This is a genomic window from Alkalimonas sp. NCh-2 (assembly GCF_039631345.1).
Taxonomy (GTDB): domain Bacteria; phylum Pseudomonadota; class Gammaproteobacteria; order Enterobacterales; family Alteromonadaceae; genus Alkalimonas; species Alkalimonas mucilaginosa.
This window is the reverse complement of the sequence record NZ_JBDIUV010000001.1, coordinates 687,643-744,625: the sequence shown is the minus strand read 5'-3', so window position 1 is coordinate 744,625 and position 56,983 is coordinate 687,643. Positions and strand designations below refer to the sequence as shown.

Sequence of the window (56,983 nt, the reverse complement as noted above, 5' to 3'; positions counted from 1 at the left end):
TATCTCCAAGGCGCAATTGCTGGTAGCGGTGTTGCAGCTGCCCTAAGGTGCTGAGTGTCTGTTGCAGGCCAGCTTCGCAGCGATAAATACCACAGCCTTGCTCCATGCTTTCAGCCAGTTGCTGGCGCAGTTCGTGCCAGCGTTCGGTGCCGTTGCCGCTGTGTAGTCTTTTCAAGGGGCTAACAGCCTGTTCAGTCAGTTTGCTGATTAAGGCGTCTGTAGCTTCCGGATGTGGCTCACTGGCAACCCGGGCGGCTTCACGCCCTGCTACCTTGCCAAACACCAGCAGTTCGGTCAAAGAGTTGGAGCCCAGCCGGTTGGCACCATGCAGCCCGATTGAGGCGCATTCGCCAACCGCATAAAGACCTGCAATGCTGGTGGCGCAGTTCGCATCGGTTAAAATACCGCCCATGGTGTAATGCACCGCCGGGCGGATCGGAATAGGGCTTTTAACCGGATCGACATTGACATAGGCTTTGGCCAGCTCGCAGATAAAAGGCAGTCGCTCCAGCAGGTAGCGCTGACCCAAGTGGCGTAGATCCAAATGCACTACTTCGCCTTGCGGGTGTGAAATGGTGCGGCCTTGTTGCTGCTCGTGCCAGAAAGCCTGAGATAACTTGTCGCGAGGCCCCAGCTCCATGGTTTTATTCTGCGGCTTGCCCAGCGGTGTTTCCGGCCCCAGGCCATAATCCTGCAAGTAGCGGTAGCCCTCTTTATTTAGCAGGATGCCACCTTCGCCCCGGCAGGCCTCGGTGATCAGGATGCCGGAGCCCGGTAAGCCGGTTGGGTGGTACTGCACAAACTCCATATCGCGCAGTGCCACGCCATGACGGTAGGCCAGCGCCATGCCATCGCCGGTAACAATGCCGCCATTGGTATTAAACTGATAGACCCGGCCAGCGCCGCCGGTGGCCAGAATCACGCTGGCAGCTTTAATTTGCACCAGTTCGCCGCTGGCAATCTCAATCGCCAGCACGCCATAGCAGCGCTGTTCATGCACCAACAAATCCAGCAGAAAGTACTCATCCAGCCGGTTAATTTGTGGGTACTTCAGCGAGGTTTGAAACAGGGTGTGCAGGATATGAAAGCCGGTTTTATCGGCGGCAAACCAGGTGCGCTCGGTTTTCATGCCGCCAAAGCGCCGCACCTGCACCTCACCGCTTTGTTGCCGGCTCCAGGGGCAGCCCCAGTGCTCCAGCTGCACCAGCTCTTCAAAGGCGTGTTTGACAAAATAATCCACCACCCCTTGCTCGGCCAGCCAGTCGCTGCCAGCCACGGTATCGTCAAAGTGGGCTTGCAGGCTGTCGTGGCCCAGTGTTACCGCTGCAGCACCGCCTTCGGCGGCTACGGTATGCGAGCGCATCGGGTATACCTTGGACAGCAGGGTCACCGACAGCTTAGGGTTGGCTTCGCTGGCAGCTATAGCACTGCGCAGGCCAGCACCACCACCGCCGACAACCAGCACATCGGTGCTGAGTGTTTTGACAATTTCAGGCATCAGGCTACCCCTTGCAGTTTCGCCAGCACCAGTCCCAATAACACCAGAGCGGGCAGGGCATGGGTTAACAGCACATTGTGTCCGAGCACGGCTGCCAGTTGATCCTGGCCTTTGCCCTGACTGTGGTGGCTTGTATTGATCGCATGATGCAGCGATCGGATCACACGTACTGCCAATGGGAGTGATAGCAGGCCCAGTAAAGCGGCAGCAGGCAGCCAGCCTTGCCAGGCGGCAATGCCGAGCAGCAGATAACACGCCAGCAGCAAAGCACTGAACACCCGGGCGGCTTTGGCCTGGCCCAACACAATGGGTAGATGACGGCGGCCAACCTGGCGATCGGCTTCGATATCCGGAAATTGATTCAGCAACAACAAGTTGCTAATCAGCAGTGCCAGCAAGGCTGATAAACTTAAGGCCAGCGCATCAGGCTGGCCGGTCAGCACCCAGTAAGCGCCGAGTGTCATCAAAGCACCAAAGCCAATACCAGGTGCCAGCAGGCAAAGCAGTGGTGATTTGTTGATGTAATCGGTGTAGCTGTAGATAAGCAAAACCCCGGGCAGACCCAGCAGCAACAGACGCCAATCGATCAGTGCACTGAGCGTAAGGCCAATGGTACTGACCAGTAGCAAACTGCCAATCGCCAGCCAGAGCGCGAGCTGAGCTTGCTCTGGCGCTGCGACCAGAGTGCCGCTGCCGCCACTAAAAGGCGTGCGTCGGGTCAGAAAATCCAGCCCGGAGCGAAAATCAAAGTATTCGTTAAAGGCATTCACGCTGATATGTGCTGCCAGTGCCATCAACAGCACCAACAGCAGCAAGCCAATGGACAGGCTACCCTGCTGATACCAGCTGCCAGCCGCAGCCAGTGCAATGCAAAGGACGGTCAGAGTTAAAAACGGTAACCGGGCAACACCAAAGAAAATTTTAAACACAGATCCCTCCTGATACGATTCTGCTAGAGTATAGCAATGAATCGTGACAGCTCTTGATCCAGCCCAAGCTTAACACATAAACCCTGGAGAAATTGCTATTGCCAAGTAGTGGATTGATTTAACCGGCTATTTTGAGCTGGTATTCTCAAGTACAGGAGGCATTGATGGCGCAGTGGGTAGAGGCTGAAGTCACAGAGAATTACGCCTGGCACTCAGATTTATGCAGCTTGCGGGTGAATGTACCCGGCTTTGATTTTATCGCCGGCCAGTTTGTCCGGCTGGCGGTGGAAACGCCAGAAGGGCGCCTGCAACGTGCTTATTCACTGGTCAATGCCCCTGGCGATTCTCAGTTGGACTTTCTACTGACACCGGTAGCCGATGGCAAGGTGTCGCCAAGGTTGCATGCACTGCAAGCCGGTGACCGGCTTTGGGTCAGTCAGCCTGCAACCGGCTTCTTTACCCTGGATGAGGTGCCCGCAGGCGATACGCTCTGGCTGATTGCTACCGGTACCGGCATCGGGCCTTATTTGTCCATGCTGGCCACCAACGAGCCCTGGCAGCGCTTTGGACGCATCGTGTTGGTGCATGGCGTACGGCAGGTGCAGGATCTGGTCTATCGTGAGCGGATCGCCAGTTGGCAGCAGCACTACTCCGACCAATTTCATTATCAGCCGGTGGTCACCCGGGAATCACACCCCGATGCGCTACAAGCGCGCTTACCGCAGCTGATTCAAAACCGGCAGTTGCAACAGGCTGCTGCGGCGCAATTTGATTTAACCAGCCAGGTGATGCTGTGCGGTAATCCGGAGATGATTAAAGCAGTACGGGCCGAGCTGGAAATCTTGGGCCTGCGCAAAAATCTGCGCCGTACGCCAGGTCATATTACGGTTGAACAATACTGGAACTGACCCCATGCTTTCCTACTGCAGTGAGAATTCTGTATGCAGCGGAGCCAAGGTGGCTGCCTGGCCGTCTGTCCGCTAAGCTGATGACAACAACGATGCAGGAGCACCATGATGACTTCAAAAAAAATCCAATGCGATGCCCGTCTTACCGTAGCGGGCAAAGAGTACCGTTACTGCTCGCTGGCCAAAGCCGCTGAAAGCCTGGGGGATATCAGCCGGTTGCCTTTGTCGTTGAAAGTTCTGCTGGAAAACCTGCTGCGCCATCAGGATGGTGTGACGGTGCAGTACGATGATCTGACGGCAATGCCGGCCTGGCTACAGGATAAAAGTTCCAGTCGGGAAATTCAGTACCGGCCAGCCCGGGTATTGATGCAGGATTTTACCGGGGTGCCTGCTGTGGTGGATTTGGCTTCAATGCGCGATGCGGTGGCCAAAGCTGGTGGCGATCCGGAACTGATCAACCCATTATCGGCGGTGGACCTGGTGATCGATCACTCGGTGATGGTGGACACCTTCGCCAATGCAAACGCCTTTGCCGATAATGTGGCACTGGAGGTCGAGCGCAACCGCGAGCGCTATGCCTTTTTACGCTGGGGCCAGAAAGCCTTTCGCAATTTCCGGGTGGTGCCGCCTGGCACCGGCATTTGCCACCAGGTTAATCTGGAATACCTGGCCAAAGTGGCCTGGACCGAAGACAAAGACGGCGATACCTGGGTCTACCCGGATACGCTGGTGGGCACCGACTCCCACACCACCATGATCAATGGCCTGGGCGTGCTGGGTTGGGGCGTGGGCGGCATTGAAGCCGAAGCCGCCATGCTGGGCCAGCCGGTGTCGATGCTGCTGCCGGAAGTGGTTGGTTTTAAACTCACCGGCAAGATGCCAGAAGGCACGACTGCTACTGATCTGGTGCTCACCGTTACTCAGATGCTGCGGGCCAAGGGGGTGGTGGGGAAATTTGTCGAGTTTTTTGGCGAGGGCTTGGCGCACCTGCCGCTGGCTGATCGCGCCACCATCGCCAATATGTCTCCGGAGTTTGGTGCCACCTGCGGTTTCTTCCCGGTGGATGAAGAAACGTTGAAGTATCTGGAGCTGTCCGGCCGCTCCGAGCAGCAGATAGCTCTGGTGAAAGCCTACTGCCAGGCGCAGGGCTTGTGGCACGATGTCAGCAAGGAGCCGGTCTTCAGTGCTGTGCTGGAGCTGGATCTTGCCACGGTAAAACCAGCGCTGGCCGGGCCAAAGCGGCCGCAAGATAAAGTTGCCCTGCCTGCTATCAAAGGGGTGATGCAACTGGAAATCGAGCAACTGAAGAACAAACAGGCTGCGGTTGCCATAGACGGCATGGAGCATGCTCTGAAGCACGGTGATCTGGTGATTGCCGCCATTACCTCCTGCACCAATACCTCCAACCCCAGTGTGATGATGGCTGCTGGTTTGGTTGCCAAAAAAGCCATTGAGCATGGCTTAGAGGTAAAACCCTGGGTGAAAACATCCTTAGCGCCGGGCTCCAAGGTGGTGACCGATTACCTGGATAAAGCCGGCTTAACCAAATCGCTGGAGCAGTTGGGCTTTCACCTGGTCGGCTATGGCTGCACCACCTGCATCGGCAACTCCGGCCCTTTGCCGGATGCCATCAGCGATGCGGTCGAGCAGGGCAATCTGACCGTGGCTTCGGTGCTGTCCGGCAACCGCAACTTTGAAGGCCGTATTCACCCGCAGGTCAAAGCCAACTGGCTGGGATCGCCGCCTTTGGTAGTGGCCTATGCCCTGGCTGGCACCATGCTGATCGATTTGGCGGAGGATCCGATTGGGCAGGGTAAAAATGGCCCGGTTTATTTAAAAGACATCTGGCCGAGCCAAAAAGAAATCGCCGAGGCGGTGGCTCTGGTGGATGGCGCTATGTTCCGCAAACAATACGCCGATGTGTTTAGCGGCGATACTCATTGGAAAGAATTGCCGGTGACCGAGGATCGCACCTATCACTGGGATAACCGTTCAACTTACATCCAGCAGCCGCCTTTTTTTGCTGATTTTGGTCAAAAGGTGCGAATAGAGCCGATCACGGATGCCTATGTGCTGGCGCTCTTTGGCGACTCCATCACCACCGATCATATTTCACCGGCCGGGGCCATTAAGGCCAGTTCACCGGCCGGCCGTTATCTGAGCGAGCAGGGGGTGGCTGAGGCGGACTTTAACTCCTACGGCTCGCGCCGCGGCAACCACGAGGTAATGATGCGCGGCACCTTTGCCAATATCCGCATCCGCAATCAGTTGCTGCCGGGGGTGGAAGGTGGCGAAACCAAACACTTTCCATCTGGCGAGCAACTGGCGATTTACGATGCCGCCATGCGCTACCAGCAGGACAAACAACCGTTGATTGTTCTTGCCGGCAAGGAATACGGCACCGGCTCCAGCCGCGACTGGGCGGCCAAAGGTACCCGTTTGCTCGGGGTAAAAGCTGTCATCGCTGAGAGCTTTGAGCGCATTCACCGCTCCAATCTGGTGGGCATGGGCGTGCTGCCGCTGCAGTTTAGCGACGGCGAAAACGTCGAGGTGCTGCAACTGACTGGCGAAGAGCGTTTCAGCCTGCCAGAGCTGGGCGCCGATCTGGCGGTTGGCCAGTTGCTCACCGTCGAAGCCAAACGGGCCGATGGCAAAGTAAAACGCTTTCAGGTCAAATGCCGCATCGACACCGACAACGAGCTGCAGTACTTCCGCAGCGGCGGCATCCTGCAGCATGTGCTGGAGCAACTATTGCAAAGATAGCGGGTGATTGCCACTCTTGTGGCCGTTTTTGTTGACCCTAAAAAGCAACTCATTCGTTGCTTTTTTTGTTTTTGGCAACTAATATGTTTCTTATAGTGTAAAAGCAACTTATATGACTACTTAGATGGCATCTTTACTTCAGCAGATAAAGCAGCGCCGGGTAACGCTTGGTCTTAAGCAGAACGATATGCTGCTGCGTGTTGGTATATCACGCCAGCAATACCAACGACTCGAATCCAAGGGAAACCCCAGGTTGGATACGTTGGAGCTAATCGCGAAGGGCTTGAACAGTGAGCTTCTGCTGATCCCAAAAGATAAGCTAAGTGCCGTACTGGCGGTGTTGGAGCAAGAGCCTTCAGCATTTGGTCTAAGCACTTCAACACCAGAGCACGAGCAGATCAAGAAAAGTCTCGCTGATGACCCATGGCAGGATATATTGAGGGATGGCCAGTGAACGCCAGTCAGGCAGAGGAGGTCAAGGTACTCAGGCTGAGCTTGCATAACCGCTTGGTAGGCTACTTGGTTGGTTATCAGGGCGGCAGAAATAGTTTAAGTTTTGCTGAGTCGTTTAAGCACGATATTCATCGACCAACATTTAGCTTGATTACCCACCCCGTTTTTCCTAAAGCTGAAAAGTTGATGTCAGAACCCTGGTTGAGAAACCAAAGGTTGCATCCTACCCTGTCTAATTTGCTACCAGAAGGAGCTCTGCGGGAGTTGATTGCGCAAGGATTGAAGGTTCATACCGATCAGGAGTTCCAGCTCCTTACCTATTTGGGAGCCGATTTGCCTGGTGCTTTAGTTGCTGAGCCTATGGAGCCAGAAGAGGTGCCAGCGACGGTGCTTAATGCGCATGGTAAGGTAAGAGCGGTAAAATTTGACCTCAGCGCAAAGGAAAACAAGTTTTCGCTGGCCGGGGTTCAGATGAAGTTTTCCATGAAGGAAAGGGACGGGCGATACACGCTTGCCAATGGAGATATTCTGGGGGATTGGATTGTAAAGACTCCATCGACCCGACACAAAGATGTCCCCTTGAACGAGTATACCGCGATGCAATTAGCAGCATTGGTTGGTATTCATATCCCTGAAACCAAACTGGTTGAACTGAATAAACTGGATAATCTGCCGCAAATAAACCTGCCGGGGGAAAAGCTGGCTTTTGCGATCAAGCGTTTTGACCGCGAGCAGGATCGGCGTATTCACATGGAAGATTTCGCCCAGGTATTGGTGAAGTATCCTCACGAAAAATACAACTCGGCAAGTTATGAGCAAATCGGCAAGATTCTTTATGACTTTTCCGGCGACGGACTGGCTGATACACAACAGTTTGCCAGACGATTGTTGGTGAATATTCTGCTTGCTAATGGTGATGCGCATCTGAAAAACTGGAGCTTGCTCTATAGCGATCAAGTCACGCCAAGGCTTTCCCCGGCCTACGATATCCTAACCACCAGTGTTTATATGGATGGTGAAAAGCAGTTTGCGCTTAATTTAGGCAAAACCAAAGCCTGGTACGACGTTTCTCTGGCGAATTTTCAATGGTGGGCAGACCGAGCAGGGATCCCATGGCGGGCTATCAAACCACACCTGGATGATGTGATAACAAAGGCTAGAGCCTTGTGGCCAGAAGCCATCAAGGATCTGCCAATGAATGGCGAGCACCAGCGTCAGCTAAAAGAGCACTGGCGAAATTTACCCAAAGACTTTCAGATAAAAGCTGATTAGGTTGAGTGCAACCTATCCCAGTCGCAAAGCCACGAAGCAGTAGCTAAGGAGGGCCAAATGAGCCACCTAAAACTGGATCAAGACGACGCCGAGCTGTTGCACGACCTTGAAAGTGACGACTTCAAGTCGGTTTTGACGCCCGAACGGTGAGCGGAATTGTCTGCTGTGGCAGAGCGTACGGTTCGAAAAGATAAGCGTATCAATATCCGTATTTCTCCCCGGGATTTAGAAGCGATTCAACGCAGGGCGTTGCAAGAAGGCATGCCTTATCAGACCCTGGTCGCCAGCGTACTTCATAAGTATGTCTCCGGTGGTTTAATCGATGTGGTTGCCAGCAAAGTGCGTGAATCGGCAGGCAAATACAGCAAAGATTAAATCCATCCCATTCCCGTTAGGGTTTAGCCTCGCTTTCGCTAAGCGCGGCGCTGCTGCGCTGAAACCACCAGCTAAGCAGCACCAGACTAAAGCCAAGACCAATAAAGGACAGTGCACGTAGCACACCGGACAAACCCGCCAGATCGAACAGGAACACCTTCAGCGTCACCAGACTGAGCAACACAAAGCCTGCTTTGCGGATCTGATGCCAGCGCATTCTTTGGGCGCTGAGCACTGTGGCAATAGCCAGCAGCAAATACACCAGGGAATAGCTGAAATGCTCGGCCATTGAGGTCGAGAGCTCGATGCCAATGCTGCCGTCTTGCCAGAAATGACGGATGCTGGCGCTGATAAACAGCAGTGCACAGCCGGTGGCCACCACCAGCATCAGCTTTCGCAGCTCGGCTGGAACCAGGTGGGCGGCCTGGAAGCATAGCAGGGCAGGTATGCCCCACAGCGGCAACAACTGATTCCACAACGGCCAGTCACCTAAGGCAGCATTGGTAATCAGGGGGTTGGCATCCAGGCTCAGATAGCCATGTGTTAAGGCAGCAAAACCCAGCAACACCATAGCTGCAATTTGATACAGTTGTTGCAAAGAGCCGGCCACACTACTACGCCACAAATAAAGGTTGGCCAGTAGCAACCAGTTGCAGGCATGTACAGCCAGTGTCAGGGGGGATAAGCTGGCAGGCTCAAACAACACAGAAAGCGGCGAGCCTGCAGCCAGCCAGTACTGGGTTTGCACCGTCACAAAGAGCACCAGTACATGCAGGCATGCCCCTTCCAGCCAGGGTGCCAATTCGTTGTTAAGCCAGAGTATGCGCGCTACAACAAAGCACATTAGCACCACCGGGTAGAGCACAAAGGACCAGTGCTGCCCCAGCAGGGTCAGTTGCTGATAGCTATCGAGCACGGCGGCGCCGGTCAGGCGCAGCAGCAGCAGACCAACCAGCAGTTTGATCAGCCAAAGCGGGACCGGTAATTGCTGCTTGCGACTCAGTAGGGTGATTAGCACCAACTGCACTGCGATGGCGATGGTGAGCGCTGCTGTGCTGAGCAGCAACACCAAACAGAAGGTCAGCGCAAAATTGGCGCCGGCACTATGGATAAAAGCCCGCAGCGGCAGCCTGCTGCGGCGGCCAAGCAGGGCTTGCACAATGCTTAGCACAGCTGCATACCCCAACCATAGTGGTTGCAGCTGCGCTTGCACCTCCGGGGCAGCAATAGCATAACTGATACCCAGCATCAGCACCGGTGCCACGGCCAGCACACTGTGCCAGTGCAAACGATCTGCGCGCAGACTGCCACCCAGTAAGGGGAGGATACTAAACCACAGCACTAAGATCTGTGCTGGCAGAAGCTCCGGGCTTAGCAGAAGTGGCAGAGTGGTATCCACCAGCGCATGCACCGGCTGGCGCAGCAGATAGCCTGATGCCAGCAGCAATGTACTCCACAGCCAAAAGTCCGTCCGGCTATGACTAAAGGCGGCAGCAGACAACAGCAGCATCAGCAGCAACAGGGCACTGAAATTCACCGCTGCCGAGGTCAATAACAGCACCAAGAGTGCCAGTAGCAGTAAAAGGCCGCCCAATACATCTTCACGGCGCAGCGGCAGCCACTCGGCCAAAGGCAAGTGAGCCAGTTGCAGGCTGCGTGCGCGATACCCCAGTTGCGGCCACCATACCAGCAGTGCAAAGCTCAGCCCCAGCACCAGCCAGCTGAACCAGAGGGTACTGCTGGTGGCCGCAACAAAGCTAACCGCCAGCCAGAAGCCATGGCCTGCCATCGGCAAATACCAGAGCCAGGGGCGCTTGACCCGCTGTTCCACCAGCACGGATGAGACGGTGACCAGGGCAATATAGAGCAGTAGGGCAATGGTATTACCGGTGTCCTGTGCGACCAGAGCAGGCACTGCGTAGGCACCGACAATGCCAAGCACCGCCAACACCGGCCCCTGGCGCAAAGCAAACCAGCTGGCAGCCAAGGCCACCCCGGCCAGCAGCACAAAAGCCAGCCACAGCGGCAGCAACTGATAATACTGCGCCGCCGTTAAAATGCTGGCGTACAACGTAATAAAACCAGCGCCAGCCAACGCAGCTGGTGCATAGTGCTGCAGACTGGAGCGCCTTTGGTCTTGCTGGTGCAGCCATTCGCTGAGTGCTATTAAGGCAAAGCCAAGCAAGGCTGCAGCAATTAAACGCAGCTCAGCGGTAAACCAGCCGGCATCGAGCGAATGACGCACCAGAAACACGCCACCCAGCGCCATGGCAATGCCACCCAGCCAGACCATACCGCGTTGAATTAATTGTTGCTCCAGCCAGTTCAGGCTTGTTGCCAGCCATTGGTTGTTGCCTGACGCTGGCGTAGCGCTGGCAGCTTTTGTGATTGTGGGGCTGACTGCAGCTTTGGTAACCGATGCTTCGGTTGCTGGCTTGCCTGTTATGGCTGCTGCTGGCGAAGCTGGTTGGATGGCAGTGTTGTGAACGGTTGGCTGTGGTTGGGATGATGGTGCCGCAGTTGGAGTAGCGGATAGCGCTTGCCCGCTGGCCGGCTGATTTTTAAGTTGCTGTATTAACTGCTGCAGCTGCCGGCGAACCGTCTGTAATTGAATAAAAGCCACCCAGCCAAAGACCGAGCCTGCCAACAGACCCAAGGATAACAGCACCAACAACAATTCCATCGACAACCATCCAGTGGTAACAATTTTGTCAATTGCTCAGCATAAGTAGATTTAGAGCTGGGCGCAATTGGAAACTTAGCGGCAGCTATCTTTTACCCACTGTAAGTAATCGGCAAAGCCAGCTTCTATCGGCAGTTGGATTATCTCTGGGGTATCATAGCTGTGCAGCTTACAGATTTCGGCTTGCAGCGCCGGGTAGCAGTGGCCAGTGGTTTTGATCAGCAGCAGAATCTCGCTGCTTTGTTCCAGCTTGCCTTGCCAGACGTAGTGACTGCTGACGGCTTGCTGCTGAATGCAGGCCGCCAGCTGTTGCTGCAGCAGTGCTGCGGTGATTTGATCGGCTTCCTGCTGATTAGGGCAGGTTGTCATCACCAGGCAGTACTCAGCCACTTACACCTCCAGATTGTCCAGCAGTTTGGTTTTGCCGAGCCAGGCGGCGGCCAGGATCACCAGGGGTTGCTGCCGGTGTTCCGCTGGCAATAAGCTGCTGCGATCGCTGATGGTCAGGTAGTCCGGTTGAAAGCCGGCGGCTTTAAGCTGGGCCTTGGCCGCGGTTTCGATGCTGCGAAAATCGGCATCGGTCGTTTTGATCCGTGTTGCCACCTGTTGCAGCACCTGTTGCATAACCGGCGCCTGAGCGCGTTGCTCTGCGCTTAGATAGCCATTGCGGGAGCTCAGCGCCAAACCATCGGCTGCGCGCTCGGTTGGCACACCAATAATCTTGATAGGAAAGGACAAATCCTCCACCATCTGACGGATAATCGCCAGTTGCTGGTAATCTTTTTGCCCAAAGCAGGCGATATCCGGCTGCACCAGATTAAACAGCTTGCAGACCACAGTGGATACGCCGCGAAAATGCCCGGGCCGGCTGGCACCGCAGTGGTGGTCGCCCAACTTTGGAACTTCAACAAAGGTTTGCTCGCTTAAGCCGCGCGGGTAAATCAGCTCTGGTGTTGGGGTAAAGACCGCATCGGTCTGCAGCTGCTGCAGTGCCTGGCAGTCGTCGTCCAGCGTACGTGGGTAGCTGTCCAGGTCTTCATTGGCCCCAAACTGCATTGGATTGACGAAAATACTAACGATGACCCGCTCAGCATGCTGTTTCGCCACTTCCACCAGGCGCAAATGGCCCTGATGGAGGTTGCCCATGGTGGGGACAAAGGCGATGCGCTCACCAGCCTTACGCCAGCTGGCAATCTCAGCCCGCAGGCTGTCGATGGTGGTTAGGATCTTCATAGTTTATTGGAAAGTATGCTCGGCAGCTGGGAAGCTTTGGCTTTTGACATCGGCCACGAACTGGCGGATGGCTGAGCGGATTTCACCGGTTTGCTGCAAAAAATTTTTCGAAAATTTTGGTATGTAGCCACTGCTGATACCAAGCAAGTCGTGCATCACCAGCACCTGACCATCGGTACCGGAGCCTGCACCAATACCAATCACCGGAATACTAAGTGCTGCGGTAATGCGATTGGCCAGCTCGACCGGGATGCATTCAAGGACCAGCAACTGTGCTCCGGCCTCTTGCAGTGCTTTGGCTTGACGCAGCATGGCATCGGCTTGCTCGTTGCTGCGGCCTTGCACCTTGTAACCACCGAATATGTGCACCGATTGCGGCGTTAAACCCAAGTGACCACACACCGGCACACCGCGCTCGGTCAGGGCTTTGACGGTAGGCAGTAAAAAGTCACCGCCTTCGAGTTTGACCATATTGGCACCTGCCTGCATCAGCGGGGTAACGGAGGCAAAGGCCTGCTCGGTGCTGGCATAACTCATAAAAGGCAGATCGGCAATGACAAAGGCATCGGGCGCACCAGCGCGCACGCAGCGGGTATGATAAGCGATGTCCTGCACCGTGACCGGCAGGGTGTCGCCATGGCCTTGCAGCACCATACCCAGTGAGTCGCCAATCAACAGCACTTCCACGCCTTCATCGGCAAACAGCTTGGCAAAGCTGGCATCGTAGGCGGTTAAGGAGGTAATTTTATCGCCTTGCTGTTTCATTTTTTGCAGTACGGCGGTGGTAATTTTAGCCATTTATCTGCTCTGACCTCTTTCAATCAATCCGCTGCGCACCTTGTCATAAAGCGGGGTGCGCTGCAAGTCTGTTTTAACAGGGGGCCGGAGCCACCACCGCTAACCCACGGTGCGGTACCTGTTGACACAAGCCGTTAATGCTGCGGCCATCCGGTAACTGCAAGTCGGCGGCTATCTCCTGCAAAGGGTAGAGCACAAACTCGCGTTCGGCCAGGCCGTAATGGGGTACTGTCAGACGTTCGCATTGCCATTGTTCATTGCCATAGAGTAACAGATCCAAGTCCAGCGTGCGGGGCCCCCAACGCTCGTCTTTGCGAACCCGGCCTTGCTGCTGTTCAATCTGCTGCAAGGCATCCAGCAACTGCAATGGGGACAGCTCCGTATAGAGTTCAGCCACCGCATTGACATAATCGGGCTGATCCTGCGGCCCCATGGGCTTGGAGCCATAAAGCGAGGATACCCGGCCAAGGGTACTGTCCGGCACGCCAGCCAGCGAGCTGATGGCCGCACGCACCTGACCCATAGGGTTGTTAAGATTGGCACCCAGGCCAATAAAGCAACGTTGCTTACCCAAAGCATTCATGGTTTCGGCTGACTGCTGCGCTTGCGTTTGTAATTGCGACGACGCCGCGGTTTGTTCTCGCCAGCGGCGGGGCCGGCTTGTTGCAGCATTTGCTGCTGTCCGCTCTCGTTTTCCTGCTGAAAACGTTGCCACCAGTCGGCATGTTGTTGCAAGTCGCCGCCTTCGGCTTTGGCCCGCAGCAGCAGGAAATCGTAACCGGCACGGAATTTTGGCAGTTGCAGTAAAGTCAGTGCCCGCTTGCCGCGACTACGGGCCAACCGGCTTTGCAGCGACCAGATATCCCGGGTCACCAGGCTAAAGCGTTTTGGCAGCGCAATGCGTTGCTGCAGATCACTTAAGATCTCAGCCATGGCAATATTGAGTGCATCCACTGGCGGCAGGCCGCTTTCCAGCTGCAAGGTTTGACTGCGGATCTCGACCGGATACCACAAGAAGGCGGCAAATAAGAACGCCGGTGTCACCGGTTTCTCATCGGCCACCCGTTGATCGGTATCCTGCAGCGCCTGGCTAACCAGTTGGAAGACTTTGCCTTCTGGCTCCTGGGCAATGGCTTTGTGTAAGGATGGCAGCAATTGCTTGATGATGCCGTATTGCTTCATCAGCATAAAGTTGTCGAAGGCTTTGCCAGCCATAAAGAGCTTCAGGAACTCTTCAAACAAGCGGGCTGGTGGTATGCTTTTTAGCAAGGACGCCAGCTGCGGAATAGGCTCGGCGGTCGCTGGCGCTATCTGCATATTCAGCTTGGTGGCAAAACGGATGGCGCGCAGGATCCGTACCGGATCTTCCCGGTAGCGGGTTTCAGGATCGCCAATCAGCTCAATTTTACGCTCGGCAATGGCCTCGATGCCATTGGCGAAATCCAGCACTTCAAAGTGGTTGATCGAGTAGTACAGCGCATTGATGGTGAAATCGCGGCGCTCGGCATCTTCTTCGATGGTGCCGTAGACATTATCACGCAGGATCAGGCCTTCTTCGCTGGCTTTGGACAACTGATGCTGGCCTTCTTCATTTTCATCCGGCTGGCTGTGATGACCACGGAAGGTCGCAACTTCAATCACCTCGCGGCCAAACAATACATGCGCTAGTCGGAAACGCCGGCCAATCAGCCGGCAATTGCGAAACACCTGCCGGACTTCTTCCGGTTTGGCATTGGTGGCCACATCAAAATCTTTAGGTTCCAGCCCCAGCATCAAGTCGCGAATGCAACCACCAACCAAATAGGCTTCAAAGCCGGCATCTTTTAAGCGGTACAATACTTTCAGCGCATTGGGGCTTATTTGCTTGCGGGAAATCGGGTGTTGGTCGCGGCTAAGCCGCTTAAGCGGAGGCAAAACGCTATGGGTAACCAAAGCAGCTTGTTTTTCAGCTTTTGCGCCTTTGCGCAGATTGCGCCGGCAAAAATCGAGCACACGGGAAATAATGGCAAGCTCCTGAATCGTGTTAAAGGCTGCCTTGGCAGCATTGAGTCATTTAGGCTGTTATTTTACCGCATTTTTTTCCAAACCGTGCAATAAAAACGCATCAACTCTATCAATTGAGCAGGATTTCTGTCTGTTTGGGCACCTGTTCCAAGCGCCAGTGATTGACGGCAAAGGCAATCAGCTCAGCTACGGAAGCGGATTCCAGCTCAGCGGGTGTCGGCTGCCCCAGATACTGCAGGGCCTGCAGCAATAAGGGAACCGCCTGGCTGGCATCCAGTGCCGGCGCATGATTTTGCTTACTGAGCTTATGGCCAGGGCTGCTGCTGGCCAGTGGGATATGGCCATAAACGGGGGCTGCGGCGCCAAGCTGGGCAAACAACCGTTGCTGGCGTGTGGTCATGTTGAGTAAATCAGCACCACGGATCACTTCCGTCACGCCCTGATCCATATCATCGACCACCACCACCAACTGGTAGGCAAAAAGGCCGTCCCGGCGTTTGATGATGTAGTCTTCCTGGCAAAACTCCGGTTCCAGTCGCTGTTTACCCAGCACCAGATCGTCAAACTCAGTAGCTATCGAGGAGCCGCACAAGCGCCAGGCCAGTGGTTTTGGATGTTTGGGATGAAGCTGGCGCTGACGGCAATGGCCATTGTAGAGGCCACCCATGGCAGCAATGGCTTTGCGCGGGCAATCACAGCCATAGAGCAAACCCTGCTGGTACAGCTGGTCAAAAACTGTCTGATAACGGGCCTTGCGCTGGCTTTGGTACCAGATAGGACCATCCCACAGCAAACCAAACTGCTCCAGACTGCGCAAAATGCTGTCGGCGGCACCAGCCTGGCTGCGGGGCTCATCAATATCTTCCATCCGAACCAGCCACTGACCCTGGTTGGATTTAACCTGCAGGTAACTGGCAAGTGCTGCTACCAGTGAACCAAAATGCAGCGGGCCGGACGGGGATGGAGCAAACCGGCCCACAGGAGGAGAGGCAAGCGTTGGCATCTTAGCCGCCGAGTTGCTTTTCCTTGATTTCTGCTAAGGTTTTGCAATCGATGCACATATCGGCGGTTGGGCGCGCTTCCAGCCGTTTGATACCGATTTCAATACCGCAGGTGTCGCAGTAGCCAAAATCGTCGTCTTCGATTTTTTGCAGTGTTTTCTCAATTTTCTTCAGCAGCTTGCGCTCACGATCGCGGGCGCGCAGTTCCAGACTGAACTCTTCTTCCTGAGCAGCACGGTCGACCGGATCCGGAAAGTTGGCGGCTTCGTCGGCCATGTGGGTCTTGGTACGATCCACTTCTTCGCGCAACTGCTGACGCCAGGCATCCAGAATTTTCCGAAAATGCTCCCGTTGCTTGGAGTTCATGTACTCTTCGCCCACAGCCTCCTGATAAGGCTCCACTCCGGCTAAGGCGAGCAGCCCCAACGGTTTGTTTGCTTTGCCCTCTGGCATAGTCATCTCCTGTACAATACAGCCAAGCAAAAATGGCGGATATTCATAACAGAATATCAGGCACATCGCAAATTAAAGACGCAGAAGTATACAGAGTGAACATCCGCCCGTCATCTGTTTTCGTTGCCGAAACTGGACCGATGTTGATGGATCTGACTTTTGGTCGCAGCATGGTACAATCTTGGTTACTTTATCCCTTCCGCTGATACAGGATAGTTTTTATGACGGATATGATTCGTGTTACGTTGCAACCCGATGCCGCTGCTGAGAAGTGGGGCAAAAAAGTCAGCCTGACGCCAACGGCTGAAGGTTTTCAGATTCATCTGGATGCCAAATTCCCGGCCCGAAGCATTCAAAAAGCCGCCCGCCAGCTTGATGGCCTGGGTGTTGAACAGGTAGAGCTAAGCGGTGAAGGCTGGACACTGGAGCTGCAGTGGGCTTTTTATCTGGGCTTTACCTCGGCAAAAAAACTGACCGGCGTGCAATGGCAAGGCGCGGATGCTACCCAATTGCAGCAACTGGCCAGTTGTTTTGGTTGGGCCCGTCAGGTTACCAATCAAACACCGGAGCAATTATCGCCTGAAGCTCTGGCCAATGAAGCCATCGCATTTTTAACGCCGCTGGCCCCGGATGCGATTAGCCATCGCATCATTCGCGGCGATGAGTTGCTGGCTGAAGGCTGGGTTGGTATTCATGGCGTTGGCCGTGGCAGTGAGCGACCGCCGGTGATGCTGGTACTGGATTACAATCCGACCGGCAAGGTCGATGCACCTGTTGATGCTGTGCTGGTTGGCAAAGGCATTACCTTTGACAGTGGTGGTTATTCCATCAAACCCAGCGAGTCGATGTCCTATATGAAATGCGATATGGGTGGGGCGGCCACGGTCGCGGCGGCGCTCGGCCTGGCTATTCAAAAAGGCTTGTCGCGCCGGGTGCAGTTGGTGCTGTGCTGCGCGGAAAATCTGATCAGCGGCCATGCTTACAAGCTGGGTGATATTCTGACCTATAAAAATGGCACCACGGTGGAGATTCTGAACACCGATGCCGAAGGTCGTCTGGTGCTGGCCGATGGCCTCTTGTACGCCTCTGAGACCGGTGCTCCTTTGATTATTGATGCCGCTACCTTGACCGGAGCCGCTATGGTGGCGCTGGGTAATGATTACAATGCACTTTTTGCCCTCGATACTGCTCTGCAGCAGCGGGCGCTTGGTTATGCGGAGCAGGTACAGGAGCCAACCTGGCCCTTGCCACTGGCTCCCTGGCATCAGGGACAGTGCCCGTCGCCTTATGCCGATACCGCCAACAGCCGGCCGGTGAAAGGCGGTGGCACTGGTGGTGCCAGCAATGCAGCCGGTTTTTTAAGCCGTTTTGTACCCGAAGGTGGCAAAGGCTGGTTGCACTTTGATTTAGCCGCTGCCTTTAACAGCAGCAATACCGGCCTGTGGGCTGCCGGTGCCACCGGTATGGGGATCCGCGCCATTGCAGAAACCCTGCGTCAGGAAGCCGGTAAAGCCTGAGTGCTGTCAGCCAGCGCTTTAAGATGTCCCTGTCACAGCGAGTGGCAGGGACCCTAACCCCGATGAGACCCGAACTGCGATGGAACTCCCTGTTGCTGCTATAGCCGGTGAACTTGTGACTGCACTGCGTCAGCAGCAGCGGGTGATCCTGTCGGCGCCGCCGGGTGCCGGCAAGTCTACCTGGCTGCCGCTTTATCTGTTGCAGCAACCTGAGTTTAGCGGTAAAAACATTTTGTTGCTGGAGCCACGGCGGCTGGCTGCGAAAAGTATTGCCAGTTACATGGCATCGCAACTGGGCGAAGCCGTTGGCCAAACCGTCGGTTATCAGGTTCGGTTGGAGCGTAAAAGCAGTGCTGCCACCCGGTTATTGATCGTGACCGAAGGCCTGCTGACCCGCTTTATTCAACAGGATCCTGAGCTAACCGCTTGGGACTTGGTCATTTTTGATGAATTTCACGAACGCTCCTTGCAGGCCGATCTGGCGCTGGCGCTCAGCTTGGAAGCGCAGCAACTGCGTGAGGATCTAAAGCTGTTAATCATGTCAGCCACGCTGGATACCGGGCAGTTGGCCAAAGCACTGAATGCGCCCGTGCTACAAAGTGAAGGCCGCAGTTATCCGGTCAGCATTCGCTACCAGACCCCGGATCGCCAGCCTATCTGGCAGCAACTGGCACGGCTTTGCTTTCAATTGCTGCAGCAGGAAGAAGGAAGCTTGTTGGCGTTTTTGCCAGGCCAAGCCGAGATCCGGTTAGCGCATGACTGGTTGCTGCAGCAAGGCCTGCCGGATTCAGTGCAGGTTCACCCACTGCTTGGCAGTTTAACGCTGCAACAGCAGCAGGCGGCGATTGCCGCTTGCCCGCAAGGTCAGCGCAAAGTGGTGCTGGCCACCAATGTCGCGGAAACCAGTTTAACCATCGATGGCATCCGTCTGGTGGTGGACAGTGGCCTGTACCGCAAGGTGCGTTTTTATCCGAAACATGGGGTGATGAAACTGGAAACCGCAGCCATTAGCAAAGCCTCGGCCATTCAGCGGGCCGGCCGGGCCGGGCGATTATCGCCCGGCCTTTGCGTACGGCTGGATAGCGAGAGCCAGTGGCAGCGCCGCGCCAGTTTTACCCCGCCGGATGTACTGGAAGCCGAGCTGACAGCATTGCGGCTGGAGCTGGCCGGTTGGGGTGTGCAAGCTGATGAGTTATTTTGGCTGGACCCGCCGCCTAAGGCGCATCTGGCAGTGGCGGAGGCCCTATTGCAACAACTGGGTGCTTTATCAGGTGCTCTTAAAATCACGCCACTGGGACAGCGTATGCTTAGCCTCGGCACCGAGCCACGGCTGGCGGCCATGATGTGCCGGGCTGAAGAGCTGGAGCGACAAGGTGAGCAGCGCGCACTCTGGTTGGCGGCGCTATTGGCTGTGCTGCTGGAACAAAGCCGGGACGATAGCCCGCTTTGGGGGCAGTTGCAGCGGCTGCACCAGCAAAAACACTCGGCGGCTTACCAGCAGGCAGAGCAGTGGTGTCGTCAGCTCAAAGGCCAGCCTGGCGGCGCTCTGCCCCAGGACTTACTGGTGCCGTTGTTGTGCTTTGCCTATCCAGATCGGGTGGCGGTCAAGCGCGGTAAAGGCTATTTGCTGGCCAATGGCGCCGGGGCGGTGCTGCCGCCAGAGCATGCTTTAGCCACAGAGCCTTTGCTGCTGGTGGCAAGTATACAGCTTACCAACCAGGGCCTGCTTATTCGCCTGGCCGAGCGCTTGTCACTGCAGACCTTGCAGCAGTACTTCGTCGATGAGCTCAGTTGGCAGCTGCACAGTGCCTTTGATGCACAAAGCGGCCGCTTCATCAGCGAGCAGCAACGCCGTTTTGGTGCCTGCATTTTAGAGCGCAAACCTGCGCCGCAGGCACTAAGCAGCGAGCAGCGACGTGAGGCCTGGCTGGATTACATCCAACAGCGTGGTTTAGCGGTATTGCCCTGGAGTGCAGCCAGTGAGCAATGGCTGGCTCGGCTTCGTCTTTGGCAGCAACTGGCCCCCGAGCATGGCGCGCCGGGCTGGCAAGCGGATGAGTTGCTGGCAAGCCTCGATGAGTGGCTGGGGCCCTGGCTGCTCGATTGTCAGAGCCTGCAGCAACTCAAGCAGCTACCAGTGCTGCAAGCGCTGCAAAGCCGGCTGGATTATACGGCGCAGCAGCAATTGGCCAGCTTTGTGCCAACCCATTGGCAGGCACCGACCGGCAGTCGCCTGGCGATTGATTATCTGGCCGATGGTGGACCTTTGGTTGCCGTGCGCATGCAGGAAGTCTTTGGTCAGTTGCAAACGCCGGTACTGGCTAATGGCAAGCTGCCACTGACACTGGAGTTATTATCCCCAGCGCGCCGTCCTTTACAGCGTACCGCCGATTTGGCCAGCTTTTGGCAAAATGCGTACCGGGAAGTGCGTAAAGAAATGAAAGGGCGCTATCCAAAACACTACTGGCCGGAGGATCCGGCGCAAGCGATGCCCACCACCAGAACTACCAAAGCGATGAGTCTATGACGCGGCCAAGTACAAACAAAAACAGTACAAAAAAAAACAGCATCCAGAAAACCAGTAGCCAAAAAATGAATGCTCTGAAGCAGAAGTTACCACCGCCAGCTGAGATGCTGCGGTATCTGGGCTGGACCATGTTAAAACTGGGCCTGGCCCTGCTGGCCGTGGCAGCTATTTATTTGCTCTATCTGGACAGCAAAGTAACCCAAAGTTTCCAGGGCCAGAAGTGGCAGGTACCGGCCCAGGTATTTGGCCGCAGCCTGCAACTGCAGCAAGGACAGCCACTGGCCCTGGGTGCTCTGGTACAGGAGCTGGAGCTACTGCAGTACCGTCGGGTGTCAGAAATCACTGGCCCGGGCCAGTTCCGCCTGGCCAATCAAGCGGTGGATATTTACCGGCGTGAATTTTATTTCGCCGATGGCTATGCGCCAGCCGAGCGCTTTGTGGTGCAGTTCCGCCAGCAGCGGATCGAGCGTATTCAGTGGTCGAGCCCGGCAAATGCAGCAGCGCCTGGCATAGCCCGGTTGGAAGCCCCGTTGATTGAGCACCTGATTTCTGCACAGCAGGAAGATCGTGAGCTACTGCGGCTGGAGCAAGTCTCACCTTTGTTGCGTGATACGCTGCTGCTGGTGGAAGATCGTGATTTTTACCGCCATCGCGGTGTGGCTCCACTGGCTATTCTGCGTGCTTTTTTGGTAAATCTGACGGCTGGGCGTACGGTGCAGGGCGGCTCCACCTTAACCCAGCAGTTGGCGAAGAACATGTACCTGACCCAGGACAGAACCTTATGGCGCAAAATCAATGAAGCCCTGATGGCACTGATTCTGGAGCTGCGTTTCAGTAAAGATGAGATCTTAGAAGCCTACATCAACGAAGTGTACATCGGGCAGAACTTTGCCCACCCGGTGCATGGCTTTGGCCTGGGCAGTCGCTTTTATTTTGCCAAACCGCTGAATGAACTGACAGCGGCCGAAACCGCACTCCTGGTTGGTTTGATCAAAGGGCCGTCTTTTTACGATCCCAGGCGCAATCCGGAGCGGGCACAGCGGAGGCGCGATCTGGTGCTGCGGTTGATGTTCGAACAGCATATGCTGGATCAGCAAGCCTATCGTGAGGCTTTGGAAGAGCCGATAGCTTTAGTAGCCCGCGGTCAGCACCAGGCGGATCGTTATCCTGCTTACTTAGCGAAGGTGCGGCAGGAGCTTCGCAGTCAGTTGCAGGATAAAACCCTGCAACAAAGTGGTTTGCGGATCTTCACGTATTTTGACCCTGTGCTGCAGCAACAGGCTGAACAAGCGGTTGCCAGCAGGATGCAGGGATTGGATCCGGCCATTGAAACGGCGGTGGTGCTGGCAAATTACCAGCAAGGAGGCTTAACAGCCATGGTGGGAGGGCGCGATCCGCGCTACGCCGGTTACAACAGAGCGCTTGATGCCAGACGGCAAATCGGCAGCCTGATTAAGCCGGTGATTGCGATCGAAGCCCTGGCGCAGCCGGAGCGTTTTGATTTACAGACTACTTTGCTGGATGCGCCCATTCAACTGCGCAGCAATCAACAGGATTGGCAGCCACAGAACTTTGATCAGACGTTTCGTGGTGAAGTGACCTTACTGGATACCCTGGTGTACTCCTACAATGTGCCCATGGTACGGTTGGGTCTGCAACTTGGCATGCCGCAAGTCGCGGCTGCCCTTAGCAGGCTGGGCCTGCAGCGCCGTATTACCTTGCACCCGGCGGCTCTGCTAGGCGCCATTGAGCTATCTCCGCTGGAAGTCACACAACTTTATCAAACACTGGCCAATCATGGCGTACATCAAACGTTGGCCAGTATTGCGGTGGTAACCGACCAGCAAGGCACTGTGTTGTATCAACACCAGCCAGCACCGATCAGGCGCTACAGTGAAGAGGCTACCTCGTTACTGTACGATGCGATGCAGCAAAGCGTGCAACGGGGGACCGCCCGCTCGTTGGGGCAACATTTTCCGCATCTGGCCGGGAAAACCGGTACTTCCAGTGATTACCGTGATAGCTGGTTTGTGGCTATGGATGACGCTAATGTGATCACAGTATGGCTGGGGCGGGATGATAATATCTCTACTGGTTTGACAGGAGGTTCCGGGGCTTTGCAGCTCACCCGGCACTTTTATCGCTTGCAGAAGGCTGCGAGCCCCTGATTTACAAGGGGCTGGAGGCCGTGATGATACTGATTGTGTAAGATACTTGTTATTCTTAGAGTTTTCAGCTGATAATGTTGCTTCAACTTTGACGTTAGCAGCAGAGAGTTTGTGAACCGACCATGTCAATAAAACCAGAACATCGAATGAAAGTTGGCGACTGGTGGTACTTACCAGAGCGCGATAAACTGGTGAAACTGGATGCCACTGGTCAGTTACTGGAAACAGCCGAACTGGATAATCTTTGTCAGAATGTGATGAATTATCTGATGGTGCATGCCGGTGAACTGGTCAGCAAGGACGAGCTACTGGAAAAGGTCTGGGGTATTCGGGCAGTATCGGATGGTCGCATTACCCGGGTGATTCGGGTTTTACGCGTGGCATTGGGTGATGATAGCCGCACACCAACCTACATCGAAACTGTGCCTAAGCGTGGTTATCGATTGGTGGCAGCTATTGAACAAGTCTCTGCAGAGCCATTAATAAGCAGCCATGCAGCAGCCAGGCCCGCTGCACAACAGGCATCACCGCCGACAAACACCTACGCAGCCTGGCGGGCGCGCATCTATCTTGCTGGTTTTATCTTATTGCCGTTGTTGCTGGCAGGCTATTTTTGGTGGGCAAGCAATCCAGAGCATGATGAACTGGCGGCAACACCGTTGTGGCGCTACGAGCCGGTGACTTTTCTTGATGGTATTGAGTTTTATCACAGCATTTCTCCGGATGAAAAGCTGTTGGCTTTTAGTTATGCCAGTAGTCCAAGCGATAATGTAGTGAAGCTAAAAATACAGAACTTACAAAATCATCAGGTTACCACTTTAACCGATGCACCATACAGTAGCTTTGGCGCTGCCTGGAGCCCGGATGGGATGCAGTTGGCTTATCAAAGAACCATATCCGGCCGTTTATGTGAAATTCGCTTACTCACCTTAACTGCCGGACGTGATCAGGTCCTTGCCGATGAGTTGCTCACCCGATGTGGAGCTCAATCTATCTCAGCACGGCTGAGCTGGTCCCCCGATGGCCGCTTTCTGGTGTACCCATCCAGAGAAGAAGGGCAGGGACAGATGGCACTGGTGTTGTACCCGGTGCAGGGGGGGCAGCCCCAGATATTAACAGCACCGCCCGCCTCTGGTTTTGGTGATTACGCCGCACGCTTTTCACGTGATGGTAGCCGGTTGGCGTTTTTGCGCTATGCCTCCGGCTCGGCTGAGCTCTGGGTATTGGATTTATCCAGCCGCTCTACCCGAATGTTGGTTCGCTTGCAGGATTTTTTGCCAGGCAACATAGATTGGAGTTTAAACGATCAGGAGATTATTTATCCAACCGGACGGGCTTCGTTAGGGGCTGTGGATGTTGCGACTGGCCAGACCCGTTTGCTGGCCTATACCGATAATAATGCACGCGAACTTCAAATCAGTGCTTCAGGCAGGCTACTGGCAAGCGTCGGTGCTTTTTCGCAGCTAAATATTGTCAAAGTGCCTAATGAAGTTATTCGCCCCCAAGCGGAGCAAAGTCGTCAAATTGTTTTTAGCTCCAACCGTAGCGAATCCTTTGCCGAGGCCAGCCCTTTACAGGATGGTCCAGTGGCTGTGGTGTCACGTCGCTCTGGTGTATCCCAGGTCTGGTTATTTAAAGCCGATGGTAGTCAGGAGCAACTGACGCACTTTACCGAAAATGAACGTTTCAGTGATTTACGTTTTTCACCCGACGGGCGTAACCTGTTGGCCTTGATTAGCCAGCAGTTATGGATACTTGCTGAAGGAGCTGAACCCCGACGTATACCAACGAAAGGCTTTGATACCATTGCTAACCCCAGCTGGAGCAGGGATGGCCAGCACGTTTTTTTTGCGGTGGCAAGGCAAGGGCAATGGCAAATGATGCAAGCCGATCTGAATGCCTCGCTTCCGGTACAACTCTTTCACCCAGAGCGTGAACTCTATCTGGAAAGCCCAAATGGACGTTATCAGTTCTGGCGTAACAGTGTGGATCATGGTTATTTTCTGGCAGTAGATGCTGAGCCGGCAATAAAGTTGGAGTTAGCCGAACCAGGGCGATTACCGCTGCGCTTTATTATTACCAATCAGGGGCTTTATTTCTCCAGTTATCTGGAGGACAACAAATATCAGTTGTATTACCTGGATTTCTCCAATACTGAAATACAGCCAGCAACAACTGTAGACACACTGTATTTTGATCAATTTAGTTTAAGTGCCGATGGCCGTTACTTTTATGTGCCATCCATGGCGGGAGGAGACACGGATATTGCCGAAATTTCTGTAAAGCAGCAAAATTTATAGGTTTTTTATAAGAATTTCATCGAGTTATTTCATGTTTTTTCTGTCAGCCTGAAGGTGTTGGATCATCAATTACTACTGAGGGCTTACCCATGAAACACCTATTAACTACAATTGCTGCCGCTACTGTCATCCTAGGTACTTCTGTTATCGCCAGTCATATTGATCTGGTTAAGTTTGCACAACCTGAAGCTGATACTATGTTGGCATGTCATTGGTTTCCTGTTTGCAAAGATCCTGATTATAAGCAGCCTGTTCAGTTGGAAGAGCCTGTTGTGAATGAGTTTGATCAAGACTCACTCTATGCTTGTCACTGGTTCCCAGTGTGCAAAGATCCTGATCAGCCTGCCGGATCTGCCGCTGTTGCATAACTCTGTAACAATTAGGTACCTGAAATTTTGCCGGTTTCCGTTATAATCCGTCCATACCCATGCGTAAGGACGGATAGTTTTGTCAAATCTGGAACCGCTGGTTCAATTTGGACCCTGGCACTACCGCGCCACTCTTGGCAAGCTTTGGCTTGCGGCTGCGGATGAATCAGAAGCCATCACGCTGGAGCCTCGGCTGCAAAAGCTGCTGAATTATTTTTTACTGCATCCTGGCCAGTTGTTATCCAAAAACCAATTGATCGCTGATGTCTGGCCCGCCGGTGAAGGCACCGATGCTGCAGTGATGCGGGCTGTGGGTGCTTTGCGTAAAGAGTTGGCAGATACCACCCAGTCACCACAGTTTATTTCTACCATTCCCAAAAAAGGCTATTGTTGGTTGGCTGATGTGGAGCCGCTGACCAGCTCGCGGGCGAGGCGCTCTGGTGCGGGGTATCGGCTGGACACTATCTACTCGAACGACGATAGATTTGCAGAAGCAGGCCGGCCGCGCCATCGTCATTTTCTGTTGGTTGCGGTGCTCTCCTTGCTGCTGAGTTGCGGCATAATCGCGTATGGCCTCACTTACTTGACGCTTGGGGCTGGCCAGACAGTGTATACCCGCTTAGAGCCAGTAAGTGCATTGAATGGACGCGAGCAACTGCCAAAATGGCATCCTCAGCACAGCTTTTTGTTGTACCAGCATCAGCCTGTTGATCAGAAGAATTGGCGCTGGGTGATTCAGTCTGAGCAGCGCAGCAGTCTGCTTTATTCACCATACAGTTATAATGCCTTAGGAAAAGCAGCCTGGCACAACGACAGTATCTTTTTCAGTGCAGTGACGGATGCAAAGTGTGCTATTTATCAACAACAGGTCTTTCCTGACTTTGGAGAGCCTGACGGGTTTATGCCCTGTGAACGCTGGATCCGTCATGGTTTAGCTGTGGTGGATAACGTCTTGTACTGGCTGGATCTTCAACCAGGGCATCAGGCGCAATTCCAGCTGTGGCGTAGCCGGGATACTGCACAGGCCCGTTATACGAAAGAGGCCGTATTGTCAGAGCCTATCAAGGCCTTGCAAGTTCATCGGTTGGTGCGGCATCAGCAGTATTTGTATGCTTTGGTACAGGTGAGTTTTTCGCAGACAAAATTAATCCAGATCCAGCCAGATGATGGCAGTTGGGTTGTACTGGCGCATTACCCGCAAGTATTCACTGAACTCTTTAAAGATCAAAGACAGCTTTGGTTAGGCTTGCCGCAGCAGCCTTTGCAGAAAGTCGCAGCCAGTGGCAAACCTGGTGATTCCTTGGGACCTTTGTCTGCCGATTTGACGGATGTTGTTTTTGCGAATGAGCAGGTCCTGGCAGTGGCAGGTGCTGAGCCAGTTAGTGACTTATGGCAACTAGCGGTTGGTGATACAGATTTGTCGCTGCAACGTTGGTTTGCTTCCAATCGAAGTGAGCGCTTGGCTGCAATTTCCGAGCAACAAACTGCTTTTGTGTCGAAACGCTCTGGCCATGAGCAAATCTGGCTGGCCAGACGTCAGCAGCTCCAACAGCTAACCCAACTTACCGAAGCTCAACAAGTTCAGCAGTTACTTTGGTATCGTCAGCAGTTGTTGGCTCTCATCAATAATCAATTGTTCCAGGTTGATGTTACAACTGGCAATTTGCATACCTTATTGCCTCATGGAATTAAGCCGGCTCAGATTGAAGTCTGCAGGCAACAGCTGTACTGGACAGAGTTTGGTGAACAGGGGTGGCAACTGTACCGCATGGCTTCAAACAGTGTAGAGCACCTGTTGGATGATGTCATTGATGTGCGCTGCGCTGAGGATGGGCTGGTGTTACGGCGGGACAGCTCACCTTTGTTGCAGTTATGGCATCAAGAGGGGGGGCTGAGGTCACTTGAACTGCCAGGTTTTCCGGTCGATATCAGCCAGGCAGGCCTTTGGTTAACCAATGACCAGGGCATTGCCTGGCTGGATAGCTCCAGGATGCTTTTGGTTGTTTGGCACTGGCATGGGCAGTTGGAGCAATTCTTATTGCCAGCAGCGCAAAACCCTACCGCCATCTATAGCGATAAGTCTGGACGAAACTGGCTTTTGCAACAAAACCGGCAGCAAGACAGCGATATTGTCCGCTTGCTGCCAGAGCGAGCGCCTTAGCTCGCTGCTAGTTTGGCAAAGCTGCGATCGGCTGCAGCTATGGTCGCGGCCAGATCGGCCTCGCTGTGCGCCAGTGATAAGAAGCCTGCCTCATAGGCTGAAGGTGCCAGGTAAACACCTTCGTTCAGCATCAGATGAAAGAACTGCTTGAATGCTTCGATATCGCACTGGGTGGCCTGAGCGAAATTACTGATGGCTTGCTCTTTGGTAAAAAACAGGCCAAACATGCCGCCAACCTGAGTGGTCGCCAAGGGCACGCCATGTTTGTCGGCGGCGGCCTTGATACCGGCGATCAACTGGCTGGTTTTCTCCGTCAACGCTTCATACACCCCCGGCTGGCGGATGGCGTTGAGGGCAGCCAAACCGGCAGCCATGGCCAGCGGGTTACCCGATAAAGTCCCCGCTTGATACACCGGCCCGGTTGGTGCTATGTGTTGCATAATGGCGCGCTTGCCGCCAAAAGCACCCACGGGCATGCCGCCACCGATGATTTTACCTAAAGTAGTTAAATCCGGTTGCACGCCATACACCGCCTGAGCCCCCCCTAAGGCCACCCGGAAGCCCGTCATGACTTCATCAAAAATCAGCACGCTGCCGTACTGATCGCACAGCGCTCTTAAGCCTTCTAAAAAGCCTGGTGCTGGTGGAATGCAGTTCATATTGCCTGCCACCGGCTCGACGATGATGCAGGCGATGTCTTGTCCACGCTCGGCAAAAATGGCTTCAAGCTGCGGTAAATTATTAAACTCAGCGGTGAGGGTATATTTGGCAAAGTCGGCAGGAACACCGGGTGAGTTGGGTACCCCCAGCGTCAAAGCGCCAGAGCCGGCTTTGACCAGCAAGGAGTCGGCATGGCCGTGGTAGCAGCCTTCAAATTTTAAAATGGTATCGCGGCCGGTATAGCCACGTGCCAGTCGGATGGCGCTCATGGTGGCTTCGGTGCCAGAGCTGACAAAACGGACCATCTCCATGCTGGGCACTAATTGACTGACCAGCTCGGCCATGTCGACTTCTGCCGGACAGGGCGCGCCGAAGCTTAAACCATTTTCAGCCGCCTGCTGCACTGCCTGGCGAATGGCCGGGTGATTGTGGCCCAGTAACATTGGGCCCCAGGAGCCAATGTAATCGATGTAACGTTTGCCATCGACATCAAAAATATAGGGACCATCGGCTTTTTCAATAAAAACCGGGGTGCCGCCCACACTTTTAAAAGCCCGTACCGGTGAGTTAACACCGCCGGGAATGGTGTGTTGGGCGCGTTCAAACAATTGCTTTGAGTTGTTCATGCTGGGTCCTTGGACATTAAAGCGGAGAAAGGGAGGATTTGTTGCTGTACCAGGGTACATCGCACTCGTACTTGCTAACCAGGTGTTCAACACCGAGTGTTAAGGCAAAAAGCGCCATCCGGATCACCACGCCATTATCGGCCTGGCGGAAAATGGCCAGATTAGGGTTCAGATTCAGATCGTTATCAAGCTCATTGGCATCCAGCCGCGAGTCGCGTGGCAGCGGATGCATAATGACGGTGTTGGATTTGCAATGCCTGGTGTAAATATCCTGATTCAGCCGGAACTTGCCACGGTACAAATTGGCTTCGTCTTTGCTGGCAAAGCGCTCTTCCTGCACCCGGGTTTGGTAGACAATATCGGCGGCCAGCTTGCCTTCCAGTGCATCGCTGAATTCAATGCTGTGACCAGCGTTTTCGATGGCACTGACTACGCTATCGGGCATCGCCAGTTCCTGCGGGGAAATCAGGGTGAAACGAATGTTTTTGTACAGGCACAATAGTTTGGCCAGTGAGTGCACGGTGCGGCCAAATTTGAGATCGCCCACCATCGCAATGTGCATGCCATCAATGCTCTGGCCACTGGCGGCCAGTTCTTTTTCAATGGTAAAGAGGTCGAGCAGGGCCTGGGTTGGGTGCTCATTGGCACCATCGCCACCATTTAACACCGGCACACGGCTGCCTTCGGCAAATTCAGCCACCGAGCCGGACTGCGGGTGACGCATCGCAATCACATCGCTGTAGCTGCTAAGCACCCGGGCGGTATCATACAGTGACTCGCCTTTGGCCAATGCCGAGCTTTCCATGCCGGTGGTTTCCCGCACTTCACCACCCAGCAAATTAAAAGCACAGCCAAAACTAACCCGGGTCCGGGTGCTGGGTTCAAAAAATAAATTGCCCAAAATAGCACCGTCCAGCACCTTGGTACGCTTTTTCCGGCTGGCATAGGGCTCCATGCCACGGGCTACCTGAAACACCTGTTGAATGCGATCGCGGTCAAACTGACTGACGGAAAGAATATGCTGGCCTTTAAAGCTCATATGCTGCTGCCTGTGACTTGACGGGTTGAAGGGTGACTGCGGCAATGCAGGTTTGCCGGACAGTCTGCTGCTGGCTGCAGATTATACGTCATAGCATGGGGGAAAGGCGAATGCAGTTGCAGTCACTTTGGTGTGGGTGGTTTGAATTTTTAAGGGTTTGCCCATAGTATAAATGATGTTTTGTTTTTTATTTCAAACAGTAAAGCTAAAGCAATCGTTTTAAGGACCGTTATGCAGCCATCATCAGCACAGCCAGCAAGTTCCGCCTTGGCCAGTCGCCTACAGCGTCTGGCGTGCCGTGCTGTGCTCTATGCATCGCTCTGGTTTGTGTTAGGCGGCGGTGAAGGTTGGTGGTTTTTTGCCATGATATTGCCACTGCTGCTTTGGTTATCGGAGCGCTGGCCCGCCCCTTTACTCCGATTACGCTGGCGTCATCTACCAGCTTTTACCGGCTATTTTCTGATAGAAATGTGGCGGGGTGGCTTTGATGTTGCCTGGCGTGCACTACAACCTGTATCAGCTATTACACCTAATTGGCAGCGTTATCCCGTTCGCCTGCAACAAACAAGTTCCCAGCGGATGCTGGCATGCCTGATTAGTTTATTGCCCGGAACCACTGTCTGCCGCAGTTGTTTGTCCGGTGAAAGCAGGGTGGAGACTGCCTGGCTGGAGTTGCATCTGTTAACTGACAATAATGACTGGCAGCAGAGCGTTGCCAGGTTGGAGCAGCGGTTAAGCCTGTTGCTGGCTGCGGAGCAACCACTATGTTGATGGCAATGGCTGTTGCGATTTTACTGACGGTGCTATTGGGACTGTGGCGGGTCTGGCGCGGACCTGATCTGGTCAATCGTCTTTTGGCCATTCAGTTGTTGGGCAGCGGAGGGGTGGCCATTTTACTGTTGTTATCTCAAGCGTTGGCACAGCCTGCCTTGCTGGAGGTGGCTTTGATCATTGCGTTACTGGCTGCTGTGGTGCCAGCTGCTTTTGTGCAGCGGTTAAAGCAGGAGCAGCGCAAATGATGGCCTGGCTGGGTGCTGTGTTGTTGATCCTGGGGTTGCTGTTTTTTTTGGCAGGTAGCCTTGGGGTACTGCGTTTTCCGGATGTTTTTTGTCGGCTGCATGCGGTGACGAAAGCCGATACGCTGGGGCTGGGTTTTATCGTGCTTGGTCTTGGTGTGCTGCAGCAAGATTGGCAACGATTTTTATTGATGCTGCTGATCTGGGGGCTGGTGATGCTATCTGGCACCATTTCCTGTCAGTTGCTTGGTCAGTATGGCCGAGAGCAGACAACGGACCAAGAGGAGCCGGCAGAATGAGCGGTGATTTCTGGTTCGATGCTTTGCTTGGCGTCTTGCTGCTGGTGTTGGCGCTGGCGACGATACTGGCCCGTCAGTTGGCCGCGGCGGTCATGCTTTATGTGGTGTTTGGTTTGATGCTGGCTCTGGCCTGGGCCCGATTGGGAGCCGCCGATTTGGCACTGGCAGAGGCGGCCATAGGCGCTGGCCTGACCGGTGCTTTGTTGTTTTCAGCCTTAGCGAGGCAGCCAAAATCAATCACACCACCGGTACGCATCAGCAGGATGGAGCTATTACCTGCTTTGGTGCTGTGTATAGCGATGAGCGCAGTGCTTGGCTGGACCCTGTGGCAACTGCCGCTGCAACCAGCACACAGTCAGTTGCCGGCAGCGCTGGAGCAGTTGGGTAGCAGTGGTACCGAGCATCTGGTTACGGCGGTGCTGCTGAACTTTCGCGCCTGGGATACCTTACTGGAATTGCTGGTGTTGCTGTTGGCACTGCTTGGCAGCCGCTTAGTGGCAGCGCCAGAGCCGGCCGCATTGCAGCACTGGCCTTTAGCCAGACAGTGGAGTATTCGCCTGTTACCGTTGTTGGTGCTGGTGGCTTTTTTTGTGCTCTGGCGTGGCGCCACTGCGCCGGGTGGCGCTTTTCAGGCCGGTGCTTTGCTGGCCGCTGCGCTGGTAGTGCTGCGGCTAAATGGTCAACTGCCGGCGCTTCGTTTCGATATGTGGTGGGTGCGGGCCTTGATTTTAGCTGGTGTACTGGCGTTTTTGCTGGCTGGCTTGCTCAGTGTGTGGCTGAATTGGCAGCCAGAGCAAGCAGTGCAGTGGCTGCGTTGGCCACTGCCACTCGCCAAAGGACTGATTTTGCTGATTGAGCTGTGTGCCACCCTGGCTATTGGCCTGACCCTGACCTTGTTGGTGGTCGGTGAGCGGAAGGAGTTGACCGCATGAGTCTGGTGCATTGGTATCTGTTGATAGCGGCAGCGCTCTGGGGCATTGGTTGCTATGGCCTGATTCGTGGTCCTGAATTGCTAAGGCGGATTATTGCGCTGAACCTGATGGGCGCCGCCGTTTTTCTGGTAATGGTGACGCTGTCTGCCCGCACCGAGCCGGCGGATGGCGTCTTGCATGCGCTGGTACTGACCGGACTGGTGGTGGCTGTGAGTGCCACTGCTTTTGCCCTGGCCCTGGTGGCCCGAACGTTATCGGAGCCGACATGAGCTTTGCTCTGGCGGCAGTATTGGTGCCACTGTTCGCTGCTGTGTTGGCCTTGTGCTGGCGTCGTCAGGCCGCCTGGCTGGTATGGCTGAGTACTTTGTTCAGCCTGCTGCTGGCGGTGGCTGCCTTGTGGCAGGTGGTGACTGCTGGGCCCGCTACTATGCAGTTGGGAGGCTGGCAGACGGGCCTTGCCATTCGCTGGCAGTTGAATGAACTCTCGGCGCTACTGTTGTTGATGACGGCGCTGATCCATAGCCTGGTCGCCAGTTACAGCCTAAGTCAGTGGCGCGATGCTGGCTTATCGGCCGATTTCTGGCCGTTGTCTGCCTTGTTGCAGGCGGCGTTATCGTCCTTGTTCTTGTCGGTCGATTTGTTTAACTGGTATGTCACACTGGAGTTGCTTGGTCTGGCAGCTGTGGCTCTGGTGTTACTCAGTGGCAAAAAGGCGTTGCAAGCCGCCATGCGCTATCTGCTGTTGTCGCTGGCTGCCTCACTATGCTATTTACTCGGCGTTGCCCTGCTCTATGGTCACTATGGCTGGTTGGATGTACCGCAACTTGCTGTTGCAATCAGCGAGCAGCCGGTCGATCATCGGCTGGCGCTCTGGTTGATCACGGCAGGCCTGATGCTCAAAGCAGCGCTATGGCCTCTGCATATCTGGCTACCCGACGCCCATGCGGCTGCTCCGGCTCCGGTCAGTGCGTTGTTGTCGGCGCTGGTGGTGAAAGGGCCGCTCTTTATGCTCTATATGATCTGGAGTCAGTTGGCCGGCCCTGAGCTGGCTGTCACTGGCAGTTGGCTGTTCCTGCTCACTGGCAGTATGGCACTGTTGGCCGGTGGTTGGTCGGCGCTTCGGACCCCTTACGCCAAGGTGATGGTGGCTTATTCGACCGTGGCCCAGTTGGGTTATGGTTTGCTGGCACTTGGCTTGATACTGCAGCTTCACGATCCGGCCCTTACCCAGGCACTCTTTCTCTTTGTACTGGCGCATGCCCTGGCCAAAACATCCACCTTCTTGGCTGTGGGGGGAAATGCAGCTGCGGTTGGGTGGTAAACGGCTTAGCACCTTCCGCGGTGCCAGCCAGACCATGCCGTTGGCCATGTTTGCCGTGGCGGTGGCGGGCGGTAGTCTGATTGGTCTGCCACCAAGTGGTGGCTTTGTGGCGAAATGGCACATGCTGCTGCCGCTATGGCACCACAGCCAATTGTGGTGGCTGTTGCCGGTTATTCTGGCCGGTACCTTGCTTTCTGCGGCTTATATCTTTCGTCTGGTGGTGCTGGCTTTTAACCGGGCCAGGCCGGTCAGTCCAGATTTTGCTCCTGCCTTGTTGCCGCAGTGGTTGGCATTGCTGCCTGCCTTGCTGGTCTGGATGCTGGCTTTTGCCAGTGGGTCACTGCTGAGCTGGCTGGGAGGCTGAGATGGACTGGAATAGCTGGTTGCCGCTGTTGATTGTGCTGAGCTCGTTATTGCCAGGCCTATTGATTTTTAGCCTGGCGGAGCATCGTTTTGCCCTGCGCACCGCGCTGAACCTGGGCGGTGTGCTGGTGAAACTGCTGTTGGTGGCCTGGATGTGGCAAGGGGTCAAAGCCGGCGAAGATTATTACTTTGAGTTGCCGTTTTTACCCGGTGGATCTTTTATCCTGCATGGCGATGCATTATCGCTGCAGTTTGTGCTCTTGTCCTCGGTGCTCTGGCTGGTGACGACCTTGTATGCCATTGGTTACCTGGAAGGTTCACCACTGCGTTCGCGTTTCTTTGGTTACTTTAGTTTGTGCGTCAGTGCTACCGTCGGGCTGGCGTTGTCGGGCAATCTGATCAGTTTTGTGCTGTTTTACGAGCTACTGACCCTGGCCACCTTCCCGTTGGTGGTGCATCGCGGCACGGTAGCGTCGCTTCGAGCTGGCAGGCGCTACCTGGCGTACACCATCAGTGGTGGCGTGGTGCTGATGCTGGGGGCTGCATTATTGCATAGCCTGACCGGTAGCCCGGTATTTATGCCTGGGGGGTATTTAAGCCCTTTACTGGCTGAGCACAGTGGCTTGTTGATGCTGGCCTTTGTGTTGCTGATCACTGGGCTTGGGGTAAAAGCAGCCTTGTTGCCCTTGCATGGCTGGCTGCCTGAGGCCATGGTAGCACCTGCACCGGTCAGTGCCCTGCTGCATGCGGTCGCTGTGGTCAAGGCCGGTGCTTTTGGCATTGTGCGGGTGGTGTACGATGTCTTTGGCGTCGAGGTGATGCAGCAGCTGGATCTAACCTGGCCACTGGTGTTGCTGGCCTCTGCCACTATTTTATATGGCTCCTGGCGCGCTTTGCAGCAGCAGGATCTCAAGCGTCGGTTGGCGTACTCGACCGTCAGTCAGGTGTCTTATGTCACGCTGGGTGTGGCGATGCTCGGGCCGGTAGCGGCTGTGGGCGGCCTGGTGCATCTGGTGCATCAGGGCGTGATGAAAATCACACTGTTTTTCTGTGCCGGTAACTTTGCCGAAACTTTGGGCATTCATAAAATTCGTGAGCTAAACGGCGTAGGGCGGCGCATGCCGCTTAGCAGCATGGCTTTTACGCTGGGGGCCTGCGGTATGATAGGGCTACCGGCAACCGCTGGTATGATCAGCAAGTGGTATCTGGCCAGCGGCGCGTTGGAGGCGGGGTATCCGCTGGTACTGTTGGTGCTGCTGACCTCCAGTGCGCTCAATGCGATGTATTTTCTGCCGCTGATTTATCGCATCTGGTGCCTTCCTACCGGCAATTTTCCAGCTCCGAAGCCGCTGTCAAAGCGTTTTGAAACTCACTGGATGCTGCTGTTGCCACCTGTGGTCACGGCATTGTTGATTGTGCTGATGGGACTGCTCGCAGGTACTGAGATTAGCCCGCTCAGCTGGAGCAAGCTGATTGTGGAGCGGGAGTTTAGTTATGACTGAGCTACAAGCCTTGCTATGGCCTGGAGCCGACTTTTCGATGCCGCAGGGGCCTGTGGCACTCTGGTTTGGCTTTACCTTGCTGCTTTGGCTCTGTGCCGGTCTGTATAGCCTTAGTACCATCAGCAAGCGCAAAACCCTGTACTGGAGCAGCTTTAGTCTGGCCATGGCTGGCAACCTGCTGCTGTTACTGGCGCAGGATGTGCTGGGTTTCTATCTCGGCTTTGCCCTGATGAGTCTGTCGGCTTATGGCCTGGTGATCCACAGTGGTCAAAGTGCAGCCCGGCGCGCCGGACGTTTGTACCTGCAGTTGGCTATCTTGGGTGAGCTGTTGCTGTTTGCGGCTTTGTTGTTGCGGGTGGATGCTGCCGGGGGGGCCTTGGTGATAGCGGACTTAAGCTCCGCTGCATTAACACCGCTCACTCTGGCGCTGCTGTTGCTGGGTTTTGGTTTAAAAGCCGGGTTTTTCCCGCTGCATATCTGGTTACCACAAGCGCACCCGGCGGCACCGGCACCAGCCAGTGCGGTGTTATCCGGCGCCATGATCAAAGCCGGTTTGTTTGGGCTCTGGCAGTTTATTCCGGCTGGTGATGCGCTGTTAATGCACTGGCTGCCCTGGTTGCTGCTGTTGTGCTTTAGTTCGGCTTTGTTCGGTGCCTGGCTGGCATTGCTGCATCGCAAACCCAAGGTGGTACTGGCCTACTCTTCGGTCAGCCAGATGGGCTATTTACTATTAGCACTGGTGTTGTACTGGAGTAGCCCGGCCGATTACCAGACTCAGGCTGTCTGGTTGCTGGTGTGGTATGGCTGTCATCATGCCTTGCTGAAATCGGCATTATTCCTGGCGGCAGGGGCTGTGAGCAGCTACCGGTTGCAGGGCTGGCACTGGCTGGCGCTGCTATGGCCGTTAGTCAGCCTTACTGCGTTACCACTGAGCTCCGGTGCTGCGGTCAAGTATGGTTTAAAGGAAGGGCTCGGGCAGAGCAGTTTTGCGGATTGGCCGCTGCTGCCTGCTGTACTGATCTTGGGGGCGTTTAGCACGGCCTTGTTGGCCTGGCATTTATTGGTGTTGTTGCGTCAGCAGCATCAGCCAGCAAATCCAAGACTGCCGGTCACTGCCAGCCTTGGCTGGCTGCTACTGGCGCTGGCTTCGCTGAGCATGCCCTGGTGGCTGACAGCGCTGCAGCCGCTCTGGTGGCAGGCGCTGCAGCCTGGCGCTTTGTTCGCTGCGCTTTGGCCAGTCGTATTGGCAGCTTTGTTGTACGGGTATTGGCTAAAACAAGGCCGGCCGCTTCCAACAGGCTGGCAGGATCCACTTAGCTCGGCGCTGGGCTGGTCTTTGTGGTTAAAATCCTGCTATCAGACCAAAAGCAATCGTGAGTTTGGGCTGCAACTGCCAAAGTGGCGGCGGCAGGAGCGTCGGGCCAATCGCTGGCTCAACCAACAGGCATTGTTACCGCTTGGCAGCAGCATCTTGCTGGCCGTGGTGCTGCTGCTTTGGTTACTAAGCTGAACCTAAGGCTTTAGCACCGCCAGTAAGATGGTGGCGAACAAAATCAGCACCGGCATTTCATTAAACCAGCGGTAAAAACGACCTGTGCGGTTATTCCTGTCAGCTTTAAAATCGGCCAGCAATTTAAAGCAGTAGCCATGGTAGCCATAGAGGATGGTCACCAGCAGCAACTTGTAATGCAGCCAGCGGCTGGCACGAAACCAGTCCATGCCGTAAGCCTGGATCAGTAAGAGACCAAACACCAGCGTCAGGATGGCAAAGGGCGTCACAAAAAACAGCAAGCGACGCTCCATCACTTTGAATTGCGCCTGAATATCCGGGTTGTTGGTTTCGGCATGGTAGACAAAAAGCCGCGGCAGGTAAAAGATACCGGCAAACCAGGCCACCATAAAAATCAGGTGCAGCGCTTTATAAATCAGTAGTAATGTCATAGTAAGTTATTCTGTTTTACCAATAAGCTTTGGACCTGATCCCAGCGTACCAAACCTACAGGCTCTGGGTGTTGCCGGGTATCGTCGATAACGCAAACGGCCCCTTCACGACTTGCTTCCAGCAAGTGGTGTACTTCAGCCATGGTGGCTTGCTGGCTAACTACCGGCACCGGCAGATAGTGGATAGCATCCTGTCCTGTCAGTGACAAGCTAACATCGTAACTGGCCAATTGATACTGAGGTTCGTTATCCTTCGTGCTTTTAAGCAGCAGCAGTTCATCGGCCGCTAAGCGATCCAGTTGCTGGCGAGTGCTTGCTTCATCGGCCTCAATCATCAAGTGGTAACGATGATCAAGCTGCGCCAGTACGCCAACTTTTTGCAGCAGATCAGCCGCCGGCGATACTTTATACGGCAATTGCAGGAAATCCAACTGCATCAAAAACAGCGATTTGGTGTGACAGAACTGCACCCCGGTGACATAAGCAGTCGCAATCACCAGCATGGCAGGCAAGATAATATCCGGGTTGGAAGCCAGCTCCATCACAGCCACCAAAGCTGCCAGTGGGGCATGCAGGCAGGCCGCCATCAAACCTGCCATCCCAAGCACGGCATAGGTACCGGCATGATCACTGTGGCCATGCAGTAGGCCGGGAAGCAGCGCCAGCAAAGTGCCAAAGACGATACCGATACCGAAGATAGGACCAACTACACCGCCAGGAACGCCAAGACCAAGGGCAAAAATGGTTAAAATCATTTTGCCGACAAAGAGCGCCAGTAACAGTTGCACATCGGTTGGTGCTTCCACGGCGTATTGAATGGCACCGGTTTCAGCACCCATGGCTTGCGGTATCAACATGCCTACGGCGGCTGTGATAGTTGCTGCCAGTAATAAACGGACTGGTAAGGGCCAGTTTTTAAACCAGCGGATAATACGCATCATATTGGTGTTAAACACAAAAGCGACCATACCAATAAGCACACCACACAAGATGAGGTAGGGGAAATGCCAGCCAGGCAGAGTGCTGATTTGTAAAATGGCCAGCTCGCGCTCCATGCCAAAGACCTGCCGGGTGATCAGTGCACCCACTACAGCGGCCAGCATAACTGGGATAAACACATGGATACGGTATTCCCGGAGCACTACTTCCATTACGAAGATCACAGCGGCCAGCGGGGTATTAAACGAGGCGGCAATACCAGCGGCAATACCACAACCAACCAGGGTGCGAATGCTGTTGTAGGGCAGCTTTAATTTCTTGCCAACAAAGCTGGCACCATAAGCACCAAGGTGTACCGATGGGCCTTCCCGTCCAACGGAAAAACCACTGGCCAGAGCGGCCACACCGCCGAAAAACTGATTAAAGGTGTTACGAAATGGCATCAGGCCGTACATGGTTTTCATACGGTGAATCACAAATGGAATGCCCAGCCGATAATGCTTATAGCCAGTGAGTAACGCAATCAGGCCGATACAAAAAGCACCGATAAAAGGCAATAGCCAGCGAAGTTCCTGGGCTGCAGTTGAGAAATCGTCGAATTTATCCAGATAAAGACTTTGCAGTGCTATGATTGCCAGCCGAAATAACACAATCAGCACTGCAGCCAGTAAGCCCCCTAGTGCTCCTAGCAGGCAGAGTTGCAACGAAGTTTGTGGCAGGGCAAGTTGTTTGCGCAAGCCAGGCAATGTTTGGTGCAGCCATTGCAGGCTCTGGGACCATCGTTTCATTGTAAGGCGGCATTGGACTCAACTTCCTATAGTGTAACAGACTGGTGTAAAAGCAGAAATTTTTTCCTTCATCCTGGTATTTGTACAATACTTGAATAAAACAGTCAGGTATTGGATAATTCGCACCTTAGTTTTGCTCTTGGAGTATGTATGTCAGATTTTCAGGTACCACTGGAATTTACCGATGCTGCCGCCGAAAAAGTACTGGCGCTGGTAACTGAAGAAGAAAATCCGGAACTGAAACTGCGTGTCTATATCACAGGTGGGGGCTGCTCAGGCTTTCAGTATGGTTTTACCTTCGACGAAAAAGTGAATGAAGGGGATTTCGTGCTGGAAAAGCAGGGGGTCAGCATGGTGGTAGATCCAATGAGTCTGCAGTACCTGATGGGAGGAACTGTCGACTACACCGATGGTTTGCAGGGCAGCCGTTTTATTGTCAGTAACCCGAATGCTACGACAACTTGTGGCTGTGGTTCATCTTTCTCTGTTTAATGCTGATAAGCGGTAAAGATGTTATTTACCGCTGTGTTAGCCAGATGATCCCTGCTAGCAAAACGCCAATCGCCAGATTAAAAATGGCAATATAAATAAAACCTTTCTTGCCTTGCTGCATGCTAAGCCCCTGGCTTTGCAAAAACCAAAACCAGGCTGCAAACATCAGTAAAGGCAGCAAAAAAATCAACCGAATCATGATACTCCCAGACTTCATGTGTTCATTGATTGCCAGTATAGAAGAAAACAACCTCGCTGACGAATTCACATATGACTATGTTGCTCATCAGGTGGATGCTTTCCCTATTATAGGTTTTTCCTAACGGTTACTGCTCAAACTGTCAAGGCAAACCCTGTTTTTTAACTCCTGTAACTGTACGCTTGTCGCATCCTATGCTTTAATGGGGGTGTTTTCATGACGCTTGGTTTCTGCCGACGTCATGAATGTGGGCATAAATCCTCAGGACTTCATAATAAAAGCGTCTTAAACGCTGGGAGTACATCATAAAATGAAAGGTGGTAAAAGCGTTATTTCTGAAGAGAATAAGCGGCTTTGTGTTTGGTTAAAGCGTCAGCGCCAGGAAAAAGGGCATACAATGCGCAGTTTGTCTGAATTGCTGGGAACTCCGCATTCCTTTATTGGTAAGGTGGAAAATCAGGAGCGTCGGCTGGATGTGGTTGAATTTATTCGCTACTGCCAGGCATTGGATGTTGATCCTGCAGAAGGGTTGAAACAGGCTTTGAATTAACAAGCTATTCAATTACAAAGGGATACCAGCCGGTATCCCTTTTTTCATGACGCAGGCTTATCCGATGCAGATTGCAAGACAGGCTCCGCAAAGACAGTTTTTTTCTGGATAAGCAAAATAAGTAGCACAGCAGGAGCGCCCAGTAAGGCCGAGAAGATAAAAAATTGACTGTATCCCATCATATCCACCCACACACCTGCAAATCCACCGGTAAACTTTGGTAACAATAACATCAGTGAGCTAAACATGGCGTATTGGGTTGCCGTGAAGGCCAGGTTTACCAGTGACGACAAATAGGCAATAAAAGCACTGGTGGCGATGCCTGCACTGAGGTTGTCTGCTGAGATCACCACCGTAAGCCACACAAGATCATGGCCAATATGGCTGAGTACAGAAAACAATACATTGGTCACCGCACTGAGGATAGCACCAAGTAAAAGAATGCGGAGAATGCCGAAACGGGTGATCAGGTAGCCTCCGAGTGCAGCACCTAACAGGGTCATGATCACGCCATAAACTTTAGAAACAGTGGCAACTTCCTCTTTGCTGAACCCCATATCCACGTAAAATGCATTTGCCATCACACCCATGACGATATCAGATAATCGATAGCAGGCAATCAGCGCCAGGATAAGCAAAGCTTGCCATTTATAACGCTGGAAAAAGTCGATAAAAGGTGCCACAGCAGCTTGTTGTAACCAGAGAGCGAAACGATGCAGCGGGCTGCCTTCACTGCGCTGCGTCTGAATGAGTTGGCTGCTTGGCTCTTTGCTGAAGAAGGTGGCCAGAATACCTAAGAGCATACAAAGAGCCATCACCCCATAAGCTTGTTGCCAGCCATGCAACTGATAATCACGGCTACCACCGGAAAATACAGCAGCTAGCCACAGGGTGCCGGCAGAGGCAAAAATCATGGCGAGCCGGTAGCCGGTCAGATAGGCCGCCGCCAGAGCGGCCTGGACCTCTTTGGGACCACTTTCGATGCGAAAGGCATCCACATTGATATCTTGAGTGGCCGAAGCAAAAGCAAGAAGCACCGCAAAGCCTGCCATCATTGCCAGGTTTTGTTGAGGATCGCTGCTGGCCATGCCAAAAATTGCAAGCATTACCAATGTTTGTGACAGCAGCAACCAGCTTCGTCGTCTACCCAGCCATCGATGCAGTTTGGGCAATGCCAGGTGATCAGCCAGCGGCGACCAAAGCCATTTAATACTATAGGCCAGAGCGACCCAACTGAAGTAACCGATTTCAGCACGCGATACTTCCGCTTCCCGTAGCCAAAAAGACAAGACGCCAAAAACCAGCATCATGGGCAAAGCGGAAGAAAAGCCAAGTAAGAAAATGATGGCAACCCGGCGTTGGCAGTACAGCTGAGCAGCGGATGCGAAAGAGGATATTAGAGACAAAACAGGCTCACTTTTCTGGGTTACTAAGATACTAGCTTACCTTGCTCGTAGAGAGGGTCAAGCTGTTGCCATTATAAAGGTCAGGGACGAATTCCAACACAATCCAAAGGTATATTGCCTTTGCCACGCAGATAGCTAAGGCAGTGTTGAATGTTTTGCTGCAGTACCTGATCGGTTTTTAGTTGTTGCTCTGGCCAAAACTCCAACTGATGCAGCAGATGCCAGAATACCTGCTCCTGATGATTTTGCGGTGTTTTTAATTGAATGCCAAACTGCGCCCACTCTTCCAGTGTGTCCCAGATAAAGAGATGTAGCTCCTGATGTGGGATCCTGCCCCGAAAGTAGCGGGCGGTGTAAAATATCAGTTGGCGCGTCTTGAGTTCTATAAATTGTTCCAGCATACACCGACCTCTGTACTTGTGATGCTTGCAAAATAGATTGCTGCTATTGCAAGTATAGCTGGCCGGTATGCTGCTGTCGGGAAAAATAGCCGCTGTTTTATTTAGCCTTCAGGAACCAGGCTGATGCGATGCAGCACAATGGGCTCCACTGGCACATCTGGCCAGCCAGTAACTTTATGTTGTGCTGTTTCCCACGCATTCGCCTGCTGCAACGCATCCATACCAGCCATGACGCGGCCAAAAACGGTATAGCCCCAGCGGGCACCCGGGTTCAGATTATCGTTGTCGGATAAGTTGAAATAAAACTGGCTGGTAGCGCTATGTGGATTGCTGGTGCGGGCCATGGCAATGGTACCCATCTCATTACGCAGGCCATTGCCGGATTCGTTAAAAATAGCATCAAGCGTAGTAATAGGCTCAAAATCTTGATTATAACCACCGCCTTGCAGCACAAAGTCACGAATCAGGCGGTGAAAAACTGTGTTGTTGTAGCGCTGGGTTTTGACATAACTTAAAAAATTATTGACAGCGATTGGTGCTCTGCTGCGATCCAGTTCCACGGTAATATCCCCTAACGAGGTGTGCAGTATCACCTTGGGAAAGAGGTTGTCCGGTTGCAAGCTTTCACCTGCTGTTGCCGCTTGGCTGAGCCAGAACAGTCCTGCAAATAAGCTAATCACAAGAGTTTTCATGCATGTCTCCTTAAATACTGCTGCCAGTGTATATCCGAGAGGATATCCTGCAGCACCCGTTCTGTCAGTTGGCTCAGTTCTCGTTCGACTGAGGCCGGATCTACTTTAAATGGTGCAGTATAACTACTGTTGCCATGAAAGCGTTTGCGGTAATGCCCGGCTTTTGAGCTGATGGCAACCTCAATGACTACCTCGGAATGGACTTCATGATCGAGTGGATGTTGTTTCGCTTTGGCCTCCAGGGTCAGCACATTAAATTGCAAGGTTGTTTGTGCTGCTGGATCCAGCCGGGCTCCGGCGGCTATAAAATGTTGTCGCAGGTGTTGTTGCAGCGTGTTACGCCAATCGGGTTTGTTTTGTAGGCTGACTGTCTGTTCTGCTTTTTGGATGCTTAGCATCGCTGGTTTAGTGCGCTTATCCTGCAATTGCCAATGGAAGCTGGTTGCATTTAAGTGCAACTGAGGTGTCGTTTCAATACCCGGACTGACAAACAAAGGGCGGAGTGGGCTGGCACAGCCAGACAACACCAACCCCAACAGCACGATTAATGGCAACTTCATCTTCTTCGCTCCGATTCAAGAATAACAAACTTGGGGTGACTGGCCAGACAACGTACCCCACCAAACAACTGTGTTAGCTCTTGTGCATAAGGTAGGTGGCGGTTCGCTACGATCCGCAGTTTACCGCCGGGTTTTAGTGCCCGAAATGCATCCGTGAACATTTGGCGGGCCAGATGGGTTGTCACTGTATCCTGTTGGTGGAACGGTGGATTGCATAGCACCCAATTCATACTCTGATCGGCCAGTTTGCTCAGACCATCATCCTGTAAAAAAGTGCAATTCGGCAGCAGCTTCGGCAGGCTGAGTTGCACGCTTTGCTGTGCTGAAGCTACTGCCATAGCAGACTCATCACAAAAGGTGACAACGAGCTCAGTGTTAGCCGCCAGTGCCGATAAACCCAGCACTCCATTGCCACAACCTAAATCGACCAGTTGTTCGCCGGCCTGGGTCTCTGGCAGGTGTTGTAAAAAGAAGCGGGCACCAACATCAAGTTTTTCTCCGCTGAACACATTAGCATGATTGACCAGTTGCAGGCCTGTGCCTGTCAATGGCCAGATCTTTGGCCATAATGATTGCGGTTTTTGTTGTACTGCTGCGGGTTGGCAGTGCAGGTAGCGGCACTTTCGAATAGCTAGTGAGGCCTTGCTAGGCCCGATATGCTGGCTGAATAATTGCAGCAGGTTTTTATGGATATCACGGGCCCTGGCCGCCACAATCAGTTGTTGGCTGTTGGTGATAAGTGGGGCTAATTGCTGCAGCTGAAAGCCGAGAAAACCGTGATCGCGCGGAACCCTTAACAGGGTGAGTGCTGCAGAGTCTGGCAGTGGTGCCAGGCTATCTATAAAAGTTAACTGCTTGGTAGCTAGCTGGTTTAGTTGGAGATTAGCCAGGCAGGCTTGTTGGCTGATATAGGAGTCGCTGCAGTGTACCAAGGTTAATTCCGGGTAGCGAGCAATCAGGGCACAGGTTAAAGCACCAAACTGATCGTTCAGCAGTAGCACCGGCAAAGCGCTTCGCTCAGAAACTGATAGCATTTCCAATTGACGGAATGCTTCAGTCAGTAGCAGCTCATCCACAGCATCCCAGGCTTGCAGATTGATGAAATTAGTCTCGGCTGGCCAGCGCTTTAATTGCAGATGGATTTCTGCCAACGTAAAATGCGTATTCATGCAAATTCAGCTTAAAAAGAGTGACAGCTATTTTGACACGTGTGGATAGGCAGCTCAAGCCAGAGTGCTGGCAACTACCTGATGCTCATTTGCTGCTTTGGCGCGGCTGGTTGGCAGAGCCTGAGGCCTGTGCCGGTTATCAGCAACTGGTGCAGCAGTTGGCATGGCAGCAGCCCTCTATCCGGCTATTTGGCCGTGAACATCCGATCCCGAGACGTCAGGTCTGGATGGGGGACAGCACTGCCCACTATCGTTATTCAGGAACCTCCTTTGCACCAGAACCATGGCACCCCCTGGTTGCCATGTGGCAACAGCAACTATCACAGCAGTTGGAGCGGCCCTTTAACTCGGTGTTGCTAAACTGGTACCGAGCGGGGACTGACCATATGGGATGGCATGCCGATAATGAGCCTGAGCTGGGGCCTGAACCCGGTATTGCTTCGCTAAGCCTGGGGCAGGCCCGGCGTTTTGATTTAAAGCATCGCTATCAACCCTGGCAGTTGCAACTGGAACTGGGGCATGGGGATCTCTTGTTCATGTCCGGCAGCACCCAGCAATACTGGCTACACCGAATTCCTAAACAAAGCCGTCTAACGGCTGGACGACTAAATTTGACGTTTCGTTATATTGTGCCCTTTGTTTAGACCAATTTATTTTTTCATGAGCCACCAGCCGGTTAGCTGCCAACAAAATGCTTGACAGTAAAAAGGCACTGGCAAGTCCGGTGGACTTAACTAGAGTAAAAGAGAAGGACCAATAAAGGATGAAGTCTATGTTAATCCACACGCGTATTGAGCAGAAATTACTGGATGCATTTGATCCTGTGGTGTTGGAAGTAACCAATGAGAGCCACATGCACAATGTACCGCCCGGTTCAGAATCTCATTTCAAAGTGGTGATTGTGACCCCTCAGTTTGATGGTATGCGTTTATTACAGCGCCATCGTTCCGTCAATGCTATTGTTGCTGAAGAATTGGCACAAGATATCCACGCTTTGGCTCTGCATACCTACACTCCAGGTGAATGGTATGAATACTATGCAGAAAAACCTCCGGCATCGCCCAAATGCATGGGAGGAGAGAAAAAAGTCCCAGTCTGACCTCTGCTCGCTGCCACCTGAGTATTCCATGCTTGGGTGGCAGCGATAGTAGTCGGGCTTTTCTCGCTACCTGGCAGCCAGCCTGTTAAAATTGCCTGATCCGACCAGCTTTGTCTGCTAAAGTCTTACACTAGTCGCAATTTCCTCACTGAATAACAGGACTGAATGATGGTAATTCAACCAAAAATCCGTGGTTTTATCTGTACCAATGCCCACCCAACCGGCTGTGCAGCCCATGTAAAACAACAAATCGAGTACGTACAGCAGCAGGGTGCTATCAGCAATGGGCCTAAAAATGTGCTGGTGATTGGCGCTTCTACTGGCTATGGTCTGGCATCTCGTATTGCAGCAGCTTTTGGCTCGGGTGCCAAAACCCTGGGGATTTTCTTTGAAAAGGAACCAACGGCCAGCAAAACAGCCTCGGCTGGCTGGTACAACACCGCTGCTTTCGAGCAGGAAGCCAGCAAAGCAGGCCTGTGGTGCAAGCACATCAATGGGGATGCTTTTACTGATGAACTGAAAGCCACAACCATTGATGTGATCCGGCAGGAAATGGGCAAAATTGATTTGGTGGTGTACAGTCTGGCGGCCCCACGGCGCAAAGATCCAGTATCCGGCGAGATCTACAGCTCGGTACTGAAACCTATCGGTAAAGCCTACACAGAAAAAAACCTCAATACCAGCAAGCGAGTGATAGAAGAAGTTAGTGTTGAGCCAGCCAACGAAGATGAAATTTTCAATACGGTCAAAGTGATGGGGGGGGAAGACTGGGAGCGCTGGCTGGATCAATTGAATGCAGCAGGTGTGCTGGCCGAGAACTGCCAGACAGTCGCTTATACCTACATCGGCAAGGAACTGACCTGGCCTATTTATGGCAAGGCCACCATCGGGAAAGCGAAAGAGGATCTGGATCGTGCTGCAGCGGCTTTGACAGCTAAGCTGGCCGATAAGAAAGGTAAAGCCTATGTTGCCTCGCTCAAAGCGGTGGTGACTCAGGCCAGTTCTGCCATTCCGATTATGCCGCTCTATATCTCCTTGCTGTACCGGGTGATGAAGGCAGAGGGTAGCCATGAGGGCTGTATTGAGCAAATTGATGCTTTGTTCCGTCAGGGATTGTATGCAACTTCACCGCAGTTGGATGAAGCTGGCCGCTTGCGTCAGGACACTAAGGAACTGGCTGAGCATGTGCAAGCGGAAGTAAAAGCACTGTGGCAGCAGGTAGAGACCGATAACATTGATACCCTGACCGACTATGCTGGTTACCATCAGGACTTCTTACAGCTGTTTGGTTTTGGTGTGGATGGGGTGGATTACGAAGCCGATGTAAACCCGGAAGTACCTTTGCAGCAATTGCTTGATTAATACCTGGTATCAGCCACCTGCGGGTGGCTTTTTTACAGCTGTGTTCGCAGTGTGCAATGTGAGTACGACCAAAGTTGGCATGGCGATGCCATGTCTAACCAAGTAAAATAACAGGATTTTGGTGAAAAATTGCGCAAATTGACTAGACTAGAATGCATTGGATGCGAGCGTGATAAATTTTTAGGATCACATAGATAGCTGTAGCGTTTGATGGTAAAATCCGCGCCTTTACTACGTGTATCCGACTTAGGAGCCACAATTTTCGTGGAAGTTCCCTAACTGCCGGGTGCGCTGCGAGGCCTGCAGCTGAAATAACTAAACCTGTTTCTTCCCAAACTAGTAGTGCAAGTACGTATGATAAAACTCAAAAAAGGCTTGGACATTCCCCTCGCGGGCAGTCCTAAACAAGAGATAACCGACGGGCCTGCTATAAAACGCGTCGCCGTGCTCGGCGAAGAGTTTCATGGTATGCGTCCGACCATGTTGGTCGAAGTTGGTGATACCGTAAAAAAAGGCCAGGGCTTGTTTGAAGACAAGAAAACTCCTGGTGTTATTTTTACGGCTCCGGCTGCGGGCAAAGTGGTTGAAATCAACCGTGGTGCTAAACGGGTATTGCAGTCTGTAGTGATTGAAGTGCAGGGCAGTGATGCTGTGCAATTCGAGAAATACAGTCCAGAGCAACTGGTAAGCCTTAGCTCAGAACAGGTGCGTAAAAACCTGGTTGAGTCCGGTTTATGGGTTGCATTCCGTACCCGGCCATTTAGCCAGACACCAGCCATTGATAGTACCGCAAAAGCGATCTTTGTCACCGCGATGGATACGCATCCGCTGGCTGCCGATCCTGCTGTGGTGATCAAGGCGCAGGCTAGTTCCTTTCAGCATGGCCTGACAGTGTTGCGGCATTTAACCGATGGCAAAGTGTACTTGTGCAAAAAGGCAGGTGCTGATGTGTCGTCAGTGACAGGCGTAGAGGTTGCTGAGTTCGCCGGGCCGCATCCTGCTGGTTTGCCAGGGACTCACATTCACTTTCTGGAAGGTGCTTCCATTCAGAAAGTGGTCTGGCACATTGGTTACCAGGATGTGATTGCGATTGGTAAGTTGTTTACCAGTGGCGATTTGCCTGCTGAACGTGTTATTTCATTAGCCGGTCCTGTAGTGAAATCTCCACGCTTGTTGAAAACAGTGCTGGGTGCTTCTGTCGAGGAATTGACCGCCGGTGAACTTACCGATGGTGAACACCGTATTATTTCAGGATCGGTACTGGCCGGTACTACCGCGCATGGTGTGCACGGTTATCTGGGCCGTTTCCACAGTCAAGTGTCGGTGTTAGCTGATGGCAGCGAGAAACACTTTTTAGGCTGGATTGCTCCGGGCAGCGAGAAGTTTTCCGTTACCCGTGCTTATTTAGGACATCTAAGCTCTAAAAAGCTGTTTAACATGACCACTACTACCAACGGCTCAGCCCGTGCCATGGTACCGATCGGTAATTACGAGCGGGTCATGCCATTGGATATTCTGCCCACTTTGTTGTTGCGTGATCTGTGCTCCGGTGATACCGACAGTGCCCAGGCACTTGGCTGCCTTGAACTGGACGAAGAAGACTTGGCACTGTGTACCTTTGTGTGCCCAGGCAAGTATGACTACGGTTCCATTCTGCGTAGCTGCCTGATGACGATCCAGAAGGAAGGCTAATCATGAGTTTAAAGCATTATTTAGAACGCATTGAACCGCAGTTTGAAAAAGGCGGCAAATACGAGAAGTGGTATGCGCTGTACGAGGCCATTGCTACTGTCCTTTATACGCCGGGCTATGTCACCAAAAATAAGACCCATGTTCGCGATAGCATTGACCTGAAGCGAATTATGATCTTTGTTTGGCTGGCTTTGTTTCCAGCCCTGTTCTTTGGCATGTTCAATGTTGGACACCAGGCTGTTGCAGCATTGGCGGAAGGTTTTGGCACGCCGGATACCTGGCAGGTCGCTATCTTCCATCTACTTGGTGGTAGTCTGACGGAAAGTTCTGGTTGGGGCATGAAGATGCTCTACGGTGCTTGCTGGTTCCTGCCAATTTACGCCACGGTTTTTGTGGTGGGTGGTTTCTGGGAAGTGCTGTTTGCCTCGGTGCGTAAGCACGAGGTGAATGAAGGCTTCTTCGTTACTTCTATCTTGTTTGCGCTGATCCTGCCTGCAACCATTCCGCTGTGGCAAGCGGCCCTGGGTATTACCTTTGGTGTGGTGGTTGCGAAAGAAGTCTTTGGTGGTACTGGCCGTAACTTCCTGAACCCGGCGCTGGCTGGCCGAGCGTTCCTGTTCTTCGCCTATCCGGCGCAGATTTCCGGTGATGCGGTTTGGACTGTGGCCGATGGTTATTCAGGAGCAACTCTGCTCAGCCAGGGACAAAATGCTACCCTTGATTACAGTGATATGCAGCTGTGGTGGGATTCCTTCTATGGCTTTATTCCGGGTTCTGTCGGCGAAACCTCGACGCTGGCGCTATTGATTGGTGGCTTGGCGTTGATCTACTTCCGTATTGCCTCCTGGCGTATTGTGCTGGGTGTTATGGTTGGTATGGTGTTGACTGCCTTGCTATTCAATGCCATTGGCTCAGAGAGTAATCACTTGTTTGCCATGCCTTGGCACTGGCACTTAGTGATTGGCGGCTTTGCAATCGGCATGTTCTTTATGGCAACCGATCCGGTGTCTGCATCATTCACCAATCAGGGCAAATGGGCTTACGGTATTCTGATTGGCTTTATGGTGGTGATGATTCGTGTGGTAAACCCGGCGTATCCGGAAGGCATGATGCTGGCGATCCTGTTTGCGAACCTGTTCGCGCCATTATTTGATTTCTTCGTGGCTCAGGCCAATATCAAACGGAGGCTGGCACGCAATGTCTAGTAAAAACGATACCATCAGCAAAACACTGATCGTCGTCATATCCTTATGCCTGGTGTGTGCTTTTGTGGTTTCCACAGCGGCAGTGCAGCTGCGCCCTTTGCAGCAGGCCAATATGTTGTTGGATGCGCAGACTAATATTTTGCGCAGTGCCAAAGTGTTAAAAGGTGGCGAAACTACCGCTCAAATCCAGCAGCTGTTTAAGGATAGAGTTGAAACGCGGATTGTTAATCTAGAAACTGGTGAGTTCACAACGAAAGATCCGATGCAGTTTGATTACCGCGCTTCGTGGCGAGATCCTGAACTCAGCACACAGCTTAGCAAGCAGCAGGATGTAGCTTCTATCCGCCGCGCGCCGCATTATGCACCGGTTTATCTGGTAAGTGATGATGCAAATGAGCTGAAATCCATTGTGTTGCCAGTTCATGGCTATGGTCTGTGGTCCACCATGCATGCTTTTATCGCACTGGAAACAGACGGCAATACCATTATTGGTATGAACTACTACGAGCAGGGTGAAACACCTGGCCTGGGTGGTGAAATTGAAAATCCACGCTGGATTGGGCAGTTTGAGGGTAAAAAGCTGTTTGATGAGCAAGGCAACTTGGCTTTGACCGTTGTGCGTCCTGGCAATGCTTCAGATCCAAACCATGAAATTGATGGCTTATCTGGCGCAACCCTGACGGCCAATGGTGTGCAAAATACCTTTACCTTCTGGATGGGTGAGAAAGGCTTTGGTCCTTTCCTGAGCAAAGTTCATCAGGGAGCATTGAATAATGGCTAATGCAAAAGAAATTAAAACCGTCCTGTTTGGCCCAGTCTTTGCGAATAACCCTATTGCACTGCAGGTGCTGGGTGTCTGTTCTGCACTGGCGGTTACAACACAGATGGCCACAGCACTGGTGATGTGCTTTGCACTGACCTTTGTACTGACGTTATCGAACTTGTTTATTTCGATTATCCGTAATCACATTCCGTCCAGCGTACGGATCATTGTGCAAATGACCATCATTGCCTCCCTGGTAATTATCGTTGACCAATTGCTAAAAGCCTTTGCTTACGATGTATCCAAAGAGCTGTCGGTGTTTGTTGGTCTGATTATTACCAACTGCATTGTGATGGGGCGTGCTGAAGCCTATGCAATGAAAAGCTCGCCTGGCATGAGTTTCCTGGACGGCCTTGGTAATGCCTTGGGTTACAGCCTGGTCTTGCTGGTGGTTGCCTTTATCCGCGAACTTGGTGGTGCCGGCTCAGTGTTTGGTGTGGAAATTCTGCCTCTGGTAAGCGAAGGCGGCTGGTACCAGCCAATGGGTATGTTGTTGTTGGCACCTAGTGCTTTCATCATTATTGCCTTCTTTATTTGGGTGCTGCGGACTTTCCGTCCAGAGCAGGTTGAGCAGGCATAAGGAGCTGACAAGTGGGTTTAGAACATTATTTAGGTTTATTTGTCCGCGCTGTCTTTATTGAAAACCTGGCGTTGGCGTTTTTCCTTGGCATGTGTACTTTCCTGGCAGTGTCCAAGAAAGTCACTACTGCCTTTGGCTTGGGTGTCGCGGTGATCGTGGTACTAGGCTTAGCCGTACCAATCAACAACGTGGTATACCACAATCTGTTGGCACCTGGTGCTTTAGCCTGGGCTGGTTTCCCGGATGCTGATCTTAGCTTCCTGGGTTTCATCACTTACATTGGCGTTATCGCGGCCATGGTGCAAATCCTGGAAATGACACTGGATAAGTTTTTCCCGGCACTTTACAACGCGCTGGGGATCTTCCTGCCTTTAATCACAGTAAACTGCGCCATCTTCGGTGGTGTTGCTTTCATGGTAGAGCGGGATTACAACTTTGCAGAAAGCGTGGTTTTTGGTCTGGGCAGTGGTGTTGGCTGGGCGCTGGCGATTACCTTGCTGGCCGCTGTGCGTGAGAAACTGAAATACGCTGATATGCCTCACGGCATTCGTGGCCTTGGCTCTACGTTCCTGATTGTAGGTCTGATGGGTCTTGGCTTTATGTCGTTCTCCGGCGTTTCATTGTAAGCAGTAGAAGGAAAACACGATGCAAGAGATAATTCTTGGCGTAGTGATGTTTACAGTGGTCGTAGTGGCCCTGGTTTTCATCATTCTAGCCGCCAAATCCAAACTGGTTGCCAGTGGTGAAGTCACTATTCTGATCAATGGTGATCCGGAAAAAGCCATCAAAACCAAGCCTGGCAGTAAACTGCTGGGGGTTCTGGCTGATAAAGGCATTTTCCTGTCATCAGCTTGTGGTGGTGGTGGTTCCTGTGGGCAGTGTACTGTTCATGTCCACTCAGGTGGTGGTGAAATTCTGCCAACGGAACTGGATCACATTACTAAAAAAGAAGCCCGTGAAGGTTGTCGTTTGTCCTGTCAGGTTGCAGTGAAAGGTGACATGGAAATCGAAGTGGAAGATGAAGTTTTCGGCATCCGTAAATGGGATTGCGAAGTCATCTCCAATGACAACAAAGCGACCTTTATCAAAGAGCTGGTACTGCGCATTCCGGATGGTGAATCGGTACCTTTCCGTGCCGGTGGTTACATTCAGATTGAAGCACCACCGCATCATGTGAAGTACAAAGACTTCGATATTCCAGAAGAATATCGTGGCGATTGGGACCGCTTTAACTTCTTTAGCCTGGAATCCAAAGTGGATGATGAAACCATCCGTGCCTATTCCATGGCGAACTACCCCGAAGAAGAAGGCATTATCATGTTGAACGTGCGGATAGCTACACCGCCACCAAACAACCTGTCCCTGCCTTGCGGTAAGATGTCTTCCTTTATCTGGAGTCTGAAAGAAGGCGATAAAGTGACGATTTCTGGTCCGTTTGGAGAGTTCTTTGCCAAAGAAACCGAAGCAGAAATGGTATTCGTCGGTGGTGGTGCAGGTATGGCACCGATGCGTTCGCACATCTTTGACCAGCTGCGTCGCCTGAAATCCAAGCGTAAAATGTCGTTCTGGTATGGCGCTCGTTCCAGCCGTGAAATGTTCTATGTGGAAGATTTCGATATGCTGGCTGCCGAGAACGACAATTTTACCTGGCATGTGGCCTTATCGGATCCACAACCGGAAGACAACTGGGAAGGCTACACCGGCTTTATCCACAATGTCTTGTACGAGAACTACCTGAAGAACCACAAAGCACCAGAAGATTGTGAGTTTTACATGTGTGGTCCGCCAATGATGAACAAAGCCGTGATCAACATGCTGAAAGATTTGGGTGTTGAAGACGACAACATCATGCTTGATGACTTCGGTGGTTAATTCTTTCTTATGTTGAAAGTACACTACAAACTCTGGCTGGCCCTTATCGGGCTGGCCATTTTCGTTTCTTGCAGCCCTGTTCAAACTGACAGCCCGATAACACCTGAGCGTTTGCATGGTCAAACCATGGGTACCTATTATGTGGTGTCAATTTTTGCAGGTGAGCAAGATGTTGATTATGCCGCTTTGCAAGTGGAGATCGATGCCGAGTTGGAGTTAGTCAATCAACTGATGTCGACTTATATTCCAGACTCGGAATTGATGCGCTTTAACCGCTGGCATAGTACGCAGCCATTTTTATTGTCAGAGCCTACAGCCGAGGTCATAGCCGAGTCGATCCGGGTTGGCCTGGAAACCGGGGGCTTGCTGGATGTTACTATCCGCCCTCTGGTTGAGCTCTGGGGCTTTGGTGCTGAAGGCCGTATTACCAGAGCACCTGAGAGTGAGCAGTATCAGGCTATACTGCCTTATGTTGGCATTGATAAGTTGACTCTGGATGGGCTTTGGCTTAGTAAAGCCGACCCCCGTGTTTCGGTGGACCTTTCCACCATAGCGAAAGGGTATGGCGTTGACAGAGTAGCTGATTTACTGGATAGCAAAGGCTTTGCTGCCTATCTGGTTGAGGTTGGTGGTGAGATCCGCGCGCGTGGTCCAAAGCCCGATGGCACGCCTTGGCGCATTGCCATTGAAAAGCCCGATGCTGATGGGCGGGCGGTACAACGCATTATTGAGCCTGGTGATTTGGCATTGGCCACGGCGGGTGATTACCGCAACTACTTCGAGCAGGATGGGGTGCGTTATTCACATATATTGGATCCACGAACCGGCAGACCTACGCAGGGACGGGTGGTATCCAGTACCGTATTACACGAGTCCTGTATGGTGGCGGATGGTTATTCCACAGCATTGCTGATTATGGATGCTGATGAGGCATTGGCTTTTGCCAACCGCATTGGTCTGGCTGCGATACTGATTGTGAAGACGGATGATGGCTTTGTTGAACGTGTCAGCGATACGTTTGAATCTTTTGTGCAGTCAGGTGGAGCGACGTCACTATGAGTACTTTTTTACTGACTTTTGTTATTTTGTTGCTGGTAGTCGTTGCTATGGCCGTAGGGTATCTGGTTCAACGCAAAACCATCAGCGGCAGCTGTGGTGGGCTGGGTGCTATTGGGGTTGAGAAAGCCTGTGACTGCGACAATCCTTGTGAGAAACGCCAGGCCAGAATGAAGAAAGAACAGTTCTGGCAAGACAATAAAATTATTTGAGCTTGTTATCGTAAAGCAGAACTGCCAGTTGTACTGCCACAAAGGCTGCATTTGGCTTGTTCTGCTTTTTGTTTTCAGAAATAATGACTTTTTATCCCGATGGAAGCCATTATGTCTTATCCACACCTCACCGCGGTGGCATCACTGCAATCCGCGCTAACTGAAACAGAGTTCGATGCACTGATAGTGCTTGCCAGCGACTTTAATCACCCAGAGCTTAGCCCTTTGGCCGAAGTGCTCCAGACGGCCGCTCAAGTCGATCAACGCATAGGCCAACAGCTGGCAAGCCTCGCCTGTAGCCTTGTGCCTGGGCAGCGATTGATTTTGGCGCCTATTGGGACTTTGGATCGTGACTACGATGATGTCCGCAGTTATGCCGATGCAGCCAAGCAAGCGATACAAGTTGCCAAAGACATGGGGGCGAAAGCGCCACTGCTTTGGGTTGAACCACAGCAAAGTCCTTTGTACCAACAAGCCGCGGCTGTCAGCTACCTGGCAATGTGCCAGGCCTTATGGCAACCGTTGGAAGGTCGTGAAGTGGTGGGGGAAGAAAAGCTTGAGCCGGTTCAGCGCATTGGTTTGTGTGGCATTGCTGCTGAGCAGGCAGAGGAGTTGATGGCGATTGAAGCAGGCAGAAGGTTGGCCCGTGATCTGGCCGGTACTGAACCAGAGCGGATGAGTGCACTCAACTTTGCCGCTTACTGTCAGGAAGCCTTTGCAGGCAGTGCTGTGCAGGTGGAAGTGGTGACGGATATAGCCACTTTGCAACGGGACTATCCGCTGATGATGGCTGTCGCACGCAGCTCGCTGGCTGTGAAGCGTCATCACCCTGCTGTGATCCGTCTGATCTACAACCCGGACGGGGCTGTGGCACAAACATTACTGTTGGCAGGTAAAGGCCTGGTGTACGACACCGGTGGCGCTGATCTTAAAGTGGGCGGCAGTATGGCAGGCATGAGCCGGGATAAAGGTGGTGGTGCTGCTGTGGCTGGCTTTATGCTGGCCATTGCCGGTTTAAAGCCGCAAGGCATCAAGGTGGTGGCCGAAATTGGTGCTGTGCGTAATAGCATTGGCTCCGATGCTTTTGTGCCGGATGAGGTACTTACCAGTCATGCCGGGGTGCGGGTCCGCATTGGCAATACCGACGCTGAAGGACGTCTGGTGCTGGCCGATTTGCTGTCGCATTTGCGGGAACAGGCACTGAATGAAGTGACACCACAGATCTTTTCGATTGCCACCTTAACCGGTCATGCAGCCCGTGCTGTCGGGCCTTATACCGCCCTGGTTGAGAATGGGCCAGCCCGTTTACTGCAGTTGGCTTCGACCCTGCAGCAGCAGGGAGATATCTGGGGTGATCCTTGCGAAATTTCCCGTAGCCGGCGTGAGGACTTTCAATTTATTCAGGCCAAATCTGCTGCCGAAGATGTTTTGAGCTGTAACAATGCGGCTTCATCGGTCACGGTGCGGGGACACCAGTTCCCGATGGCATTTTTGGTGGAGGCTTCAGGTTTGTCAGCGCACGGCCAGCATCAGGCTAAACCCATACCCTATCTGCATCTGGACATTGCCGGTAGTGGTGTTGATGGGGGGGACTGGATCCACGGTAAACCCTCTGCAGCCCCTATACTGGCTTTGCTTGCCAGTACCCTCAGTAGTTAAAGACACAGCTAGCTTGGCTTTGTGTAGCCTGGTGCTGCACAAAGCTTGTTCTGCCCGGCAATGCTGAGTATGCTATTTACTGACAAGGACACTAGTAGCGGTAGACTACCTGGCAATGAGATTACGACAAACACTTCTGGTTTACCTGATCCCTTTGCTGTTATTGCCAGCTCTTTTTTTTGGTGTGCTTGCGATCAAATACAGCCAATCGTATTATTGGCAGCAGGCAAATTTACAAGCATCTACCTTTCTTCATCAACAGCAGTTGGCGATTAGCAATGATTTGCAAGCGCTGAGTCACCGCATGACTGAGCTTATTCATAGCAAGGCCTTGCAAGAGTATATCGGCCAGTCAGGCAACAGTGATCAACCTTTATTGCAAGAGTGGCAAGAGTTTCTGCAGCGGCAACCGCAGTCTGGGTATTCGATTAAACTGTTGCGGCTTAACGGCATGACGGAGTTAATGCTGTCGGCAGATGAGCGGATCAAGCAGCAGAGCAGCGGGCGGCAAAGGCATCTAACCCGATTGCAAAGCATGATCCGCGATGAAAGCTTTTTTTTTGCTATCGAGCCTGAAACCAACCAACAGCGGCTTTATCTGGCCCGTAAGGTCTATTTGAGTCAGCAATCTGCTGTGGATTCGAGGCAGCTATGGGGTTATCTGGTATTGAGCCTTGAGCCATTGGAACTTACCAGGATCTTAGCTCAGCAACTAACACCTGGCAGTATTTCTTTGATAATAAGCCCTGCCGCAATTATTGCTTTTTCTGATCGTACCCAACTGATTGGTAGCACTTTTGCGCCAAGCCACTTTCGTACCATTCAACAGAGCATGCAACAAGCTGAAATGATTCATGGCAATTTACTGGGGCAGCGGATGTTGCTGTCAGGTGCAGAGCTGCCTGGGGGCTTCCAGCTTTTATTAGGGATAAATCAACATGAGTTAATGGCCGATACGGTTAAATTTCCCTGGGTGATTGCAGGCTTATTGCTGTTTATCATACTGCTGCTGCCTTTTAGCATCTACTGGCTGTTGATCCGTCATGTGTTTGCACCTATCCGGCAGTTAACCTTAGCCAAAACGGCTGTTGGTCGGGGCGATTTATCGACTTTATTA

Annotated in this window: 52 protein-coding genes and 2 pseudogenes (2 of these 54 running past the window's edge); 34 read left to right on the top strand and 20 right to left on the bottom strand. The window is 53.0% G+C overall.

Annotated features, from left to right (window positions below; all coding sequences use genetic code 11):
* A protein-coding gene (gene frdA / locus ABC502_RS03570) for a fumarate reductase (quinol) flavoprotein subunit (protein WP_345914905.1) crosses the window boundary here: on the bottom strand, positions 1-1,498 show its 5' portion. 305 nt of this gene lie to the left of the window's left edge; only the first 1,498 of its 1,803 coding nucleotides appear in the window; its start codon is at positions 1,496-1,498; its stop codon lies beyond the left edge, outside the window.
* Positions 1,498-2,427, bottom strand: coding sequence for a prenyltransferase (locus ABC502_RS03565; protein ID WP_345914904.1), 930 nt, complete (start codon positions 2,425-2,427; stop codon positions 1,498-1,500). The genes frdA and ABC502_RS03565 overlap by 1 nt, the downstream gene beginning before the upstream one ends.
* Before the next feature lie 164 nt (positions 2,428-2,591).
* On the opposite strand from ABC502_RS03565, the gene ABC502_RS03560 reads away from it, so the two are divergent.
* From ABC502_RS03560 to ABC502_RS03540, 5 genes and pseudogenes are all read left to right on the top strand, one after another.
* On the top strand, positions 2,592-3,335 hold the full coding sequence (locus tag ABC502_RS03560) for a ferredoxin--NADP reductase (protein WP_345914903.1): 744 nt from the start codon (positions 2,592-2,594) through the stop codon (positions 3,333-3,335).
* A 105-nt stretch (positions 3,336-3,440) separates the two neighbouring features.
* The gene (gene acnA / locus ABC502_RS03555) at positions 3,441-6,098 is read left to right on the top strand and encodes an aconitate hydratase AcnA (protein ID WP_345914902.1); all 2,658 of its coding nucleotides are present in this window, start codon (positions 3,441-3,443) and stop codon (positions 6,096-6,098) included.
* 124 nt (positions 6,099-6,222) lie between these two features.
* On the top strand, positions 6,223-6,552 hold the full coding sequence (locus tag ABC502_RS03550; protein ID WP_330086677.1) for a helix-turn-helix transcriptional regulator: 330 nt from the start codon (positions 6,223-6,225) through the stop codon (positions 6,550-6,552).
* On the top strand, positions 6,549-7,823 hold the full coding sequence (locus ABC502_RS03545) for a type II toxin-antitoxin system HipA family toxin (protein WP_345914900.1): 1,275 nt from the start codon (positions 6,549-6,551) through the stop codon (positions 7,821-7,823). The genes ABC502_RS03550 and ABC502_RS03545 overlap by 4 nt, the downstream gene beginning before the upstream one ends.
* A 57-nt stretch (positions 7,824-7,880) precedes the next feature.
* Positions 7,881-8,198, top strand: a pseudogene (locus ABC502_RS03540) (hypothetical protein).
* 16 nt (positions 8,199-8,214) lie between these two features.
* Here the strand turns inward: ABC502_RS03540 and ABC502_RS03535 are convergent.
* From ABC502_RS03535 to dksA, 8 genes are all read right to left on the bottom strand, one after another.
* Complete coding sequence (locus ABC502_RS03535; RefSeq protein ID WP_345914899.1) at positions 8,215-10,881, bottom strand: DUF2339 domain-containing protein; 2,667 nt, start codon at positions 10,879-10,881, stop codon at positions 8,215-8,217.
* A 75-nt stretch (positions 10,882-10,956) separates the two neighbouring features.
* The gene (cutA, locus tag ABC502_RS03530) at positions 10,957-11,271 is read right to left on the bottom strand and encodes a divalent-cation tolerance protein CutA (RefSeq protein ID WP_345914898.1); all 315 of its coding nucleotides are present in this window, start codon (positions 11,269-11,271) and stop codon (positions 10,957-10,959) included.
* Positions 11,272-12,114, bottom strand: coding sequence for a pantoate--beta-alanine ligase (panC, locus tag ABC502_RS03525; protein ID WP_330086682.1), 843 nt, complete (start codon positions 12,112-12,114; stop codon positions 11,272-11,274). It abuts the gene before it with no gap.
* 3 nt (positions 12,115-12,117) lie between these two features.
* Positions 12,118-12,912, bottom strand: a complete 795-nt coding sequence (gene panB / locus ABC502_RS03520; protein ID WP_345914897.1) for a 3-methyl-2-oxobutanoate hydroxymethyltransferase — start codon at positions 12,910-12,912, stop codon at positions 12,118-12,120.
* A gap of 73 nt (positions 12,913-12,985) precedes the next feature.
* Positions 12,986-13,495 (bottom strand): 2-amino-4-hydroxy-6-hydroxymethyldihydropteridine diphosphokinase, encoded by a 510-nt coding sequence (folK, locus tag ABC502_RS03515; RefSeq protein WP_345914896.1) that lies wholly within the window; start codon positions 13,493-13,495, stop codon positions 12,986-12,988.
* Complete coding sequence (gene pcnB, locus ABC502_RS03510; RefSeq protein WP_345914895.1) at positions 13,492-14,826, bottom strand: polynucleotide adenylyltransferase PcnB; 1,335 nt, start codon at positions 14,824-14,826, stop codon at positions 13,492-13,494. The genes folK and pcnB overlap by 4 nt, the downstream gene beginning before the upstream one ends.
* A gap of 199 nt (positions 14,827-15,025) precedes the next feature.
* The gene (gene gluQRS / locus ABC502_RS03505; protein WP_345914894.1) at positions 15,026-15,919 is read right to left on the bottom strand and encodes a tRNA glutamyl-Q(34) synthetase GluQRS; all 894 of its coding nucleotides are present in this window, start codon (positions 15,917-15,919) and stop codon (positions 15,026-15,028) included.
* Between the two features lies 1 nt (position 15,920).
* A complete protein-coding gene (gene dksA / locus ABC502_RS03500; protein WP_330086687.1) occupies positions 15,921-16,370 on the bottom strand; it encodes an RNA polymerase-binding protein DksA in 450 nt (149 codons plus the stop codon).
* 221 nt (positions 16,371-16,591) lie between these two features.
* On the opposite strand from dksA, the gene pepB reads away from it, so the two are divergent.
* The 6 genes from pepB (at position 16,592) to ABC502_RS03470 (ending at position 27,411) form a co-directional block, all read left to right on the top strand.
* Positions 16,592-17,887, top strand: a complete 1,296-nt coding sequence (gene pepB / locus ABC502_RS03495; RefSeq protein WP_345914893.1) for an aminopeptidase PepB — start codon at positions 16,592-16,594, stop codon at positions 17,885-17,887.
* Between the two features lie 79 nt (positions 17,888-17,966).
* Entirely contained in the window at positions 17,967-20,414 is a 2,448-nt protein-coding gene (hrpB, locus tag ABC502_RS03490) for an ATP-dependent helicase HrpB (protein WP_345914892.1), read from the top strand.
* 65 nt (positions 20,415-20,479) lie between these two features.
* On the top strand, positions 20,480-22,582 hold the full coding sequence (gene mrcB, locus ABC502_RS03485; RefSeq protein ID WP_345914891.1) for a penicillin-binding protein 1B: 2,103 nt from the start codon (positions 20,480-20,482) through the stop codon (positions 22,580-22,582).
* 146 nt (positions 22,583-22,728) lie between these two features.
* The gene (locus tag ABC502_RS03480; RefSeq protein WP_345914890.1) at positions 22,729-24,882 is read left to right on the top strand and encodes a winged helix-turn-helix domain-containing protein; all 2,154 of its coding nucleotides are present in this window, start codon (positions 22,729-22,731) and stop codon (positions 24,880-24,882) included.
* A gap of 89 nt (positions 24,883-24,971) precedes the next feature.
* A complete protein-coding gene (locus tag ABC502_RS03475) occupies positions 24,972-25,250 on the top strand; it encodes a hypothetical protein (protein WP_345914889.1) in 279 nt (92 codons plus the stop codon).
* 79 nt (positions 25,251-25,329) lie between these two features.
* Complete coding sequence (locus ABC502_RS03470) at positions 25,330-27,411, top strand: winged helix-turn-helix domain-containing protein (protein WP_345914888.1); 2,082 nt, start codon at positions 25,330-25,332, stop codon at positions 27,409-27,411.
* Here ABC502_RS03470 and hemL read toward each other — a convergent pair.
* Together hemL and ABC502_RS03460 are read right to left on the bottom strand one after the other, a co-directional pair.
* The gene (gene hemL, locus ABC502_RS03465; protein ID WP_345914887.1) at positions 27,408-28,697 is read right to left on the bottom strand and encodes a glutamate-1-semialdehyde 2,1-aminomutase; all 1,290 of its coding nucleotides are present in this window, start codon (positions 28,695-28,697) and stop codon (positions 27,408-27,410) included. The genes ABC502_RS03470 and hemL overlap by 4 nt on opposite strands.
* 16 nt (positions 28,698-28,713) lie before the next feature.
* Complete coding sequence (locus tag ABC502_RS03460) at positions 28,714-29,736, bottom strand: aspartate carbamoyltransferase (protein WP_345914886.1); 1,023 nt, start codon at positions 29,734-29,736, stop codon at positions 28,714-28,716.
* Between the two features lie 231 nt (positions 29,737-29,967).
* On the opposite strand from ABC502_RS03460, the gene ABC502_RS03455 reads away from it, so the two are divergent.
* The 8 genes and pseudogenes from ABC502_RS03455 to ABC502_RS03420 all read left to right on the top strand — a co-directional run bounded on the left by ABC502_RS03455 (position 29,968) and on the right by ABC502_RS03420 (position 36,679).
* Positions 29,968-30,507 (top strand): Na+/H+ antiporter subunit E, encoded by a 540-nt coding sequence (locus tag ABC502_RS03455; protein WP_345914885.1) that lies wholly within the window; start codon positions 29,968-29,970, stop codon positions 30,505-30,507.
* Entirely contained in the window at positions 30,501-30,755 is a 255-nt protein-coding gene (locus ABC502_RS03450; RefSeq protein WP_345914884.1) for a monovalent cation/H+ antiporter complex subunit F, read from the top strand. Before ABC502_RS03455 ends, ABC502_RS03450 begins: the two co-directional genes overlap by 7 nt.
* Entirely contained in the window at positions 30,752-31,051 is a 300-nt protein-coding gene (mnhG, locus tag ABC502_RS03445) for a monovalent cation/H(+) antiporter subunit G (protein ID WP_330086698.1), read from the top strand. Before ABC502_RS03450 ends, mnhG begins: the two co-directional genes overlap by 4 nt.
* Positions 31,048-31,983 (top strand): hydrogenase subunit MbhD domain-containing protein, encoded by a 936-nt coding sequence (locus ABC502_RS03440; protein WP_345914883.1) that lies wholly within the window; start codon positions 31,048-31,050, stop codon positions 31,981-31,983. Before mnhG ends, ABC502_RS03440 begins: the two co-directional genes overlap by 4 nt.
* A complete protein-coding gene (locus ABC502_RS03435; RefSeq protein WP_345914882.1) occupies positions 31,980-32,252 on the top strand; it encodes an NADH-quinone oxidoreductase subunit K in 273 nt (90 codons plus the stop codon). The genes ABC502_RS03440 and ABC502_RS03435 overlap by 4 nt, the downstream gene beginning before the upstream one ends.
* A pseudogene (locus tag ABC502_RS03430) lies at positions 32,249-33,668 on the top strand (proton-conducting transporter membrane subunit). Before ABC502_RS03435 ends, ABC502_RS03430 begins: the two are co-directional and overlap by 4 nt.
* A gap of 1 nt (position 33,669) precedes the next feature.
* The gene (locus ABC502_RS03425) at positions 33,670-35,169 is read left to right on the top strand and encodes a proton-conducting transporter membrane subunit (RefSeq protein WP_330086702.1); all 1,500 of its coding nucleotides are present in this window, start codon (positions 33,670-33,672) and stop codon (positions 35,167-35,169) included.
* Positions 35,162-36,679, top strand: a complete 1,518-nt coding sequence (locus ABC502_RS03420) for a proton-conducting transporter membrane subunit (RefSeq protein WP_345914881.1) — start codon at positions 35,162-35,164, stop codon at positions 36,677-36,679. Before ABC502_RS03425 ends, ABC502_RS03420 begins: the two co-directional genes overlap by 8 nt.
* A gap of 2 nt (positions 36,680-36,681) precedes the next feature.
* Here the strand turns inward: ABC502_RS03420 and ABC502_RS03415 are convergent, their stop codons facing one another.
* Both ABC502_RS03415 and ABC502_RS03410 read right to left on the bottom strand, forming a co-directional pair.
* Positions 36,682-37,110 (bottom strand): CopD family protein, encoded by a 429-nt coding sequence (locus ABC502_RS03415; protein ID WP_330086704.1) that lies wholly within the window; start codon positions 37,108-37,110, stop codon positions 36,682-36,684.
* Positions 37,107-38,837, bottom strand: coding sequence for a chloride channel protein (locus ABC502_RS03410; RefSeq protein WP_345914880.1), 1,731 nt, complete (start codon positions 38,835-38,837; stop codon positions 37,107-37,109). Before ABC502_RS03410 ends, ABC502_RS03415 begins: the two co-directional genes overlap by 4 nt.
* Positions 38,838-38,987: 150 nt before the next feature.
* Here ABC502_RS03410 and erpA point away from each other — a divergent pair, with 150 nt between their 5' ends.
* Positions 38,988-39,329, top strand: coding sequence for an iron-sulfur cluster insertion protein ErpA (gene erpA / locus ABC502_RS03405; RefSeq protein ID WP_330086706.1), 342 nt, complete (start codon positions 38,988-38,990; stop codon positions 39,327-39,329).
* Positions 39,330-39,354: 25 nt separating this feature from the next.
* On the opposite strand, the gene ABC502_RS03400 is transcribed toward erpA, so the two are convergent.
* Positions 39,355-39,528 carry a hypothetical protein gene (locus ABC502_RS03400; protein WP_330086707.1) on the bottom strand — a complete coding sequence of 58 codons (174 nt, stop codon included), beginning with the start codon at positions 39,526-39,528 and terminating at the stop codon, positions 39,355-39,357.
* 310 nt (positions 39,529-39,838) lie between these two features.
* On the opposite strand from ABC502_RS03400, the gene ABC502_RS03395 reads away from it, so the two are divergent.
* Positions 39,839-40,078 (top strand): helix-turn-helix transcriptional regulator, encoded by a 240-nt coding sequence (locus ABC502_RS03395; RefSeq protein WP_330086708.1) that lies wholly within the window; start codon positions 39,839-39,841, stop codon positions 40,076-40,078.
* 44 nt (positions 40,079-40,122) lie between these two features.
* Here ABC502_RS03395 and ABC502_RS03390 read toward each other — a convergent pair whose 3' ends face one another.
* The 5 genes from ABC502_RS03390 to ABC502_RS03370 form a co-directional block, all read right to left on the bottom strand.
* A complete protein-coding gene (locus tag ABC502_RS03390; protein ID WP_345914879.1) occupies positions 40,123-41,484 on the bottom strand; it encodes an MFS transporter in 1,362 nt (453 codons plus the stop codon).
* Positions 41,485-41,564: 80 nt separating this feature from the next.
* Positions 41,565-41,885, bottom strand: coding sequence for a hypothetical protein (locus ABC502_RS03385; protein WP_345914878.1), 321 nt, complete (start codon positions 41,883-41,885; stop codon positions 41,565-41,567).
* Positions 41,886-41,986: 101 nt separating this feature from the next.
* Positions 41,987-42,577 carry a peptidylprolyl isomerase gene (locus ABC502_RS03380; protein WP_330086711.1) on the bottom strand — a complete coding sequence of 197 codons (591 nt, stop codon included), beginning with the start codon at positions 42,575-42,577 and terminating at the stop codon, positions 41,987-41,989.
* Positions 42,574-43,137, bottom strand: coding sequence for a YajG family lipoprotein (locus tag ABC502_RS03375; RefSeq protein WP_345914877.1), 564 nt, complete (start codon positions 43,135-43,137; stop codon positions 42,574-42,576). Before ABC502_RS03375 ends, ABC502_RS03380 begins: the two co-directional genes overlap by 4 nt.
* Positions 43,134-44,306, bottom strand: a complete 1,173-nt coding sequence (locus ABC502_RS03370; protein WP_345914876.1) for a methyltransferase — start codon at positions 44,304-44,306, stop codon at positions 43,134-43,136. The genes ABC502_RS03375 and ABC502_RS03370 overlap by 4 nt, the downstream gene beginning before the upstream one ends.
* Before the next feature lie 41 nt (positions 44,307-44,347).
* Here ABC502_RS03370 and ABC502_RS03365 point away from each other — a divergent pair, with 41 nt between their 5' ends.
* From ABC502_RS03365 to ABC502_RS03305, 13 genes are all read left to right on the top strand, one after another.
* Positions 44,348-44,950, top strand: coding sequence for an alpha-ketoglutarate-dependent dioxygenase AlkB (locus tag ABC502_RS03365; protein ID WP_330086833.1), 603 nt, complete (start codon positions 44,348-44,350; stop codon positions 44,948-44,950).
* A gap of 128 nt (positions 44,951-45,078) precedes the next feature.
* Positions 45,079-45,405: a BolA/IbaG family iron-sulfur metabolism protein gene (locus ABC502_RS03360; protein WP_330086834.1), complete on the top strand. Its 327-nt coding sequence runs from the start codon at positions 45,079-45,081 to the stop codon at positions 45,403-45,405.
* A gap of 168 nt (positions 45,406-45,573) precedes the next feature.
* The gene (gene fabV / locus ABC502_RS03355) at positions 45,574-46,767 is read left to right on the top strand and encodes an enoyl-ACP reductase FabV (RefSeq protein WP_345915132.1); all 1,194 of its coding nucleotides are present in this window, start codon (positions 45,574-45,576) and stop codon (positions 46,765-46,767) included.
* Between the two features lie 354 nt (positions 46,768-47,121).
* Positions 47,122-48,459, top strand: coding sequence for a Na(+)-translocating NADH-quinone reductase subunit A (locus tag ABC502_RS03350; RefSeq protein ID WP_330086715.1), 1,338 nt, complete (start codon positions 47,122-47,124; stop codon positions 48,457-48,459).
* Between the two features lie 2 nt (positions 48,460-48,461).
* Complete coding sequence (locus ABC502_RS03345) at positions 48,462-49,664, top strand: NADH:ubiquinone reductase (Na(+)-transporting) subunit B (protein ID WP_330086716.1); 1,203 nt, start codon at positions 48,462-48,464, stop codon at positions 49,662-49,664.
* Positions 49,657-50,445 carry a Na(+)-translocating NADH-quinone reductase subunit C gene (locus ABC502_RS03340; protein WP_330086717.1) on the top strand — a complete coding sequence of 263 codons (789 nt, stop codon included), beginning with the start codon at positions 49,657-49,659 and terminating at the stop codon, positions 50,443-50,445. Before ABC502_RS03345 ends, ABC502_RS03340 begins: the two co-directional genes overlap by 8 nt.
* A complete protein-coding gene (locus tag ABC502_RS03335) occupies positions 50,438-51,067 on the top strand; it encodes an NADH:ubiquinone reductase (Na(+)-transporting) subunit D (RefSeq protein ID WP_330086718.1) in 630 nt (209 codons plus the stop codon). The genes ABC502_RS03340 and ABC502_RS03335 overlap by 8 nt, the downstream gene beginning before the upstream one ends.
* 11 nt (positions 51,068-51,078) lie before the next feature.
* On the top strand, positions 51,079-51,693 hold the full coding sequence (nqrE, locus tag ABC502_RS03330) for an NADH:ubiquinone reductase (Na(+)-transporting) subunit E (protein WP_330086719.1): 615 nt from the start codon (positions 51,079-51,081) through the stop codon (positions 51,691-51,693).
* 19 nt (positions 51,694-51,712) lie between these two features.
* Positions 51,713-52,939 carry an NADH:ubiquinone reductase (Na(+)-transporting) subunit F gene (gene nqrF / locus ABC502_RS03325; RefSeq protein WP_330086720.1) on the top strand — a complete coding sequence of 409 codons (1,227 nt, stop codon included), beginning with the start codon at positions 51,713-51,715 and terminating at the stop codon, positions 52,937-52,939.
* A gap of 9 nt (positions 52,940-52,948) precedes the next feature.
* Entirely contained in the window at positions 52,949-53,998 is a 1,050-nt protein-coding gene (locus tag ABC502_RS03320; protein ID WP_345914875.1) for an FAD:protein FMN transferase, read from the top strand.
* A complete protein-coding gene (gene nqrM / locus ABC502_RS03315; RefSeq protein ID WP_330086722.1) occupies positions 53,995-54,207 on the top strand; it encodes a (Na+)-NQR maturation NqrM in 213 nt (70 codons plus the stop codon). The genes ABC502_RS03320 and nqrM overlap by 4 nt, the downstream gene beginning before the upstream one ends.
* Before the next feature lie 111 nt (positions 54,208-54,318).
* Complete coding sequence (locus ABC502_RS03310) at positions 54,319-55,866, top strand: leucyl aminopeptidase family protein (protein ID WP_345914874.1); 1,548 nt, start codon at positions 54,319-54,321, stop codon at positions 55,864-55,866.
* A gap of 115 nt (positions 55,867-55,981) precedes the next feature.
* Positions 55,982-56,983, top strand: the 5' portion of a protein-coding gene (locus tag ABC502_RS03305; RefSeq protein WP_345914873.1) for an ATP-binding protein. It continues 1,650 nt past the right edge of the window; only the first 1,002 of its 2,652 coding nucleotides appear in the window; it begins with the start codon at positions 55,982-55,984; the stop codon falls past the right edge of the window.

What these genes read in the sequence shown, in the direction of transcription:
- erpA (WP_330086706.1), top strand. Translation starts at nt 38,988, where the DNA reads ATGTCAGATTTTCAGGTACCACTGGAATTTACCGATGCTGCCGCCGAA.
- ABC502_RS03380 (WP_330086711.1), bottom strand. Translation starts at nt 42,577, where the DNA reads ATGAAAACTCTTGTGATTAGCTTATTTGCAGGACTGTTCTGGCTCAGC.
- ABC502_RS03450 (WP_345914884.1), top strand. Translation starts at nt 30,501, where the DNA reads ATGTTGATGGCAATGGCTGTTGCGATTTTACTGACGGTGCTATTGGGA.
- pepB (WP_345914893.1), top strand. Translation starts at nt 16,592, where the DNA reads ATGACGGATATGATTCGTGTTACGTTGCAACCCGATGCCGCTGCTGAG.
- fabV (WP_345915132.1), top strand. Translation starts at nt 45,574, where the DNA reads ATGGTAATTCAACCAAAAATCCGTGGTTTTATCTGTACCAATGCCCAC.
- ABC502_RS03370 (WP_345914876.1), bottom strand. Translation starts at nt 44,306, where the DNA reads ATGAATACGCATTTTACGTTGGCAGAAATCCATCTGCAATTAAAGCGC.
- ABC502_RS03375 (WP_345914877.1), bottom strand. Translation starts at nt 43,137, where the DNA reads ATGAAGTTGCCATTAATCGTGCTGTTGGGGTTGGTGTTGTCTGGCTGT.
- ABC502_RS03475 (WP_345914889.1), top strand. Translation starts at nt 24,972, where the DNA reads ATGAAACACCTATTAACTACAATTGCTGCCGCTACTGTCATCCTAGGT.
- hemL (WP_345914887.1), bottom strand. Translation starts at nt 28,697, where the DNA reads ATGAACAACTCAAAGCAATTGTTTGAACGCGCCCAACACACCATTCCC.
- ABC502_RS03440 (WP_345914883.1), top strand. Translation starts at nt 31,048, where the DNA reads ATGAGCGGTGATTTCTGGTTCGATGCTTTGCTTGGCGTCTTGCTGCTG.
- ABC502_RS03435 (WP_345914882.1), top strand. Translation starts at nt 31,980, where the DNA reads ATGAGTCTGGTGCATTGGTATCTGTTGATAGCGGCAGCGCTCTGGGGC.
- ABC502_RS03400 (WP_330086707.1), bottom strand. Translation starts at nt 39,528, where the DNA reads ATGATTCGGTTGATTTTTTTGCTGCCTTTACTGATGTTTGCAGCCTGG.
- ABC502_RS03420 (WP_345914881.1), top strand. Translation starts at nt 35,162, where the DNA reads ATGACTGAGCTACAAGCCTTGCTATGGCCTGGAGCCGACTTTTCGATG.
- folK (WP_345914896.1), bottom strand. Translation starts at nt 13,495, where the DNA reads ATGAATGCTTTGGGTAAGCAACGTTGCTTTATTGGCCTGGGTGCCAAT.
- ABC502_RS03340 (WP_330086717.1), top strand. Translation starts at nt 49,657, where the DNA reads ATGTCTAGTAAAAACGATACCATCAGCAAAACACTGATCGTCGTCATA.
- mnhG (WP_330086698.1), top strand. Translation starts at nt 30,752, where the DNA reads ATGATGGCCTGGCTGGGTGCTGTGTTGTTGATCCTGGGGTTGCTGTTT.
- mrcB (WP_345914891.1), top strand. Translation starts at nt 20,480, where the DNA reads ATGAATGCTCTGAAGCAGAAGTTACCACCGCCAGCTGAGATGCTGCGG.
- ABC502_RS03415 (WP_330086704.1), bottom strand. Translation starts at nt 37,110, where the DNA reads ATGACATTACTACTGATTTATAAAGCGCTGCACCTGATTTTTATGGTG.
- ABC502_RS03560 (WP_345914903.1), top strand. Translation starts at nt 2,592, where the DNA reads ATGGCGCAGTGGGTAGAGGCTGAAGTCACAGAGAATTACGCCTGGCAC.
- ABC502_RS03395 (WP_330086708.1), top strand. Translation starts at nt 39,839, where the DNA reads ATGAAAGGTGGTAAAAGCGTTATTTCTGAAGAGAATAAGCGGCTTTGT.
- dksA (WP_330086687.1), bottom strand. Translation starts at nt 16,370, where the DNA reads ATGCCAGAGGGCAAAGCAAACAAACCGTTGGGGCTGCTCGCCTTAGCC.
- panB (WP_345914897.1), bottom strand. Translation starts at nt 12,912, where the DNA reads ATGGCTAAAATTACCACCGCCGTACTGCAAAAAATGAAACAGCAAGGC.
- ABC502_RS03320 (WP_345914875.1), top strand. Translation starts at nt 52,949, where the DNA reads ATGTTGAAAGTACACTACAAACTCTGGCTGGCCCTTATCGGGCTGGCC.
- gluQRS (WP_345914894.1), bottom strand. Translation starts at nt 15,919, where the DNA reads ATGCCAACGCTTGCCTCTCCTCCTGTGGGCCGGTTTGCTCCATCCCCG.
- ABC502_RS03335 (WP_330086718.1), top strand. Translation starts at nt 50,438, where the DNA reads ATGGCTAATGCAAAAGAAATTAAAACCGTCCTGTTTGGCCCAGTCTTT.
- ABC502_RS03460 (WP_345914886.1), bottom strand. Translation starts at nt 29,736, where the DNA reads ATGAGCTTTAAAGGCCAGCATATTCTTTCCGTCAGTCAGTTTGACCGC.
- ABC502_RS03410 (WP_345914880.1), bottom strand. Translation starts at nt 38,837, where the DNA reads ATGAAACGATGGTCCCAGAGCCTGCAATGGCTGCACCAAACATTGCCT.
- ABC502_RS03360 (WP_330086834.1), top strand. Translation starts at nt 45,079, where the DNA reads ATGTTAATCCACACGCGTATTGAGCAGAAATTACTGGATGCATTTGAT.
- ABC502_RS03455 (WP_345914885.1), top strand. Translation starts at nt 29,968, where the DNA reads ATGCAGCCATCATCAGCACAGCCAGCAAGTTCCGCCTTGGCCAGTCGC.
- ABC502_RS03550 (WP_330086677.1), top strand. Translation starts at nt 6,223, where the DNA reads ATGGCATCTTTACTTCAGCAGATAAAGCAGCGCCGGGTAACGCTTGGT.
- hrpB (WP_345914892.1), top strand. Translation starts at nt 17,967, where the DNA reads ATGGAACTCCCTGTTGCTGCTATAGCCGGTGAACTTGTGACTGCACTG.
- nqrF (WP_330086720.1), top strand. Translation starts at nt 51,713, where the DNA reads ATGCAAGAGATAATTCTTGGCGTAGTGATGTTTACAGTGGTCGTAGTG.
- acnA (WP_345914902.1), top strand. Translation starts at nt 3,441, where the DNA reads ATGATGACTTCAAAAAAAATCCAATGCGATGCCCGTCTTACCGTAGCG.
- ABC502_RS03425 (WP_330086702.1), top strand. Translation starts at nt 33,670, where the DNA reads ATGGACTGGAATAGCTGGTTGCCGCTGTTGATTGTGCTGAGCTCGTTA.
- nqrM (WP_330086722.1), top strand. Translation starts at nt 53,995, where the DNA reads ATGAGTACTTTTTTACTGACTTTTGTTATTTTGTTGCTGGTAGTCGTT.
- panC (WP_330086682.1), bottom strand. Translation starts at nt 12,114, where the DNA reads ATGAAGATCCTAACCACCATCGACAGCCTGCGGGCTGAGATTGCCAGC.
- ABC502_RS03345 (WP_330086716.1), top strand. Translation starts at nt 48,462, where the DNA reads ATGAGTTTAAAGCATTATTTAGAACGCATTGAACCGCAGTTTGAAAAA.
- ABC502_RS03535 (WP_345914899.1), bottom strand. Translation starts at nt 10,881, where the DNA reads ATGGAATTGTTGTTGGTGCTGTTATCCTTGGGTCTGTTGGCAGGCTCG.
- ABC502_RS03385 (WP_345914878.1), bottom strand. Translation starts at nt 41,885, where the DNA reads ATGCTGGAACAATTTATAGAACTCAAGACGCGCCAACTGATATTTTAC.
- ABC502_RS03350 (WP_330086715.1), top strand. Translation starts at nt 47,122, where the DNA reads ATGATAAAACTCAAAAAAGGCTTGGACATTCCCCTCGCGGGCAGTCCT.
- ABC502_RS03480 (WP_345914890.1), top strand. Translation starts at nt 22,729, where the DNA reads ATGAAAGTTGGCGACTGGTGGTACTTACCAGAGCGCGATAAACTGGTG.
- ABC502_RS03310 (WP_345914874.1), top strand. Translation starts at nt 54,319, where the DNA reads ATGTCTTATCCACACCTCACCGCGGTGGCATCACTGCAATCCGCGCTA.